This is a genomic window from Nocardia sp. NPDC059154, assembly GCF_042755705.1.
Taxonomy (GTDB): domain Bacteria; phylum Actinomycetota; class Actinomycetes; order Mycobacteriales; family Mycobacteriaceae; genus Nocardia.
The window spans coordinates 1-57,671 of record NZ_JBHZCS010000066.1; the positions used below are offsets into that span (position 1 = coordinate 1).

Sequence of the window (57,671 nt, forward strand, 5' to 3'; positions counted from 1 at the left end):
CGTGGCCGACCTCGGGGCAGCAGTCGAAATCCCCGCACCGCGCGTCTGATCCGATCTCGAAGGCCAGCTAGGGACGGCCACCGCCATCCCGGCCGGTCTTCGTTCATCCGTCCCGAAGGAAACACATGACGAGAAGCGAACCCGCCACATCCATCCCTAACCTGGTCACGGGTATCGTCCCCACCCCTTACCTAGTTCGGCGCCTGACCGGTCCGGAAATGGCACTCACCCCCGACACCGCAGTCCTGGCCGACTCCGACTCTGCGATGCCGATCGCCAGACGCTTCGTCAGCGAGTACTTTTCGGACACCTCGGTCCGCCTGAACCTGATCCGCGACGCAACGGAGGCCCGCGGACCGGTGCTCGAATTCCGGCTGGATGCACCGCCCGACGATGCGGTACCGGGGGCAACCGGCATCGATCCCACCGGCGCGGACACCGATGAGCGCCACTCGATTCGGATCGAGGCACGCGGGGCGACGCTCACCGCACCCACCCCGGCCGGGCTCTACCGCGCATCGGCCAGCTTCCGCCAACTCGCTGCCGCACACCGCATTTCCGGCACGGGCATCACCCCCATGATGGTGCTCGACGGCCCACGCTATCGATGGCGCGGACTGTCACTGGACATGGCACGGCACTTCTTCACCGTCGGCGAACTGTCCAGGGTCATCGACCTGCTCGCCTACTACAAGCTCAACGTGCTGCACCTCCATCTAACCGACAACGAGGGCTGGCGACTGCAGGTCCCGGGCCGCCCGAAACTCACCGAGAATTCGGATGACTTCCTGTCGGTCGGCGAATACGCCGCGATCACCGACTACGCGAAGCAGCGATTCATCACCATCGTCCCCGAAATCGACATACCCGGTCACATCGGTGCGGCCGCCGCGGCGTATCCGGAGATCGGGACGACCATTCGGGGCGAGGCGAAGCTACCGGGACTGCCCGCGACCGCGTTCACCCACCTCGATCCCGACAATGAGGACGCGCGGCGTTTCGTCAGCGATGTCCTCGGCGTCGTCGCCGAGCTCACCCGAGGGCCTTTCGTTCACATCGGCGGCGACGAGACCGTGTTCATGCCTGCCGAAAAGTACCGCCGCTTCATCGATTTCGCCGCTACCCAGCTGGCCGAGCGAGGCAAACAGGTGATCGCCTGGCAGCAAACCGTACGGGCCGAGCCGGAACGGATCGCCATGTTCCAGTATTGGAACGACATGCTCGCCCCGGACGACTCCACCGCGATCCCCGACCCGATCCCGAGCGACCACCCACTCGCGGGTATGGCTGCGGCGCTGCAGGATTCGGCGGTTCTCGATGCCATTCACGCGGAATCGGCACGTGCTCGACAAGATCCATACCTTCTTGCGCGGGCCTCGGCACCGGTACTGCTGTCGCCTGCTTCGCACGCGTACCTCGATCGCGCCTACGCCGAACCGCCCCGCGATCCGGGCGCGTCACGTCCGCACCTGGGCCACCCGATCCACGCGGCGTCGACCATCCGTCGCAGCTGGGAATGGGACCCCGCGCGGATTCTCGGCGATCTCGAGGTCGAGATCGCAGGCGTCGAGGCGGCCATCTGGTGCGAGACCGTCGAGGGCTTCGCCGACCTCGGGCGGCTCGTGCTGCCACGCCTGGTCGGCACGGCCGATCGGGCCTGGTCGCTCTCGACCGACCACACGTGGGACGAGTACCGCGACGGCCTGGCCTCGCACGCGCGCTGGTGGCGACAGCGCGGATGGGAGTACTTCGACTCCTCGCTGGTCGAGTGGGCGTGAACGGCGCAGAGAGGTACGCAGCCGACCACTGGGCAGAATGAATTTCAGTTTTGCCTTCCTGTGAGGTCAGAGCGCTGCTAACGTGGAGCCCGTCACTAGAATTAATTTCAGTTCCGTTTCCGGAGGTCCCGTGACTGCCTCAGTCCTCGAAGCTTCACACCCCCAGAGCTCGCAGCTCCCGCCCTCGATGATCGAGAGGATGAGCCTGATCCTCGACACGTTTCCCTACCGCACCAGTCGCCTGACACTCGACGACGTCGCCCGAGCTACCCGGCTGCCCCGCTCCACCGCCCACCGGATCATCGAACAAATGATCAGAGTCCGGTGGCTCGACCGCACCAGCTTGGGCTACAGCCTGGGACCACGGGCACTGCAGGTCGGCAGCAACGACGACTCCAACGCCCTCAGATCAGCAGCCGCGCCGTTGCTGCACGCATTGATGCTGCGCACGGGTATGACAGTGCACCTGGCAACCCTCGACAAAGGGCAGGTGTATTTCCTCGACAAGATGGGTGGCCACTTCGCCAAAAGCGTGCCGTCACGTGTCGGTGCAACAGCACCCGCGCACGCGACGGCGCTGGGGAAAGCAATGCTGGCCTGGCTCACGCCCGAAGACGTGGACCGACGCGTTGCCAGCGCGATGACCCGGTCGACCGCGAGCACCATCACCGATATCAACCTGCTTCACAAGCAACTCAGCGCCATACGCGACCGAAACGGCATCGCGTTCGCGCGCGGAGAATGCTTCGATGACATCGCCTGCACCGCTGTCGCTATCCGCACCCCCCTCGACAGCACGATCGGTGCAATCTCGTTGACCGGTAAAAGCGACGCGCAGCTCGAGCGAGTCGCGCCGCTGGTGCTCGACGCTGCCCGACAGGTGACCGCCGCGATTTTTCACCAATCTTGATTCGCGAACCTTCCGAAGTGCAGCAGTAGTTCGAGCGAGGCAGAAACTCGACACCACCGCCCGTTTCCGCGCCACGCGGGACTTCGAGCGTTCGGTGTGGCCCGGCGGTTAGGTCATCCAGCACCCGCCTGCGCGCCGGGCGGTCGAATCTACGACGTCTGCGCCACCGCCGAATACTCCGACGCATTCGGCCGTCCCGTCACACCTGGACGGCGATCGAGAGCTCGACGCCATCGAGCCCAATAGGCGCTGCGGGCCCGGTCGGCACGGAGGCCGACCAGGACCGGCCGCCCAGTCGCCAAATCTGTTCAGGACCCCGCCTCCCCTAGAAATGAGGCCTCACTGATGCCCAGCCAGTTCGGTCGGCGGTTGAACGCCCTATTCGACCAGTGGGCGCAGCAGCACCATGAGCGCTTGACCAATCATCGGTTGGTTGCTGAGCTCGACCGTCGTGGCTTCTCGGTATCCGAACCGTATCTGTCCCAACTCCGCCGCGGTCGCCGCTCTCATCCTTCATCCGCGCTGGCAGCCGCTCTGGTCGACTTTTTCGGCGTCGACCCGGACTACTTCGGCGACGGCACCACGCACTGCGATGCAACGAACAACAACACCATCATTGCCGATATCCACGGCGATACGCTGCGGCAGCTATTGAGCACGGCCGCCGAGCTGTCGGCTGACTCCCTCGACTACTTGATCATGCTCGCCGTCCGGTTGCGCCGCGCCGAGAACCTCCCCATCGAGCCCTAGGCTATTTCCCGATAGTGGCCGCATTGGGCCGCGCACGCTGCATGCCGTGGCTGGCAGTGAGGCGGAGCCGGGTCTGCGTGAGCTGCGTTACGAGTATTGTAAAGCCTTCCGCAGCAAGAGCTTTCGCTCTTCGTGGACCCGGCTCGCAGGGGGTCAGTCGAATGATGTTGGCCAGCGCCGTATCTCGGGTTGGCATCAGGTGTTGGTGCCCAGATGGCGGGGTCATCGGGTTTTGACTGGAAGGATAGCGAGGGCGCCGAGTCCAGCGACAACTGCCACAACCGGGTACAGCGTGCCGTATCCGTGGGACGCTGTGACGATCGCTGCGGCCGCCATTGGTGCGAAGGTGCTCGGCAGGGTGGATGCGATATTGATGATGCCGAGATCCTTGGCGGCGCTGTCGGCGTCGGGGAGTACTTGGGTGACCAATGCTTGATCGACGGCGAGGAAGGTGCCGAATCCGATCGTCAGCACAACAGTGGATCCGATCAACCCGCCCACGGTCGGAGACCAAATCAGGAGCAGCGCCGAGGCCGCGATGATGATGCCGCCAGCGAGAACGATGGGTTTGCGTCGTCCGATTCTGTCCGAGAGCGGTCCTGCGATGCCGAGGGCCAGGAGAAATCCGGGCAAGCTGACCAGACTGATTATCGGGGTGAGATGCGTGGCTTCCGTGAGCGTCAGGCCTACGTAGTCCTGGGCGATATAGAGCTGGTAGGTCAGCACCATGTAGTAGCCGCCGCAGATCAGGAACCGGCCGAGAAATACCCAGAAGAAATCGGGATGGCGTCTGGGGTTGACCCAGAACATCTGCAGCACAGTGGCGACCGAAAGCGGGGGTCGGCTGCTGTTTCGATTGTCGGCGTCCGGGTTCGCTATCAGGAATCCGAGCGAGAAGACGAGGGTGATGGTGGCGACAACGGTGTATCCCAAGGGGATTCGGGTGGCGAAGCTTGCCCCGATCACCGGACCGAGGATCGCCGCGATCACCGTTCCCAGGCCGGCCAGGGTTGAATAGCGGCCGCGCCGATCCACCGGCACCCGGTCCGGCTGGATCGCGGTGAGGGGGCCACCGAAGGTGTTGAAGCCCAGGTAGGCGATGCTCGCGGTCATCAGCAGCATCGCGACCGACGTGGACGACCCGGCCGCGATCAGACCCAGGAATCCGAGCAGTGCACCGGCCAGCATCCACGGCGATCGTGCTCCGAACCGTGTCCGCGTGCGGTCGGACAAGACGCCCACGACCGGTTGCGTGAGAACCGAAACGGTAGCGACGACCGCGTTGACCAGTGCGAGCTGCTGCACTTTGTGATCGGAGTCCATCGACTGAACCTGCAGCGCAGCAAAGTATCCGACGGACCCGAAGCACAATTGTGGGCAGACATGCGCGAACGGAGCGCTGAGGAACAGGCGCCGCAGGGAACGGTCGGCGATCGGGCGCCCCGCGGCCGAGGGAACCTGGGACGGCGGAGGGCTGGCGTCGGTCGAGGTGGCTGGGGCCATCGGGTGTCCTTGGGGCGCTTGACGATAGCGGGTGGGAGGTCGCGGGCGATGCGGCCGCTACGCCATGAAGGCGGCGCCGCCGTCCACGCTGATGGTGGTTCCGGTGACGTAGCTCGCGTCCGGTCCGGCCAGGTAGACCACGGCCCGGCCGATGTCGTTCTCGGCATGGCCGAGGCGAGGGATCGACAGGTTGGCGAGGATGTTGTCGAGCTGTCCCGGGTGTTTTTCGAATTCGGCTGCAGCGGCGTCGGACAGGACGAACGGGCAGATGGCGTTCACGGTGATGCCGGATCGGCCCCACTCGCGCGCGGCGGCGCGAGTGATTCCCGCGATCGCGGATTTGGCCGCGATGTAGGTGACGAAGTTGGGAATTGCGGTCACTTCCGAGCCGGATCGGAGGTTGATGATTCTGCCTCCGTCGACAAGATGCGGATAGCAGGCGCGCATGAAGTACAGGGTGGCCATCGGGCCGGTACTCATCGCCAGTTCGATGTCCTTGTCGCTGGTTTCGGTCAGCGGCAGCAGTGCGGATGCCATGGCATTGTTGACGAGAATGTCGACGGTCCCGAACTTGGTGACAACCTCGTCGACGAAGGCGTTGACCTGGGAACTGTCGCGGATGTCGCAAATCTTGGCGAGTGCAGTGTCCTCGCCGAGCTCGGCGACGAGGTCGTCGGCCGGTTTGATATCGGGTATTGCCACGCGGGCTCCGGCATGTGCGAGGGCGAGCGCGATACCGCGACCCACTCCCCCGGCTGCACCGGTGACGATTGCGACTTTGTCTTTCAGTGTTTGCATACCTGTTCTCTCATTTCTCGTTGTCGCCGTGTATTTCCGGAGTTATGTGATGGGTCATGGGCGGATATTGCCGAGGACGAGGCCGCTGGTCGGCACGCCTGTGCCCGCAGTGACCAGGACGCTGGTGAGGTCGGGCGGCTGGTTCACCGCTGTTCCCCGGACCAGGCGTACCGCCTCCGCGATGCCGTTCATTCCATGCAGGTACGCCTCGCCCAGCTGACCGCCGTGAGTGTTCAAGGGCTGTGGGCCGCCGGGATCGAGGTGGCCGTCGGCGAGGAGATGGCGTGCTTCGCCGCGGGCGCAGAAGCCGAGCTCCTCGAGTTGCGGTAGCACCAGCGGCGTGAAGTGGTCGTAGAGGATGACCGCTCCCATGTCGCGCGGCCCGAGCCCGCTTTGATTCCACAGCTGCCGCCCGACCAGTCCCATCTCGGGAATGCCGGAGATCGAGGGCCGGTAGTAGGAGGTCATCATGAGCTGGTCGTCGCCGGCGCCTTGGGCCGCACCGAGCACGTAGGCCGGTGGATGCCGCAGGTCACGCGCTCGTTCCGCGGACACGACAACCACGGCCTGGGCGCCGTCGGTTTCCTGACAGCAATCCAGCAAGTGCAGAGGTTCGGCGATCCACCGGGAGTTCTGGTGTTCCTCGAGCGTGATCGGGCGACCGTGAAACCAGGCCTGCGGGTTCGTTGCCGCGTGCGCGCGATCGATGACCGCGACGCGACCGAAATCCTCACTCGTCGCGCCGTACTCGTGCATGTAGCGGCGAGCGAACATCGCCACCCACTGCGCCGGGGTGGACAGACCATAGGGGGTCATCCACGAGTAACTCGCCCGGTCGGCGCTGATGTCCATGGGTCTGTCGGCCTGGCCCAAACCGTAACGCTCGCCGGAACGTTCGTTGAATGCGCGCCAGCACACGACGACCTCGGCCAGCCCGGCGACGATCGCCGCGACCGCATGGGCGACGGTGCCGCAAGCCGCGCCACCGCCGTGCCCGACTCGGGAAAAGAACGACAGTTCGCCGATACCGACATTGCGTGCGACGTGATTCTCGGACGAGGATTCGGCGGTGAACGTCACCATGCCGTCGACATCGCCCGGGGTCAGTCCCGCGTCGGCGATGGCGGCCGTGACCGCCTCGCAGGCCAGCTGCAGCTCACTGCGCCCGGACGCCTTGGAGAATTCGGTGGCCCCGATGCCGGCGATCGCCGCCGCACCGGTGATGGATGGGCTCATCGTTCACTGCTTCCGAGGAGTTCGCCGAGTTCCTGCAGGACGGCTTCGGGTCCGCCGAAAGTGGCGGCGAGTTGTTTGCCCCAGAGGAAGTGGCGGTGGACGGAGTAATCGGTGTCGACTCCGATGCCGCCGTGGACATGCTGGACGCGGTGCACGACATCGAGTCCGGCCTGCCCGCACCACCATGCGGCGACCAATGCCGCTCTGTCCGCTTGGTTTTCGTCGGAATCAGAGGTGAGGGCCTGCCACAGGGTCAGGCGCATGGCGTCGACGTCGGTCCAGCAGTCGGCCAGCTGATGCTGCACGGATTGAAACGAGCCGATGGAGCGGCCGAACTGGCGGCGGTCACGGACATAGTCGGCGGCCAGGCGCAGCGCGCCGTCGGCAACGCCCACCTGCAGTGCGGCCACCGCCAGCCGCGACCAGCGCACAACCTCGGTCGACGCCTGCCTACCACCGACCCGCAGCGCCGGTGTCGACTCGAGCACCAGATCCTGCGCGCGGTCGAGATCGGTCGTCGGCGCGGGTTCCCAGGCCAGATCGTGGTTCGTCACCAGATACAGGCCCGGGCCGTCGTCGGCGACGGCGGAGACGAGCACGAAATCGACGCCCTCGGGTGTCGGGACCGCAGCCTTGATACCCGACAGTCGCCATGTGCCAGAGCCACTTCCGTTCTCGGTGGGGGTGGCTCGGCACGTCGGTGCGGCCGCAGTGGCGCTCCCGTATTCCTCGAGCGCGACCGTCAGTCGGACGGCGCCGTCGGCCACGCCGGTGAGTACGTCGCCGCAGGCGTGGCGGGCCAGCGCCGAGGCGGCGACGATGTGCGGCCAGACCGGGGCGGCCGAGACGGTCCGGCCCTGTTCTTCGAGCAGCACGCACGCAGCGTCCATGCCCAGTCCGGCGCCGCCGTGCTCGTCGGGGAGGGCCAGCCCGAGCAGTCCGGTACGGCCGAGTTCGGTCCAGATGGTGTCGGAATCGCCGAGCGCCGAGAACACGCGGGCGGCCAGCGCTTGGACTTCGAGCAGTTCATCGCTGAGTCGGAAGTCCATCAGCGTTCCTCGATAGTGGCCGGTGCGAAGACCGGCAGGCTCAGCTCGGAGTCGGCGTCGAACCAGCCGAGGGTCAATGGCATACCGATTTCGAGGTCGGCGACGGCGACGCCGGTGAGATTGGTGATCAGCCGGGTTCCTTCTTCGAGCTCGACGAGCCCCACGATCAGCGGGTAGTCGAAGGCGGGATGGCGGGGATGGTGTGCCACGACCCAGGAGTAGAGGGTGGCCCGGCCGGTTGCCTGCACGGCGTCCCAGTCGAAGGACTGACACCGCGGGCATTGGGGACCGGGTGGGTGCCGAAGTGTTCGACACGCCGCACAGCGTTGCACCAGGAGCTGATGCCGGCGTGCAGCTTCGAACCAGAACCGGTTGTCGAGGTTGATCGCCGGCCGCGGGCGGAGCTCGCGGATTTCTGCTGCAGTGGCGTCGGAGGATTCGTGGTTCATCGCGCACCTCGGGGCAGCCCCAGGGCGCCGGTGGCGACCATGTCGCGCAGGACATCGTTGACTCCGCCGCCGAAGGTGTTGACGATGCCCTGTCGGGACAGCTGCTCGACCTGTCCGTGCAACGCGGCCCGGGCCGCCTCGGAGCGGAGCCGTCCGGCGGCGCCGAGCACGAAGCTCATCGACCGCTGCAGGTCGATATGGGCTTCGGTGCCGTAAACCTTTGCGGCGGCGGCCTTCTCGGGGCTCAGGGTTCCGTCACCGACCTCGGCGGCGAGCCGGTGGTTCATCAGCCGCATCGCTTCCAGCCGCGCGTGTGTGCGCGCGAATTCGCGCCGCACCCAAGGTTGTTCGGCCACGCCGGTGTCCTGGGCCCAGGCGAGCGTTTCCTCCCACAGCTGGATCATCCGGCCGCCGAGGGCGGCCAGCGCCACCCGTTCGTGGTTGAGCTGGGTGGTGATCAGCCGCCAGCCGCCGTTGACCTCACCCACCACGTCGGCCGCGGGGACACGGATGCCGGAGTAATAGGTGGCGGTCACTGTCATGCCGCCGACGGTGGTGATCGGGGTCCAGGAGTAGCCGGGGTCATCGCAGGGCACGATCAGGATCGAAATGCCCTGATGCTTGGGGGCTTCGGGGTCGGTGCGGCAGGCCAGCCACACGTAGTCGGCGGTGTTGCCGCCGGTGGTGAAGATCTTGGCTCCGTCGACGACGAACCCGTCACCGTCAGCGACCGCGCGAGTCCGCAGGGACGCGAGATCGGTTCCCGCCTCGGGTTCGGTGTAGCCGATCGCGAACACGATCTCGCCGCTGAGCATGCCCGGAAGGAACCTGGCCTTCTGTTCCTCGGTGCCGTACTGCATGAGTGCCGGGCCCACGGTATTGATGGTGACCAGGGGGAACGGCACTCCTGCCCGCTGAATTTCGTCGTAGAAGATGAACTGTTCCTCGGCGGTCAACCCGCGGCCTCCGTACTCCGGCGGCCACCCGACGCCGAGCCATCCGTCCCGGCCGAGCATGCGAGTCACCTCGCGGAATCGCGGCCCGCCGGCGCCGGCCTCGGCCACCTCTCGACGTTGCGCCGGGGGCAGGAGTCGGGCGAAGTACTCGCGCAGCTCTCTGCGTAGGGCCCTTTGCTGGGTTGTCTCTCGCAGATCCATGGGTCGTCATTCTGCTGTCGAGGCGAAAACGTGCAACCGGCCCTTCTGCTCACCGGGACAAGCCAATTGGGGCCGGCATTTGCGCGAACAGAGCCGTCGATGGGCGGTCGTGGACCATCAGCGAATACCAGCCAGGGCGGCGTCGTCGATGGTCGATCGACGGCGCCGCCCCAGGCGGTTTGTTGAGAGAATTTGCTGGCAGGGAACCTACCGTGGCGTGTGCGTGGCCAGGGATCTGGCGACGCGGGGGGCGTTGATCAGAACTCCCAGGAGTGGGTCGGTTTCGGTGTGCGGTGCCGAGGCCAGCCATGCGATCACTCGGCCGGACGCATCCGAGGGTGCCCCTGTGAAGCCGCTGGCCTTGATGTCGGCTGTGCCTCCTCGGGCGGCGCCCGATTCGGTGATGACGAATCCGGGCTCTATGTTGAATGCGCGGATCCCGTCGCCGCGGTGTTCGGCGTTGATGGCGCCGGCCAGGCGCCCGAAAGCTGCCTTCGCCGCCGAATAGCCCAGTCCCCAGCCTCCTTCGCCGGGCGGGGCCGGGGGATCGACGACGGCTGAGCCCGAACACAGGTTGACGATCGTGCCGCCGCCGGAGTCGATCATCGCCGGCAGGAGTGCCTGGGTCAGGCGGATCTGCTCGATGAGATTGGCTTCCAGCGATTCGCGCAGGTCATCGAGATCCAGTTCGAGGAACCGTGCGTGCGGCTTGTGCAGGATGGCGTTGTTGACCACCAGGTGCGGGGCTCCCCAGCGGTGCAGCAACTCCGCTGCCGCCGCGGTCACCGAGGCCGAATCTGCCAGGTCCATCCGCAGCGGTAACGCACGCGCTCCCAGTATCTCGATCTCAGCGCGGGTGGTGGCCAGACTGCCCGGCACCCCGAAGCTGATTTCCCCTTCCCGCGTAGTGCGGGCCGGCACGGTACCTTCGCCTTCCACCACGGTGCGCGCGGTGAATGCGACGTCGAATCCGGAGCCTGCCAGCACCAGCGCTGTGGCGCGGCCGATACCTCGGCTGGCGCCGGTCACGAGTGCTGTGGGACGAGACGAAGACATGTGTGAAGCTCCTCGAGACAGATGGTCCCTCGGCGCGGTGGACGGGCCTGCGGACCGCGGATATGACCAGGGAATCGGGGTGGAGACGTCGTTGGGCGGCAGCTGATCACCGGTTCTGCCGCGGCGCAGGTTCGGCGACGCCTACCCTGTCGGGCCTGGTGCTCGCATCGCCGCTACCGGCCGGGACTCGATGAATGCCACATGCAGGCTGCGTCGTGCGAGCAACCAGCCTGCATGGGTGCTGCGGTAGTGGTCGCGGTAGATGATGTGCCAGACCAGGTCGGCGTCGCGGTCGTGGCGTCGGGTGAGGTGATGTGCGGTGCACGAGACCCTCCCGATAGCCGTTGCCGCGGTGGGCCCGGGATCGAAGACGGCGCCCACGATCGCGTGGAATGTCACCGGCACGGCGGCCACGGCGGCCAGTGCTGCGGTCACCGCGTCAATCCCGGTGTGGGAGACGACCGGGTCGAGAGTGGCCGGCGGATTCGGCAGCTCCAGAATCCCGTCACCAGTGAAAAGTGCTGCGGCCCTATGAAAATCGCGCTCGTCGACCGCTTCTGCGTAGCGGTGGACGAGGTCCTGTAGGGCGATTCGGTCGTGAATGGTCAGCCCGGTCATGACAGGCCCAGCCGTTGCGCGCAGGCCGACAGCTCGTCCATCGCCTGTTGCAGATCCGCTGTCGGGGTCGGGGCCAGCAAGAGCCGATCGGCGCCCTGTTCGGCAAGGCGGCCGGAGCGGTCGAGGTCGATACGGGAGACCAGGTGACCCAGCGACAGCTCCAGCTGCGCAGGGTCGCGGCCTGCTTGGGTCGCTTCTTCGTGCATCAGCTTGACCAGCGCGGCCAACTGGTCGCCAGTGACTCCCAGTGGTTGCAGCCCGGCACCGTATCGTCCCGCGCGGCGCGCCGCGGCCTTGGTGTGGCCGCCTACGTGAATCGGCACACCGCCGGCCCGGACGGGCTTCGGGTAGCACATCGCTGACTGGAAGCTGAAGAATTCACCCTTGTGGTCGACGCCGGTCTCGCCTGTATCGGCCCACAATTTGGCGAGCACTTCCAGTTGCTCGTCGGCCCGTCGCCCGCGGGCATCGAAGGGGGCTCCGCATGCCTCGATCTCTTCCTTCATCCATCCCATGCCGATGCCGACCCGCAGCCGCCCGTTCGACAACCGATCGAGGGTGGCCAGCCGCTTGGCCAGCACCACGGGATGGTGATTGGGCAGCACGAGTACGCCGGTCGCCAAGCCGAGCCGCGTGGTCTGCCCTGCCAGAAAAGCCAGAAGTTCGAGGGGATCGGGAATATCGCAGTCGTCGGGGAGTTCCATTTTCCCCGACGACGCATAGGGATAGACGCTGGCGTAGTGGCTCATCACGACGGCGTGCTCGATGGCGACCAGAGACTCGAAGCCACACGCTTCCACATGCCTGGCGAAGCCGGATATCCAAGCAGGATCGGCGCTGGTGCCCGCGGCAGCAGGGGCGATGATCGCGTATTTCATGGACGGCGATGCTACGGAGCTGTGCGGCACCGCAGGTGGGAGGTTTTCGGTGAGCGAGACATCGCCGGTAGGGCGATAGTCGACACCGGGCCGCCCGTGGCGCGATCATCACGCCAGTTCCTCGATACCGGTGAGCAGCTTCCGGCACGCTACTCGGGTGTCCTCCTCGGCCTGCTCGGTGGTGATGTGGTGGTTCAGCGCCGCATTGAGCACCCCGTACCAGGCCGCCTCGGTGATGCGCACCAGGCGGGCTTGGGCGTCGCTGGCGTGTTCGACCCCCAGCAGCTGGGTGATCAAGTCGCTGAAGCGGTTGGTCACCACACCGCCGGCCTGGGCGACGGCAGTGAGATTCGACTGCAGCATCGCGTGCGCGAGCAACGGTCGCGACAGTAGCTCGCGGCCGCCCTCGACGAGCAGATCGCTGACCGCTTGCACCCGGTCGACGCCGGGGCGAGTCAGTGGGGTTGTCTCGGCGAGATGCTTCACGCGGTCGGACAACAGTGCGTTGAACAGGTGCGTCTTGGACGGGAAGTAGCGGTACAGCGTGGCAATCGCCACCCCGGCGTCCTTGGCGACATCGTGCATCTGAACTCGTTCCAAGCCCTTTTCGGCCCCGTGGTGCGCCGCGGCACGCAGGATCCGCTGACGACGCGACTCCTGTTCGGGTGAACTCGGCTGGGCCGGAAGCCGATCCTCGGCGATGCGTGGCACAGCGTCCCTCCGTGTGTGATGTCTGGCTGTCGTTGTCGTCTCCGCCAAAATTACCTGCCGCTGAGCCCGACGGACTGTGGCATCGTGCCCCCTACCTCTCACCTGCCCAGGTGGCGATTCCGGTCAGCGGAAGCGCAGAGAAAACCGCCGGCCGCCTTCCCCTTCGCAGGCCCCGCATCAGCGCCCGCGAAACCCGCCGAGTATTTCCTGCGGGAGGCGCGTATCGAACCGGAAGCGGTCACCCTTCCGGCGGTACGGGAAGTCAGCGCTTGGCGGCGGCGCGTTCCCGCATGCGGTTGAGGGTCAGCCGCCAGAAGGTGGTGGCCAGGTCGACCGGAAGGCGGGGTGTGGCGGCGCGTTTGGTCATCTCCAGTCGGGCCTTGCGCATGATCTCGGCGGGCGCCTTGTCCGGGTGACCGGCGTCGAACGGCGGGTGCGGGTCGTATTCGATGTAGAGCTGGGTCATCTGCGCGACCTGCTCCCCCGCGATCCGGCCGACCAGCCACAGCCCGAGGTCGATTCCGGCGGAAACCCCGGCGGCGGTGACGATCTTGCCGCTGTGCACGATCCGGTCGTGCGGGCGCGACTCGGCCCCGAACGCGGCCAGCGCGGGCTGGGCGGCCCAGTGCGTGGTGGCGGGATGACCGCGCAGGATGTCGGCGGCGGCCAGGATCAGCGCGCCGGAACAGACCGAGGTGGTCCACTGCGTGTTCGGGTGCACGGCCCGCAGCCAGTCGATGAGCTCGCGGTTGGCCATGGCCTCGGTGGTCGCGGCCTCGGATCCGCCGACCAGCACCAGATCCGGTGCGGGGGTCTCGGCGAAGGTGTGGGTCGCGCCCAGCGCCAGCACCCCGCTGTCGGAGACGATCGGGCCGACTTCATTGGAGACGAACCGCAATTCGCTGTCCGGAATCATCCGCAGCACTTCGTACGGCCCGATCGCGTCCAGTACGGTCATGCCCGGGTAGAGCACGATGGCGATCTGGAATGTCATGGGACACTCCCCCTTTCAGAATGTGGTGAACCGGGCGCGGTACTCGCCCGGCGGTATGCCCAGCTGGCGGTGGAAGATTCGGTACAGGGTCTCGGGGCTCCCGAGCCCGACGGCGGCGGCGATCCGGTCCATGGGCTGGTCGGTGGTCTCCAGCAGGCGCCGGGCCGCGGCCACGCGGACCTGCTCGACATAGCGGGCGGGGGTGGTCCCGGTCTCACCCGCGAAGACTCGGGAGAAATGCCGGATGCTCATGCCGACCCGCCCGGCCAGCGCGGGCAGCGAGAGATCCGCCTCCGGATTCTCCTCCATCCAGACCTGCAGCGCCCGCAGCGAATTCCGCTTGGGCGGGTTGGCCGCGAGCGGCGCGCTGAACTGGCTCTGCCCGCCGGGGCGGTGCAGATACACCACCATCCAGCGCGCTACCTCGCGCGCCAGGTCCGGCCCGTGGTCCGCGGCCACGATGGCCAGCGCCAGGTCGATGCCCGCGGTCACCCCCGCCGAGGTCCACATCGGCCCGTCGCGCACGTAGATGCGGTCGGGTTCGGTGGTGATGGCCGGGAACTGCTCGGCCAGCAGCTCGCCACCCGCCCAGTGCGTGGTGGCGCGACGGCCGTCCAGCAGTCCGGCCCGGGCCAGCAGGAAGGTGCCCGAGCAGACCGAGCCCACCCGATCCGAGCCGGCGGCCAGCCGCCGGATGCCGGTCACCAGCTCGGCGTCCCCGGCCGCGGCCCACACGGTCAGCCCGCCCACCACGAGCAGCGTGTCCAGCGGTCCGTCCCAGGTGTCGAGCCCGTGCGCCGCAGTCACCTCGATGCCACACGAGGAACGCACCGGACCGGCCTGCGCGGCGGCCAGTTCGACCCGGTAGCCCGGAGTCGCGCCGAGCGCGGCCGCCCCGGTGAACACGTCGGCGGGTCCGGCGAGATCGGTCAGCTGGAACCCGTCGAAGACCACGATCAGCACCACCCGCATGCCTTCAGCCTGCGGTCTCCGCGCCGATGGCGTCAATGACACGACTCTTGCAGATTCGGCCATCCGGCACCAGCCCGGAGGTTGCCGCCCCGAACTGGCATGAGCTGAATCACCCGGCCCGCTTGATATGAATGCGGGGTGGCCCGACACCTTTTCCTGTGCCCCCTGCGGTGGTCCGACATGGATGCCGACGGGCATGTGCACAATGCGGCGCACCTGCGCTACTTGGAGGAATCCCGTATCGACCTGTTCTGGACGCGGGGTTTCGGCGGCGCCAATGTGGTCGCGCAGATGGACATCGACTACCTGACGCCGCTGCGCTACCGCCAGGAACCGGTACGGGTGGAGACCTGGGTGACCAAGATCGGCACCTCGTCGTTCGCGCTGCAGCAGGAGATCCGGGACGAGGACGTGGTGTACTCCACGGCCGTGTGCACCATGGTCGCCTTCGACCAGGCCACCCAGAGGTCGCGCCTACTGCCCGAGGATCAGCGCCACCTGCTGAAGGATCTGGAAGCCTGATGCACACCTACGACATCCAGCTGCGCCGCACCGACATCGACGCGCAGCAGCACCTCAACAATGTGGTGTTCGCCCAGTACCTGGACGAGGCCCGCTCGGATCTGCTGGGCCGCTACGAGTCTCTCGTGGGTAGCCACGAATCTCTGCCGGGTAGCCACGAATCCGGCGGTGTCCCGTGGCGGGTGGTGGTCGCGGGCCAGCGCCTGTCCTATCGCATGCCGCTGCTCTTCCGTGCAGCGCCGGTCACCGTCACCTCGGTCGTGGAGCGCATCGGCACCACCTCGTTCACCCTGGCACACGAGGTCCGAGACGCCGAATACCTGTATCTCTCCGCCACTTCCACGCTGGTCGCCATCGACGACGGCGCGCCACGCCCGCTGACACGCGGGGAACGCGAATATCTGATGACCTTGGCGGCCCCGCACGCTTAGACTTGTTGGTATCGCCTGGTCAGCGTTGCAAGGGGTACATCATGGCCAAGATGACCATTGTCGAGTTGCTCGACGTTTTCAAAGGTATGACGCTGCTGGAGCTTTCGGAGTTCCTGAAGGCGTTCGAGGAAGAGTTCGGTGTCACCGCCGCGCCGCCCGTGGCCGTGCAGGCCGTGGCGGACGCGCCGCCGGCCGAGGCCGCGGACGAGCAGAGCGAATTCGATCTCGTCCTGGAATCCTTCGGGGACAAGAAGATTCAGGTCATCAAGGCCATGCGGGAGATCATTCCCGGCCTCGGCCTCAAGGAGGCCAAGGACCTGGTCGAGGCAGCCCCCAAGGCGGTCCTGGAGAAGGTCGACAAGGATGCCGCCGAGGCGGCCCGGATAAGACTCGAGGCCGCCGGGGCCCGCGCCGCCCTCCGCTGATCAGTGGGGGCACAGCGCTGTTCAGTCCTGTGCGCGGCGGCGGGCAGCCGTTTCCAGGTACGCGCCGAGTTCGGATTGCAGCACCTTGTCGAGGGCAGCCCGAGCTGCTCCAGCCGGGCCAGCTGGTCCCCGGCCACCTGATGCTCGTCGCTGTCGCCGAAGAAGGTGTCCACCAGCTCGCGCGCCCAGGAACGACTTGGCGGGCTGATGCGCCCGCCGATACGGGTGTGGCCCCGGCGGGACACCGGGGCCACACTCGCCGACGCGACTACCCTTGTGCGCCAATGGGTTCGAAGCCGGGCGGCAGGTAGCGTCGCCGCTCCTCCTGCATGCGCTCGACGTCTTCGGCGCTCAATGCGGCGAAGGCGGCCTCGCGGCGCTGGAACAACTCGGCGCGCTGTTCCTCGGTGAGCTCCCGCATGCGGGCCTCGCGCTGCTGGGCGAGCCGGGTGAATTCCTCCAGTGTCATGGGCTGATTCATGGCCACCATCTCCTCGATCAATCGCAGGAACTCCAGTGCCGACGGCTCGGCCATGCGGTCGAGGCCGTCGCGCACACCGAGCAGGCGGGCGCGCAGGCGCAGGGCCTGTGCGATCCGGCGGTCGAGCACCTCGAGCTGCTGGCGGACCAGGTCCCGAGGGTCCTGATCCGGCGCGTCGGCGAGCACGCCTGCGATCTCCTCGAGCGTGAACCCGAAGTCCCGCAACGCGATCACGCGATGCAGCCGCCGCACGTCCGCCTCGCCGTAGCAGCGATGCCCGCCACCGGTGCGGGAGGACGCCGTCACCAGCCCGAGCCGGTCGTAGTGATGCAGCGTCCGCACGGTCACCCCGGTCTCCCGGGCCAGCTCGCCGACCCGCCAGGTCCGCTCACCCATCGCGCCTCCCTTTCGATGTGCTCCCGCCACGCTAAAACCTGACGTTACGTTGGTTTCAAGCGTGAGCCCGGTCACAAATTCCCGATCGCGACCTGATACTTTTCGGCTATGACAGTCGATTGGGTGTCGACAGGCGGCACGCCGGGGAGCGCGCGAACCAAACCACCGGCCCGGCTGCGAGCTCCGGTGGCACCCGCCGGCGGCCGGCCGAATAACGAAAACGCCCGCCGCCCCGAATGATTCGGGACAGCGGGCGTCGGCCCTGCGACGTTGCGCAGCCCGGGCTCAGCGGGTGCTGTGGGCGCCCAGCGCGGCGCTGAAGATCGCGGCGCGGGCGCGCGTGGACCGCAGATTGGCCCGCTCCTGAGCGGTCAGCGCCGAGCGGGAACGCTCTGCGAGGACCGAGAGCACGGTCAGCGGGTTACGAGAGAAGTTGATGAAAGCCATGACAGCCCTCCTTCCGGAGTTGCGCCGGCGTAATACCGATTGCACAAACCTCGCGGGTTGCGAGGCACAGATCGGCAATTATGGCCCACCACCGACCTTTTGGTCAAGTTCTGTTCACCTTCTGTTCACCTTAGGAGAACTGTGCCGGATACGAGCTCTATGGGATTGCCGCCCTTGACTCTTGGGGATGGCGAACGGGACGCGCTGCGTCAACTGGCGCGGTTCCCGCTACTGGATGCCATCTACGGGCGGCGCTCCCGGCGCTTTCCGCTGGGCGGGAGTATCCCGGCGGGCCCGCTGGCGTTCACCAGCAAGCACGCGCCGCGCGCGCTGAGCGAGCTGGAGCGGGCGGTGGTGCTCAATACCGTCGCGGGCTGGACCGGCTGGCATTTCGGGATCAGCCACCATCCCGGATACGCGCCCGCGTGGCCGAACTACAGCGGGTCGGCGACGGGACGAACCTTCGCCTCGGCGGCCGGATTCCACACCAGCGAGTTCTTCTTCACCGATGACTCCGGGACCTACTTCCTGCCGACCCGCGACGCCCCGCCGACGGCGACCTACGCCCAGGGCGACGGTGCGGCAGAGGCCCAGCTGAACGCGCTGCTGGCGCGGGTGATCCGGTTGTCGGACAAACGCATTCACATTCCGCGCGAGGAGCCGTACCTGGAGGGCCACAACACCTGGATCGCCAATCACCCCGGCTCGCTGCTGGTGATTCCGGTCGCGGATGTGGCCCAGCAGCTGCTGGCCAATATCGGGTTCTTCGTCCAGAACGGGTTCGCGCTGTACGACGACATCAACAAGCGGGAGATCCCGGGCGTCGAAAAGTACCGGGACCGTTTGCGTTTCACCGATCCGATTCCGCTCAGCTTCGTCGAGCAGTACTCGCTGACCGAGGCCACCGCGGAACTCATGGCGGCGGTGGTGAACGGCCACCTGCTGCTCGGTGCCATGGGTTTGGGCGGGTGGACCTTCGACGGCATCGACCGGCTCACCGTGCTGGGGGCGTCCGGCGACCCGGAAGTCCCCGGCCTCGGGTTCCGCTATGACGCCGATCCGGAGTGGCCGTTCCCCAATCCCACCGGGCTGCCCGGGGTGTTCGAGGCGTTCTGCCGTCCGCACCACGAGTCCATGGCCGCCGCGGTCGAGGCGCTGGCCGAGCGCAAGTTCGGGCCGGGCGGGCCGTACCACCCGGCGACGCCGGGGCCCTTCGCCGACACCCCGGGCGTCCGCGGCGCGGCCGCGCCATGGGACCGGCGCTTCCGCGAATTCGTCGCTCTCCAAGCGACTTACATCGACGAGACGTTCGGGAAGTTCCCGGGCACGGTGCCCACGGTCTGGATCATGAACTACCTCCAGGCCCAGCACATCGACCTGGATTTCTACGACACGCTGCTCACCGACACGGCCTACCTGTCCACCCACCGCGAGCATGACGGCGTCTGGCACGGCTCACGCTGAGGCGCGCTGACCTTCCGCAGCGGCGCGCAGTCCTACCGCGTTCGCGAGCCGGCGGTGGGACTCCAGGCGCGCGGTGCGGTCGTAAGTGCTGGTGTGGACCAGGAATTCGTCGGCCCCGGTGCGGCGCACCAGGCGGTCGAGGTCGGCCAGGACCTCGGATTCGGTGCCGTGGATGTGGCCGCGCAGGGCTTCCTCGAACAGCTCGCGCTGGCGATCGGTCATGGGTTGGCGCTCGATGAGCTCGGGCGGGCTCAGGGGCGGGAATTCGCCGCGGGTGCGGGACCAGGCCGCCGACCAGGCCTCGGGCAGGAGCAGGCGGTGGGCCTGCTCGGTGGTGTCGGCGATGACGACCGAGCCGGAGAGGACGACATACGGTTCGTCGCCGCCGGGGCCCGGCCGGAAGCCGGTGCGGTACCGCTCGATCGCCTCGACCATGGCGTCCGCACCGGACACGGGCGCAATGACCAGCGGCAGGCCGAAGCGGGCGGCACGCTCGGCCCCGGAACCGGTGGCGAGCAGGAAGGCGGGCACCCGCAGGCCCTCCGCGGGCCAGGCGTGCACGCCCTGGCGACCACCCGCGAAATAGGCCAGCAGCTCGGACAATTGGGCATCGAAGTCCTCGGCGTCGCGCCGGTCGTGGCCGAGGGCGCGGCGCACACCGCCGGTGAAGCCGACCGAGCGGCCCAGGCCCATATCGATGCGGCCGGGATACAGCGATTCCAGGACACCGAACTGTTCGGCGACGATCAGCGGCTGATGATTGGGCAGCATGACGCCGCCGGTGCCGACGCGGATGCGGGAGGTGGCCGCGGCAATGGCGGCGGCCAGGACCGTCGGTGCGGACCCGGCCACGCCGGGCACGCTGTGGTGTTCGGAGACCCAGAAGCGGTGGTAGCCCCACTCCTCGGCGAGCCGGGCGAACTCGACGGTCTCGCGCAGCGCCTCCGGGTGCGGCTGGTCCTGGCGCACCCGGGAGCGGTCCAGGATGGAGAAGCGGATCGCCCGCAGTGCCGCAGTCATGGTCAGTGCCAACGCAGGCGGCGGGCATTGATTCCGAGCGCGCGATCCGGGTCACAGCGGCGGCGGTGGGAGGAAGCCGGTGGCGACGTAGTAGTCGAGGTAGCGCTTCAGGGTCACCCGGTCGGCGCCGGGACAAGCGGAGTCCGGATCGCTCGGGGCCCCGGTCACCTCGGCCGAATAGTTGACGGTGAGTGCGGCCGCCCGCGCCAGCAGGTCCTCGGCTCCGGGTTGTTCGGCCGCGGTCAGCAGCGCGGTCGCGAATTCCGCCGGGTCGACGAGGTCGATCCGATAGCCCCGGCCCATGAGTTCGTCACGAATGGATTTGAGGGACAAGGTCCTTCCGGGCAGCAAGCCGACGGTGCCGGGCCCCGAGGGCTCGGCTGCCGCGGCCACAATGGCCGCGGCCGCCTGGTCGACGGGCAGCATGGCGACCTCGGCGTCCGGCAGCTCGGGTGCGAGGCCGAGGACCAGCATGGCGCGCAGCATGGTCCACCAGGCGTCGTCGGTGCCGGCGGCGCCGGTGCGGGAATCGCCGGTGATCAGGCCGGGACGGTAGACACGAGCGGGTAGGCCACGGTCGGCGGCGGACCGGACGAGGTGTTCGGCAACCCATTTCGTAGCGACGTAGCCCGGCAGATCGTGCAGCTGCCGGGCGTCCGCGACCGAGGCGGTCGAGATGTAGTGGACCGGCTTGCAGCGACCCGTGGTGGCCAGCCGGAGGACCTCGACCGTGCCGCCGACGTTGGCATCGCGCATGCGGGCATACGGCTCGAGGTGGTTGACGAGGGCGGCGTTGTGGTAGATCACGTCGATCCGCAGGGTCAGTTCGGTGAATTCCGCCGGGGTCAGGCCGAGCCAGGGTTGGGCGAGATCGCCGGGGACAGCGGCGATTCGATGGATATCGGCGGAGATGTCGAGGCCGAAGCGGGTGGCGTTCGCGGAGATCCGGTCGCGTGCGGCGAAGGCATCGCGGGCGCGTGTCAGGCAGTAGATGGTGGCGGAGGTTCGGTCGAGCAGCTCCCGCAGCAGGAAGACTCCCAGGAATCCTGTTGCGCCGGTGAGCAGAATGGCGGCGGGCTCGCCAGGACGCGGCGCGGGGAGACCCGCGGCGGTGATCTCGGGAGCCAGGGAGATGTCGGCCGACGGGTCGGGTTCCTCGCCGGTCGGGGCCGACTCCGACCGCAGCGCGGCGGCGAGTTCCCGCACCTGTGGATGGGCGAAGAGGTGAGTGAGCGGCACGGGAAGGCCGAGCCGGTCGGCCAGGGCGGCGCGAACCCGGATGGCGGACAGGGAGTTTCCACCCAGGGCGAAGAAGTCGTCCTCGCGGCCGACTCGATCTATGCCCAGTTCCGCACTGAGCACATCCGCAATGGCCAGTTCTTCGGGTGTCTCGGGCGCACGGTATTCCCGCACCGGGAGTTCGGGATCGGGCAGCGCGGCCCGGTCCAGTTTGCCCGTCGGTCCGAGGGGGAAGGCTTGAACCACGGTCAGCTGGGCGGGAATCATGTAGCCGGGCAGCCGCTTTCGGGCCGTCGCGAGCACGTCGGAGAGGTCCGGGTCGGCCTCGCCGGTGCGCAGGTACCCCACCAGCCGGTCCCGGCGGATCGCCACAACGGCCTCGGCGACGGCAGGGTGCGCGCGCAGTGCGGCCTCCACCTCACCGGGTTCGATGCGCAGGCCGCGTAGCGCGAGCTGGAAGTCCGTGCGGCCCAGGTATTCCAGGCCACCGCGATGGGTACGCCGGACCAGGTCTCCGGTCCGGTACATGCGCTCCCTTGCGGTGGTGAAGGGATCGGCTACGAAGTGATCCGCCGTAGTGCCGGCCTGTCCGAGGTAACCGCGGGCGAGTTGAGCACCCGCGACGTACAGCTCACCGGGCGTGCCTACCGGCACCGGGTGCAGGCGGGAATCGAGGACGTAGGTGCGTGAATTCCAGTGCGGCGCACCGATGGACACCGGTGCGTCGCCCAAGTGCGTGACCTCGGCGCCGGTCACGGAGATGGTGGCCTCGGTGGGCCCGTACAGGTTGTGCAGCCGGGCCGGTCCGGCGGCGGTGAAGCGCGCGATCAGCTCGGCGGGCAGGGCTTCACCACCGGCCCACACCACACGCAGTGCCGCGAAGGCCCCCGCGGGAGCATGGTCCAGCAGCGCGCGCAGCAGAGACGGCACGGCGAGGAAGGCCGACACCCGGTGACGGGCCATGAGATCGGCCAGGTGCTCGGGATCGGTGCGGCCTGGACCCGACGGGATCACCAGGTGCGCGCCCACGGCGAGCGGGACCGTGGCACCGATCAGCGAGGCGTCGAAGGTGGCGGGCACCAATTGGAGATAGGTATCGCGTTCGGTCAGCTGGTATTCGGCGGTGAAGAACGCTATGTAGCCGGCCACTGCGGCATGCGAGACGCCGACGGCCTTGGGGCGGCCGGTGGACCCGGATGTGAAGATCACATAGGCGAGGTCCTGATCGCGCAGCGGCCGCAACCGGTCGGCGTCGGTCACCGGATCGGCGGAGAACTCGGACAGTTCAGGGGAATTCAGAAGATCGGCGGTCACCGTGCACACCGGCGCGGCCGCGGCCAGCATGGCCTCGGTCCGGTCGGCGGGCTGGCCCGGGTCGATCGGCATGAACGCGCCACCGGCCTGCACGATGGCACAGAGGCATACCACCAGGTCGGGGCCGGGATCCAGCGCCGCGCCGACCCTGTCACCGGGACCGACGCCCAGCCCGATCAGCCTGCGTGCCAAGCGATTCGATCGCTCGGCGAGCTCACGGTAGGTCAGTGCCACTCCGTCTCCGGTCACCGCAATCGCGTCGGGTGTTCGGTGGGCCTGGTCCGTGAACGCGTCGAACATGAACCTGTGTGGCACTGCGTGATTCGGCCCAGCAGTCGCGAAGGTGGCGAGTTCGGCATCCTCGGTGAGCGGCAGGTCCCCGACCGCCCGCTCCGGGTCGGCGGCGACCGCGGCGAGCAGCCCGGTCAGCCGCCGGCCGAGCCGGGCGATGGTCGGATCGTCGAACAGATCGACGGCATACCGCCACGAACAGTTCAGTCCCGCAGCGCCTTCGGCGTCGCGCTGCGGGACGACGGTCAGTTGCAGATCGACCGGCGAGAAGGTCTCACCGAGATCGGCCGCGGTGACCCTCAGACCGGGCAACCGCAGCACCTGAGCGCCGAATTCCTGGAAGGACAGAGCCACCTGGAACAGCGGGTGATGTGCCCGGCTGCGCGGCGGGTCCAGGTCGGCCACCAGCCGTTCGAAGGGCAGTTCGGCATGGGCGAGGGCGGCCAGGTCGGTGTCGCGCACCCGGTCGAGCAGGCGGGCGAAGCTCTCCGCCGGGTCGATGCGGGTGCGCAGGACCAGGGTGTTGACGAACATGCCGACCACATCGTCGAGTTCGGGTTCGCCGCGGCCCGCGACCGGCGCACCCACCGCCACATCCGTTGTCCCGGCCAGCCGGGCCAGCACGACCGCCAGCGCCGCATGCAGCAGCATGAACACCGAGACGCCGCGCGCACGGGCCAGTTCGTCCAGCTCCCGGTGCAGGGTGGCGTCCACCCGGAAGTGCTGGGCCGCACCGCGATGCGACGCCACCGGCGGGCGCGGGTGATCGGTGGGCAGATCCAGCAGTGGCGGCAGGCCCGCCAGCGCCTCGCGCCAGTACCGCAGTCGAGTCGCCAGCAGTGAGCCGGGATCCGATGCCACGCCCAGCAATTCACGCTGCCAGATCGCGTAGTCCGCGTACTGCACGCGCAGTGGCGGCCAGTCGGGGGGCGTGCCGCGGGTGCGGGCGGTGTAGGCGGTCATGAGGTCGCGGGTCAGCGGGACCATGGAGAAGCCGTCCGCGGACAGGTGGTGGATCACGACGGCCAGCACATGCTCGTGGTCGGCGATCCGGAACAGCCGCACGCGCACCGGGACCTCGGCGGTGACGTCGAATCCCGTGCCCGCCAACGCGATCAGCCGCGGATGTACCTCGGACTCAACGATGTCGACCGGCGCCAGATCCCACTGGACAGCGGTGGCGGGCCGGATGTCCTGATGGCCGGTGCCGTGGTGCTCGGGATAGCTCGTTCGCAGCGCCTCGTGCCGGTCGAGCAGATCACGCACGGCGAGTTCCAGAGCCGCCGTGTCGAGTTCGCCGGACAGGCGCAGTGCGAACGGGATGTTGTAGGTCGCCGATCCCGGGTCCAGACGTGCCAGGAACCACAGGCGCTGCTGTGCCGGCGACAGCGGCGCCCGGCTCGCGCGGTTCGACCGCACCGTCAGCGGTGGCCGGTCGCCGGCGTCGAGCCCGTCGACGGCCGCCGCCAGCTCGGCCACCGTCGAGTGCTCGAATATCAACTGCACGGGCACCCGGGTGCCCCGATCCGCACCCAGGCGTCCGGCCAATCGGATAGCGAGCAGGGAGTTTCCGCCGAGCTCGAAGAAGTCGTCGGCCGCGCCGATCCGGCCCACCCCGAGCAGTTCCGTGCAGGCGGCGGCCACGGCACGCTCGGTGGCGGTCGACGATGGCCGGTACGGGCGCGCGGCGACGGTGGGCTCGGGCAGGGCGGCCCGATCCAGCTTGCCGGACGGAGTCAGTGGAACGGCGTCGATCACGGTGAGGGCGGCGGGGACGGCGTGACGTGGAAGCTGTTGCCGCGCATACTCGGCCAGGCTCGCGGTATCCACGACCGCGTCCGATGCGGGCACCACGTACGACACCACACCATCGGCCCCGCTGCGCAGGCGGCGGACGAGAGTGATTGCGAAGGCCACGGATTCGTGTGCGGACAGGACGGCGTCGATCTCATCGAGCTCCACCCGGATGCCCCGGAGCTGCACCTGCGAATCGTTGCGGCCCAGGTATTGCAGCACCGGGACACCGGCACGGCCGCTGATCCACCGCACCACATCACCGGTCCGATAGAGGCGCTCCCCCTCGCCATTCGGGTGCGCCACGAAGCGGGTGGCGGTCAGCCCGGGACGCTCGTGATACCCGCGTGCCAGGCCCGGCCCGGCCAGGTACAGCTCACCGGCCACCGCGGTCGGCACCGGCCGGAGCCGGGCATCCAGGACGAGAGCGGTCACCCCGGCGATCGGTCCGCCGATATCGACGGTGTCCGCGGTGGTCAGCGCGGTGCTGATGGTCGCGGCGACCGTGGTTTCGGTCGGGCCGTAGAGATTGAAGAAGGACCGTCCAGGCGACCAGCGTGCGACCAGATCCGGCGGGCACTCCTCGCCGCCCGCGATCACCACCGCCAGGTCGGGCAGCCCGCTCGCCTCCAGTCCGGCCAGGGCGGCCGGGGTCAGGAAGGCGTGCGTCACCCGCTCGGCGCGCAGCAGGTCCGCGAGTTCGCCACCGCCGTAGCAGTCCGCGGGCGCGAGCACCATGGTCGCGCCGGCTCCGACGGCCAGCAGCAGTTCGAGCACGGCGGCGTCGAAGCTCGGGGAGGCGAAGTGCAAGGTGCGGGACTCGGCGGTGACGGCGAAGCGGCGGGACTGCTCGGCGCAGAGCCCGGCGAGGCCGGAATGCGTGACGGCCACGCCTTTCGGGGCCCCGGTCGAGCCGGAGGTGTAGATGACATACGCGACGTCCCCGCCGTGCAGGCGGCGGGTGCGTTCGGTGAAGTGCAGGGATTCCGCCGAGGCGTCGGCCACGAGCGTGGCGCAGTCGGGCGCGTCGAGTTCGAGCCAGTCGAGGGCAGCGCCGAGCCGGTCGCGGAGTGCGACCAGGGTGAGCCCGCAACACGCGCCCGCATCGGCGAGCATGTGCGCCACCCGATCCGGCGGATAGCCGGGGTCGACCGGCACGAAGGCCGCCCCCGATTTGGCCACCGCCCAGACCGCGACCACCGCCTCGGGCGAACGCGGCAGCGCCAGCACCACGCGGTCGCCCGGACCGAGCCCCCGAGCCACCAGCACCCGCGCCAGGCGGGTGGATCGCTCGTCGAGCTCGGCATAGGTCAGCGACTGCGCGCCCGCGCGCAGTGCGATCCCGGACGGATTACCCTCCGCCGCCGCGGCCAGCAGCTGGGGCAGCAGTCGGATCCGTGGGTGGCGGCGGCCATGCGTGTTTCTCGCCCGGCCCACCGCAGAAACATCGGCGCGCACCGGTTCCTACTCTCAGCCTCGATTCGCCTTCCCACACGAGCGAACTGAATACCGCGTTCCGGGCCGGTCGGCAACACTTACGGGTGTCGCGGGGCCGACATTCCGGGCACGCCGCGGTCAGGCGGACAGTAGGCCGAGGTCACGGCGACCGGAACCGACCACCGGGGTGGGGTCGGTGGCGAGGACCCGGTGCAGCAGTTCGTGATAGACGTCGCGGAAGTCGACGGTCACCTTCAGGTCGCCATTGTCGAGGTCGGTGAGGCTGGGCTCGTCGCCGTGGAAGCCACCCGCCACCGACGCCCCGGCCAGGAAAACGGGTCCGGCGGTGCCGTGATCGGTGCCCTGCGAAGCATTGGCGGCCACCCGGCGGCCGAACTCGCTGTAGGCCATCAGCACCACATCGCGGCCGCGCGGATGCGTGGCGAGGTCCTTCAGGAAGGCGGTGACCGCCTCGTCCAGGCGGCCCAGCAATTGTTCCTGGGTGTGCCGTTCGTCGGCGTGGGTGTCGAAGCCGCCCAGGCTGACCGAGTAGACGCGGGTGGGGGCACCGGCCTTGACGCACTGGGAGACCAGGTCCAGCTGGGCGGTCAGGGGGTTCGCGGCCGTCTTCCCGGGCGACTTCAGGGACGAAAAGGTCTGCCGGACAATCTGTTCGGCCTGGTAGCCGGTGCAGACCCGGGCCCGCGCCGGGCTGTCGGAGGCGTCGGCGGCGGCCAGGCCGGACAGTGCCGCCGCCAAGTCGTCGGACAGCGGCGCGGACGCTGGATCCAGAGCTGCCGCAGTGTGTTTCGCACCCAGGGCGAGCTGGGGCAGGACGGGCCCGATATTGACCGCGCGGACCGGATCGTCACCGGTCGCATCCAGCCAGCGGCCGATCCATCCGGTCTGCACCGGCTCGCCGGGTGAGGCCGTCTGCCAGATGTCCATGGAACGGAAGTGGCTGTGGTCGGGTTCGGGATACCCGACCCCGCGCACAATGGCGAGGGTGCGGTCGCGCCACAGGCCGGACAGGCCCTTCAAGGCCGGGTTGAGGCCCAATTGGTCATCGAGGTGCAGGACTTCCTCGGGGCGGTAGGACAGCTCGGGGCGGGCGTCGTGATAGGCGTTGTCCGCGTAGGGAATCACGGTGCTGATGCCGTCATTGCCGCCGTAGAGGGTGAGCACCACCAGGATTCCGGAGCCGGCGGCCAGCGGGGTGGTGACGGCGCGCTGCTGCAGCTCGTCCCAGGTGATCACGGAGGCGCCGGCCACGCCGAGCGCGCCCAGCACGCCGGTGCCGACCAGGAACTGTCTGCGACTGAATTGCGGCATGGTGGTGTGGCTTTCAGCTGGTGAGGTATTCGGGTGTGTTGATGGCGAGCGCGGCCAGCCGGGGCGGCTGATCGACGGCGGTCGCGAGCACAGCGGCGCTGCGGTCGGACCAGGAGCCGACGCCGAGCAGGTAGGCGGTGGCGTCCAGGCGGTCGCCCCGGCCAGCCTGCGTGATCGGCGACAGGTCGGCCTGCTTCATCAGATCCAGTGCCGCCGTGAGCCGTATCTGCGCGGCGGCACTCGACATCCAGCCCTGCCCGCGCGGCCAGCCGCCGACGGTGGGCGGATAGAAGGGCAGCTGGCCGAGTCTGCGCAGCGTCCCGGCGAGGGCGCGGGCATCGGCGTCCGCGGTCAGCGGGATCCGGAAGGCCCGCACGGCGGCGATCAGCCATTCCACCGGCCCGTGGACGACGGTGTCGCGGGCAGTGGTGAATTCGGGATCGGTGCAGACGGCGGTCACCAGGGCGGACAGGTCCCGGGCGGGGCCGTAGGCGGCGGTGAGGCGGTTCAGGACGGCATCGGAGGGCGGATCGTCGGAGGCCAGCTGCTGCCACAGTCGCCCGGCGACGAAGCGCGGGGACTCCGGGCAGGCGAGCACCGCATCGCAGAACGACCGGGCGTCCAGCGCACCCGTCACGCCCAGCACGGTTTTCGCGCTCGGGTCGTGGCGCTTGGCGTCGAAAGCGGCTGCACCGCCGGTGATGGTCCAGCCCGTCAGCGCCCGAGCCCCCTCTCGGACATCGGTCTCGGTGTACCCGTTGCCGTGGCCGAGCGCGAAGAGCTCCATGAACTCGCGGGACAGGTTCTCGTTGGGCGCCTTCGCGGTATTGGCGACACCGTCCAACCAGCGAAGCATGGCCGGATCGGTGAGCATGGCGTAGGCGAGCGCGGCGAAGTCACCCGCGCCGCCGGCCCGCAGCGCCCGATTCTGCGCGGCCATCTCGGCGGCATTGCGCACCTTGGTGGCCGAGGTGGCGAAGTGGTTGTGCCACAGCAGGGTCAGCTTCTCCCGGACCGGGGCCCGGACGGCCGCCATGCGCCGCAGCCACCACCAGGTCAGCGTGTCCAGCTGACCGGTGATCTGCGCCTGGTACTGCTTGCGGGCCTCGGTCGTCGCGCCCTTGCCGAGCGGGGCGGGCGGAACCAGCTCCGGCACGGGGGTGGCCCGCGCGCCCGGATCGGCCTCGGGGTCGGCGGTCAGCGCGGCGCGCAGGTAGCCCGCCACATCCGGGACCGCGTCGATCTCGGACCCGGTCGCCCCGAACCCGGTCCGGCGCAGCACCCGCGCGGTACGCATCCACTCCGCAGACTTGCCCATGTCCCCGAGTATCGAACGCCCGGGCGCCCGCTCAGCGGGCCCGACGCGGAGTTTCAGGCAATCTTCAGTCCCCGACCGGCCCGCGAACCGCGTGCAGCAGCGGCGCGCGCCCCCTGCCCGGCAGCAGATCGGCCAGCGGTTCGCCGAGGTACTCCTCGAACAATCCCGACAGCGACCGCAGCTCGACCGTATCGAAACCCACTGAGCGCAGCAGGTTCTCGATCTCCTCGGGTTCGAAGAAACTCAGCCACGGCTCGTTCAGCGCCGCGATCCGCTCGGCCCGCGCCCGCACCTCCGCGCGCTCCTCGTCCGTGTTCCCCCCGCTCAGGTAGTCGAGCACGACATGCACCGGCTGCCCCTGACCCGCGATGAACCGCAGGGTCTCCTCGATGGCGGCCCGGGTCAGATACATGACCACACCGAGCCAGACGAACACCGCCGACCGCTCCCGATCGAACCCGGCAGCAGCCAATCCCCCTGCCAGCGTGCCGGTTTCGAAATCCACCGGAACGAACGTGAGCGACTCCGGAGTCTCGATCCCGGCCTGCGCGAGCATCTCACGCTTCCACTCCTGCGTGTCCGGATGGTCGACCTCGAACACCCGCAGACCGGGATACGGATTCCGATACCCGAACGTATCCAGCCCCGCCCCCAGAATCACCACCTGCGTGGTCCCGTCGGCCACCGCCGCGGCCACCACCTCCTCGGCGAACCGGGCCCTCGCCGCCAGGAAATACCGGCGCACCCGCTGCCGCGGATCGTTCCCGCCCGGCCGATCCAGGGTCGCGGTATCCAGATCCCCGATCCGATCCGCCGTCATCCCCAGAATTCGCGCCGCCAGCGGATCGGTGAACACCCGAGGCTCACCCGAAAGCTGGTGATGGGCCCGCGCATACGCGGTAGCCAACGCCGTCCTACTCGCCCTACCCGTCTCCATGGGCTCAGCCTAGAACCGTCCCGGGCCGTCGGAACTATGACAAACAACTCGCCTAGTCTTCGGCTGTGGACGTATTGAGCCCGAAGGCGCTGTTGTTCGATGTGCAGGGAACCGCCACCGATTTCCATTCGACCATCCGGCGGGCGGCCGAGGCCGCGCTCGGGGGTGAGCGGCCGGGAGAGGACTGGGGCGCGTTCGTGAACGAGTGGCGGGCCGCGTATTTCGCGGAGACGTCGCAGCGGCCGGAGCAGGGGCCCTGGGTGAGCGTGGCCTCGGTGTACCGGAAGACGCTGGACCCGCTGCTCGCGGCGAGGGGGATCTCGATCGGGGTGCCGGAGCGGGACGAACTGGCCCGGGCCTGGGCTCGGCTCGACCCGTGGCCGGATGCGGTGCCGGGACTGCGGCGGTTGCGGCGGCGGTTCACGCTGGCGACGCTGTCGAATGCGGATGTCAGTGCCGTGGTGGAGATCTCGCGGCACGGGGAGCTGCCGTGGCATGCCGTGTTCGCGGCGGAGATGGCCGGGGTGTTCAAGCCGGATCCGCGGACCTACCGGCTCGCGGCGCGATATCTGGGGCTGGAACCCGCCGAGATCATGATGGTGGCCAGCCACAAATACGACATCCGGGCGGCCGGTGAGCTCGGATTCCGGACGGCGTTCATCACGCGTCCCCTGGAGTACGGCGATCCCGAGCTCGGCGATGCGGAGTTCTCGGATGAATTCGATATCAATGCTGTGGATTTCCTCGACCTGGCCGATCAGCTCGGCTGCTGAGGGCACCCCGGTCTCCTACAGTGGCAAGTGGGCGTCTCGATACGGGAGGATCGGCCTTGTCCACAACGCTTGTGAAGGGTCAGAACGGACCGCTCACCGCGCCGGAGGTGGTGGTTTCCGTCCGGGTCGCGGCGGCCGCCGCGCTGTCCGCGCTGCTGGTGACCGAGCACGGAAAGGTGCGCTCGGACGCGGATTTCGTGTTCTACAACCAGCCGGCCGGGCCCGGGGTGCGGCTGCGGACCGGGGAGGCGGGGCAGCCCGCCGAACTGTCGGTGGCGCTGACCCAGGTGCCCGCCGACATCACCCAGATCCGGGCGGTGATCACGCTCGACGAGACGGGGTCCACCTTCGGCCGCATCGCGCCGCCGATCGCGCTGGTCTCCGATGAGCACGGGAACCCGCTGTACGAGTACAAGATCGAGGATCTGCAGAGCGAATCGATCGTGATCGCGGTGGAGCTGTACCGGCGCTACGGCAACTGGAAGGTGCGCGCGGTCGGCCAGGGCTATGCGGGCGGCTTCGCGGCCCTGGTCACCGACCACGGGGTCACCGTCGAGGAAGCGCCGCCCGCCGAGACCCGCACCGCTCCCCCGCCCCCGCCGCCGTCCCCTACGGCCTACCCGCCGCCGGTCGCGCCGACCTATGTCACGCCGAACTCGCCGTATCCCACTCAGCCGCCGCCGAACTCGCCATATAGCACTCAACCACCACCGACTTCACCGTATCCCGCTCAGCCCCAGCCGAATTCGGCGTATCAGGTCCCGCCGCCCCCGAACCCCGCGCCGCCGACCGGTGACGGCGGACTCTCACGCGGGCGACCGGTGAATCTGTCCAAGGGCCAGCGCGTCACCCTGCGCAAGGACGGCGGTGTCGCGCTGACCCGGATTCGGATGGGGCTCGGCTGGGATCCCGCCCGGCAGGGCGGTCTGTTCGGGCGGCGACCGGTGAACATCGACCTGGACGCCTGGGTGGCCATGTTCGCCGACCGGCATCTGGTGGACGTGGCCTACTACGGGCAGCTGACGTCCAAGGACGGCTCCATCCGGCATTCGGGCGACAACCTGACCGGCGAGGGCGCCGCCGGGGACGACGAGGTGATCCTGGTCGACCTGAGCCGGGTGCCACGCCAGGTGAACACGCTGCTGTTCATCGTCACCTCGTATCAGGGCCACACCTTCGAGCAGGTCAGCAATGCCTACTGCCGGCTGGTGGACGACACCACGCAGGCCGAGCTGGCCCGGTACGCGCTGGCGGGTGGCATGCCGTTCACGGCGATCGCCATGGCCAAGGTGTTCCGCGCGAACGGCGAGTGGGCCCTGCAGGCCATCGGAGAGGGCTTCCAGGCCAAACATCCGGGCGAGGCCGTCCCGCAACTGGGCCGGTTCATCACCGTCTCCTGAGCACAACACCCGACGGAAACGGGGCGCACCCGGATTGGACGCGCCCCACCGCGAACCGAACCTGGAATCAGGCGCCGTAGCGCAGCACCACGAAGTTGTCGCCCTGCGCGGAATCCTTGGTGGTCCCTGCCACCACGATCCCGCCATTCGCCTGCAGCGCCACGGCATTCCCGTGATCGGCCGCAGTCCCGAGGTCGGTGCTCACCTTCCCGCCCGCGCCGAAGCCGCTGTCGAGCTTGCCGTCGGAGGTGTAGCGGGCCAGCGCGATATTGTCCCCGGTGCCGGTCCCACTGCTGGTGCCGACCGCGATGATCGTGCCGTCGTGGGCCAGCGCGACCGCGGCCGCCACATCGGACTTGCCGCCGAAGTCCGTGGTGGCCTTGCCATTGTCACCGAAACCGCTGTCCGGCTTGCCATCCGGCGTGTACCGCACCACCAGGAAGTTGTCGCCCTGCACCGGATCCTTGGTGCTGCCCACCACCACGATCTTGCCGTCGGCCTGCACCGCCACCGCATTGCCGTGATCCGCCGCGGTGCCAAGATCGGAGCTCACCTGACCGTTGACGCCGAACCCGGGATCCGGCTTGCCGTCGGAGGTGTATCGCGCGACGGCGATATTGTCGCCGGTGGTGGTGCCGCTGCTGGTGCCGGCGACCACGATCTTGCCATCCGATTCCACGACAACGGATTTCGCGATATCGGACCTACCACCGAAATCGGTCGATACCTTGCCGTCGGTGCCGAATCCGCTGTCCAGCTTGCCATCCGGCGTATACCGCAGCACCACGAAGTTGTCGCCCTGGACCTGGTCCCGCGTGCTGCCGGCCACCACGATCTTACCGTCGGACTGCACCGCCACCGCATTGCCGTGGTCGGCCGCGGTGCCCAGGTCGGCGCTCACCTGGCCGTTGACGCCGAAACCGTTGTCCAGCTTGCCATCCGCGGAATAGCGGGCGATGGCGATATTGTCCCCGGTGGCAGTACCGTGGCTGGTGCCCACCGCGACGATCTTGCCGTCGGCCTGGAGCGCGACCGCGCTCGCCACGTCCGATTTGCCGCCGAAGTCGGTGACCACCTTGCCGCCGTTGCCGAAGGCGCTGTCCAGCTTGCCGTCCGCGGAGTACCGGACCACCGCGAAGTTGTCGCCCTGGGCCGGATCCTGGGTGCTGCCGGCGACGACGATCTTGCCATCAGGCTGCACCACAACAGCATTCGCGTGATCGGCCTGCGACCCTAGATCGGTGGTGACCTTGCCGCCGTCACCGAACCCGGTGTCCAGCGTGCCCGCGGCCACCGAACTGCCCTGCGCGCCCGTGCAGGCGGTGATGACGAGCCCGACGATGGCCACGAAGACCAGTAGCAGCAGGGATTTCGGTGTGACTCCGAACCGTCGTGACGTACGCAACATGTGAGCTACCTCGTTTCAGCAATGGAAGGGGGTAGAGCAGCACAGATTGGAACCACGAAAACTATGACAGTATGGCCGGAATCAGGATCCGGCCGGACCCGGATGAACCTGTTCATCCGCGGCGCACCGGCGACTCGCCGCGAAGCCCGGCCGGGCGAACCGGCCGGGTCCGGAACTCAGAGGAACTTGGTGACCTGTGCAGCCGCCTCGACGGGATGTCCGGCCTGGATCGGGTGACCGAGCGCCTGCACCTTCCAGATGCCGTCCTCGCGGTGCACTTTCGCCACCACCATGCCGGTGTGCGGGCCGCCCGAGCTCAGATTGGACCGGGTGAGCTCGGCGCTGTTGGTGCCGTCGATCAAGCGCCAGAAGGCATTGCGCACCCGCTCGAAGGTGTGCCCCGCGTAGGAGGTGATGACGAAGACGATGGCGGTGACGTGCGAGCCGACCCGGGTCAGGTCGACGGTGATGACCTCGTCGTCGCCCTTGCCCTCACCGGTGAGGTTGTCGCCGGAGTGCCGGATGGCGCCGTCCTTGGTCACCAGCTGGCCGTAGTACGCGGCGTCCACGAGATCGTGCCCGGCGTACACCAGGGCCGAGGCGTCCAGATCGATCTCGACCGGGCGCGAACCCCACTTGTGCTGCACATGGACGGGATCCCAGCCCAGCCCCATCTTGACGAAGCTCAGGTCGGCGCCCTGCCGCCGCAGCGCGACGGTGTCGCCGACCCCCAGCACCGGCGCGATGACGGGCGCGGCCGAGCGTGCCGGCTGCGGCGAGGCGCTGATCGACACGCCGTGATCGGCGAGCAGTGCCGCGAAGCCGCCGGGATGGCCGAAGCCGACCGCCCGGGCGTACCAGCCGTCGGCGCCGCGGTCCAGATCCACCGCCGCCACCGTCGACTCGTTGCCGAGGCCGTCGATCACGTACTCGTACAACGGGATTCCGCGTTCATCGGCAATGCCGATGTGCGGTGCGGGATAGTCGCCCAGGCGGCCGTCGCGGTCGTCCAGGGTGACCACGATGCGAATGTGCGCTACCCCCTGCGATACCGACGCCAGGCTGACGGCGACGGCGTTCTGCCCGGGCACCAGCTGGATGCCGGGGCCCGCGGGTTGGTTGTAGAAGATCAGGTCGTTGTCGTCGCGGACGGCGCCCCGATCGGTGAGAAGCAGCGCGGCCAGATCGATACCCGCGCTGAAGTGCACCGTCACGGTGATATCCGCGACGCCCAGTTCACCGGTCTGCCCTTGGGTTAGAAGTGCGGCCACGCTCCCACTTTATGGGAACCATGGGTCAGCCGGACGAAACGAAGCGATATCGCTTTTACGCGCGCGAACCTTAGGACATGTCACAGTGTCAGGCCATACCCCGGTGAATCGTTTTATGCCACAACACGAATCGGTCGCACGATCAGTAACTTACGAGTACCCTACTCGACAGTAGCCTGCGGGGCTACCGTTCAGTAGGGGACACGCACGCACCACTGGACACCAGCAGACTGTCCGTCATCGGGGTCGGGCGCCGACGGGCATGAAATGTAAGGGACTGTTTTGGTTCAGTCGGATGCACCGGTCGTTCGCCGCGCCACCGAAGCCGACATCGAGGACATGGTCCGGGTGCTCGCCCTGGCCTTCGAGTCAGACGATCCGATCGAGGACTACGTCTTCCCCGATCCCGTGGTCCGCCGGCGGCGCGCGCCCGGCATGCTTCGCGTTCTGATCAAACACCGCTACCTGCCCGCGGGCGCCGCGCTGGTGGCGGAGGTGGACGACCGGATCGTCGGCGTGTCGCTGTGGATTCCGGACGGTTACCGCAATCCGGCATGGCGGGAAGCCATTTCGGGCCCCCAGCTGCTGTGGGCCATGGGCGTCGGCGCGACCAAGCGCGGCATCGAGGTGGATGCCGCCATCGCCCGCACGGCGCCCGCCGAACCGCACAACTATCTGGTCTATCTGGGCGCGGAACCCCAGGCGCAGCGGGCGGGTGTGGGCCGCGCGCTACTGGCCCGGCTCACCGCCGAATCCGACGCGCACGGGCGCGCGCTGTGCGGAATCTGCAAGGACGAGAACGTCGCCTACTACGAGACGATCAATTTCGAGCAGGTCGGCCGGACCCGAATCGGGAGTAGTGGTCCGGAGATGAACTTCCTGCTGCGTCCGCCGACGCGCGTCAGCGCCGGCTGACGTCGGCAGCGGACGCCCGGATCGTGGATCACGACCCGGGCGGCTCCGCATTGCCTCGGGGGGGATCGCCAGGTTCGTTTCTGTTTTACCGAGGAGACGTAGTGTCTGACATTGCCATTGTCGGAATCGGGTGCCGCTACGCCGGTGGTATCGATTCACCGGAATCGTTCTGGGACTTCATCATCAACAAGGGCGACGGGGTCGTGGAGATCCCGTCCGATCGGTGGGACTACCGCCGCTTCTACGACCCGGACAAGCGCACGCCGGGGCGCATGTACACCAAGCGCGCCGCCTTCATGACCGGCGATCCGTGGGCCTTCGACCCCGAGTTCTTCGGCATCTCACCGCGCGAGGCCGCCGCCATGGACCCCCAGCAGCGGCTGGTGCTCGAGGTCGCCTGGGAGGCACTGGACGACGCGGGCATCGCCGGTCGCGTCTCGGGTGCGCCGATCGGCGTCTACGTCGGGGCCTTCACCCTCGACCAGATGGGCACGTCGCTGACCAATGCGACGCTGCCCTGGGTGGACATGCACACCCCGGCGGGCGCGTCGTACACCATGATCTCCAACCGGATCGCGTACGCGCTCAACATGATCGGCCCCGCCCTGACGGTGGACACCGCGTGCTCGTCGTCGCTGGTGGCCTTCCACCTGGCCTGCCAGGCGCTGGAGAACGGCGACTGCACCGTGGCACTGGCCGGCGGCGTCACCCTGATGCTGCAGCCCGAGACGTTCGTGTCGATGTGCAAGGGCGGCTTCCTGGCCGCCGACGGCCGCAGCAAGCCCTTCGACGCGAGCGCGGACGGCTATGGGCGCGGCGAGGGCTCGGGCATGGTGGTCCTGAAGCGGCTCGAAGACGCCGAGCGCGACGGGGACCGGATCTACGCGGTGGTCAAGGCGACCGGGTCCAATCAGGACGGGCGCACCACCGCCATCACCGTGCCCAATGCCGATCTGCAGGAGGCCCTGGCGAAGTCGGTGACCGAGCGGGCGGGCATCGCGCCGCACCAGGTCACCTACGTGGAGGCGCACGGGACCGGCACGCCGGTCGGCGATCCGCTCGAGCTGCGGGCCATCGGCCGCGCATACGGACGGGTCGCGGAGCGCACCGGACCGCTGGGCGTGGGCTCGGTGAAGGCGCAGCTCGGGCACACCGAGGCGGCCTCGGGCATCGCCAGTGTCATCAAGTCGGCGCTGGCCATCACCCATCGCACGATCGCCCCGCAGGGCTGGCTCGACGAGCCCAACCCCGACATCCCCTTCGAGGAGCTCGGCCTGGCGCTGCAACTGGAGGCGCAGCCGGTCGCGCCGGAGACGCGAATGACCGTCGCGGTCAACGGCTTCGGATACGGCGGCACCAACGCGCACGCCATCCTCCAGGAGTACATCCCGGCGGAGGCGCCCGCCCATGAGCCCGGACACCATGGCGTACTGCCGATTTCGGCCCGCAACGACACGGCCGCTCGCGCCCTCGCACGCGGCTTCGCCGAGCTCATCGCGGCGGGCGCCGACCCCGCCCGGCTGGCCGAGGCGGCGTGGACGCGCCGCCACCATCACCCGGTGCGCGCCGGCCTGACCTTCGGTGACGACGCCGAGCTGGTGCGGGCCCTGGTGGACTTCGCCAATGGCGAGGGCCGCACCGCCAAGGTGATCACCCGCAAGGTGCCCGAGCCGGTCTTCGTCTTCACCGGCATGGGCCCGCAGTGGTGGGCCATGGGCCGCCGACTGCTCACCGCCGGTGGCGCTTTCGCCGCCGCGGCCGAGCGGATCGACGCCGTGTTCCGGGAGATCTCGGGCTGGTCCATCGTCGAGGAACTGTTGCGGCCCGAGGAGGAATCGCGGGTCACCTCGACCGCGGTCGCCCAGCCCGCCAACTTCCTGATCCAGGTGGCGCTGGTCGCGCTGCTCGACGAGCTCGGCATCCGGCCCGCCGCCGTGGTCGGCCACAGTGTCGGCGAGGTGTCGGCCGCCTACGTCACCGGGATGCTCTCGCTGCGGGACGCGCTGCTGGTCAGCTATCACCGGGCGCGGTTGCAGGCCACCACGGCCGGTTCGGGCGGCATGCTCGCCATCGGCCTGCCGCAGGCCGCGGCCCTGGAACTGATCGAGGGCGATGAGCTGGTCAGCATCGCGGCGGTCAACAGCCCGAGCGCGGTGACCCTGGCCGGCAATGAGCAGCGGCTCGACGAGATCGCCGAATCCCTCACCGAGCAGGGCATTTTCGCGCGCCGACTACAGGTCGAGGTGCCCTACCACAGCTATCTGATGGATCCCATCCTCGACGAGCTGCGCACGGCGCTGGCCGATCTGACGCTCGCCGATCCGCGAATTCCCCTGTGGTCCACCGTGACCGGGACCCGTGTCGGCGCGGGCGACTGGGATGCCGAGTACTGGTGCGCCAATGTGCGGCAGCCGGTGCGCTTCGCCGACGCCGTCACCGAGCTGGTGGGCGCGGGCAGCCGGGTGTTCCTGGAGGTCGGCCCGCATCCGGTGCTGGGAGCCAACATTCGCGAGATCCTCATCGGGGCGGGCGAGACCGGCACCACCGTCGCCACCCTCAATCGCAAGCAGGCCGACGACGAGAGCGTCCGGCAGACCGTCGCGGGCCTCTACACCGCGGGCGTGCTCGATATCGACGCCCTCTTCGGCGCGGTCGTCACCCCGCACGTGGAGCTGCCGCGCTATCCGTGGCAGCGCACCCGGCTGCGCGTCGAACTGCTGGGCGTGCAACAGCTCAAGTACGGCACCCCCGGCGGCTACCGCATGCTCGGCGATCCGACGCTCGAGGACCCGACCACGGCCTGGCGCATCCAGCTCAGCGTGGGCGATCTGCCGTGGCTGGCCGACCATGTGGTGGGCGGCTCCCGGATCCTGCCCGGCGCGGCCTATCTGGACGCGGCGCTGAGCGCGGCGGCGCTGCGCACCGAGTCCAGCCGGGTGGCCGTCGAGGATGTCCGCTTCCTCGCGCCGCTGGTGGTGGACGAGGGCATGGCGCCGGTGATGGAGCTGCACGTGGAGGAATCCACGCGGCGGTTCACGATTCGCTCCCGCGAGCCCGCGAGCATCAACTGGACCATCAATGCCACCGGCCGGCTGGTCGAGGGCGTGTACGAGCCGAGCAAGGCCGACCTGCCGGCGCTCGAGGAGATGCTCGCCATCGACCCGGACGCCTACTACACCGCCTTCGCCGCACGCGGCCTGGACTACGGCCCGGCCTTCCGCCGTGCCACCGAGCTGCGGGTGTCCGGCAATACCGTGGTCGCCACCCTGGACGGCGCCATCGCCCGCGACAGCGGCCACCTCGCCCACCCGGCCGTCGTCGACGCTGCCGTGCAGTGTTTCGGCGCGGTCCTCGCCGCCGCGCCGAATGCCGAACGGGGCGAGCTGGTTCCGGTCGCGGTGGAGGGGGTGCGGGTGTTCGCGCCCATCCCCGACCAGGTGACCGTGGTGGCGCGGCTGCACAGCGGTGACAATCTGACCTGCGACTACGACCTGCTCGACGCCGAGCGGAACGTGGTCATGCGGATCATCGGGCTGCGGCTGGGGGCCATCAACCCGGATCGCGGTGCGCTGCAACGGCTCACGGACTACTTCTACGAAGACCGCTGGGACATGCGGGAACCCGTGGACACCAGCGCGCTGCCGTCCCCCGAGACGGCGTACACCCTGGCCATCGACCTCGCCACCGAGGCCGGTCCGCGCGCCGGTTTCATCGCGGGCACGACGGCACACGGTGAGGTGCTCGCGGTCGGCGATCCGACCCGCGAGGACCTGGAAGCCGTGGTGCGCGAACGGCTTCAGCAGATCGTGGCGCTGAGCGGCGTCCAGCGCACGCACGTCGTCCTGGTGGCGGGTTCGGATTACACCGACCTGGACGCGCTCTGGACGCTGCGCCGGATCGCGGTGACGATCGAGGGCTTCCTCGAGGACTGGCTGCAGCAGCGCGGCGACGAAATCCCCATGACGGGTGACGGTTCCATTCACGTCTCCCTGGTCACCGAACGCGCCTTCGCGCACCCGGACGAGGATGCCGCGCCCGACCCGGCCCACGCCGCCCTCGCCGGCGCCCGCCGGGTGCTGCTCAACGAGCAGTCCCGGCTGCGCTGGCGGCTGATCGACGTGGATCCCGAGGTGGCCGAGGCGGACCTGGCCGCCGAGCTCGCCATTGCGGGCGCGTTCACCTACGACCACTCCGACGAGGTGGCGCTGCGCAACGGCCTGCGCTGGGTGACCGTGGTCGCGGCCACCCTGCCCGACCGGCTCGAAGCCCTGGACCGAGCCGAATCGCTCACCGATCCGGAGGCGAATTTCCGTCTGGAGCTGCCGAAGTCACGGGTGCTGTCCCGGCTGGCGTGGCGGCGCTGCGACCGGCGCGCCCCGGGGCCGACCGAGGTCGAGGTACGGATCCTGGCCATCGGCCTGGGCTACAAGGACCCGCTCAAGGTCATCGGCGTGCTCGGCGAGCGCGAGATGGCGGGCACCTTCTACGGCACCGAACCCGGCATGGAGGCCGACGCCGTCGTCGTCCGCGTCGGTGCGGACGTCGACAATGTGGCCGTCGGCGATCGGGTGTTCCTGACCTCCAAGGCCATGATGTCCCGCTTCCACACCACCGACGCGGACCTGATCACCCGGGTCGCCGACAGCACCGAGGTCGGCCAGTGCACGAGCACCGTGGCCTTCGCCACCGCCGAGCACTCGCTGCTGGAGCTGGCGCGGGTGCGGGCCGGCGACGTGGTGCTGGTGCACGGCGCGGCGGGCGGCGTCGGCTCGGCGGCGGTGCAGATCGCGAAACTGCACGGGGCCACCGTGATCGGCACCGCGGGCAGTGACGAGCGCCGGGCCTACGTCCTGGCCCAGGGCGCGGACCACGCGCTGGACTCCCGCTCGCTCAACTTCGCCGACGACGTCCTCGGCCTCACCGACGGCCGGGGCGTGGACGTGGTGATCAGCACCGCGCCGGGGGAGATCCTGCGCCGGAACTTCAAGGCGGTGGCCGAGTTCGGGCGCATCGTGGAGATCGGCAAGGCCGACATCTACACCGGCGGCGTGCTCGACCTGGGGTACTTCGACAAGAACCTCTCCTACCACTCCTTCGACCTGGACCGCATGCTCGCGTTCAAGCGCAAACCCACCGGAGAACTCGTGCAGGGCGTGCACGAGAAGCTGGCCGCCGGGATCTACCGGTATCTGCCCTACGAGCTGTACGACACCGCCGACGTGGCCAAGGCCTTCGAGGACGTGGCCCGGTCGGCGCACTTCGGCCGCATCGCGGTGAGCCTGGAATCCGAAGCGCCGCAGGTGCGCCCGATGATTCCGGCGGTCACCGTGGATCCGGCGGCGCAGTACCTGATCACCGGCGGCTTCGGGGCCTTCGGCCTGGCCATGGGCCGCTGGCTGGTCGGGCTGGGCGCCCGGCGGCTCACCCTGCTCGGGCGCGGCGGCCCGCGGACCGAGGCCGCCCGCACCCAGCTCGCACTCTGGCAGGAACAGGGCGTCGAGGTGGTCGAGGAGCGGGTGGACGTCACCGACGCCTACGCCATGACCGCGGTGATCGCGCGGGCGAACACCGCCGAGCACCCGCTGCGCGGCGTGTTCCACACCGCGGGCAGCCTCGACGACAAGCGCGTACCCGATATGAGCCGGGACAGCCTCGCCACCGTGTACCGGCCCAAGGCCGAGGGCGTGATCGCGCTGCGGCGCGGCATCGAGGCCGCCGGGGCCGAGCTCGACATGTTCGTGCTGTTCTCCTCCGGCAGCGCCATTTTCGGCAGCATCGGCCAATACGCCTACACCGCGGCCAATCTCGCGCTCGATGCCACCGCGGACGTGGTGGCGCGGCAGGGCGGCACCGCGCTGTCGGTCGGCTGGGGCCACATGTCCGGCGGCGGGATGGCCGAGGACGAGTACGTGTCCCGCTACCTGCGCACCGCCGGATTCGATCCGATCAGTATGGAGGAGGGCGCCGAATACCTGGAGAAGGCACTGGAACTCGGCATCCACCACCATGCGTCCATCATTCCCATCGACTGGTCCCGGGTGGCCGCCACGGTGTCCTGGTACGCCATGACCGGGCGCACCGCCGAGCGCGTCGCCGCCGCGGTCGAGGACAATTCGGCCGCGTCGCATCTGGTGGCGGCGCTGCGCGAGCTCGACGAGCAGAAGCGCGCCGATGTGGTGGCGCACATGCTGGCCGAACAGCTGGCGGTGGTCATGGGCGTCGACGCCGACTCCATCGATCTGACCGTGCCGGTGCCGGAACTGGGCCTGGACTCGCTGATGGCGGTGGAATTCGGTGCGCTGGTGAGCAAGACGCTCGGCGTGGACCTGATGTCCATGAAGGTCGGCCGGTCCTTCACCCTCCATCAGGCCGGCGCCCGCGCGGCCGAACTCCTGGTCGGCGGCGACACGGCGGCGACCGGCCAGGCGGTGCCGGCATGACCGAGTCCGCACGCGATCTGGCCCGGAAACTCCTGGCGGGCAACGGGATCAAGGAGACGACGGCCACGAGCACCGCGGCACCGCACCCGGTGTCCACCGGGATCGCACCGCCGGGCCGGACCGCGGCCGCGCGCACCCCGCGCGGTCCCGGCCGTCAGTTCGCCGATCACCCCGACGTCGCCGCGGCCGTGGTGAAGCGGGCCGCCATCGGCGCCCTCTACGGGCAGTCGGGGATGCCGAACCCGGTGTTCCTACCGCGAACCAGCCCGAACGACACCGTGATCCGGGCCCTGGACACCGACCTGGTGAACTTCAGCGCCTACAACTACCTGGGGCTGTCCAGCCACCCCCGGGTGGTGCGGGCCGCCAAGGACGCGCTCGACCAGTACGGCGCGTCCGCGTCGGCCAGCCGGATCGTCTCCGGCGAGATCCCGCTCTACGGCGAACTCGAACAGCGGCTGGCCGGGATCTACGACGTGGGCGACGCCATGGTGACCACCAGCGGCTATCTCACCAATGCCGGGGTCATCGGTTTCCTGCTGCGCGAGGGCGATGTGGCCTTCTGCGACAGCCTGATTCACGGCAGCGTGGTGTCGGGCACACAGTGGGCGGGTTGCCGCCGGATCAACTTCCGGCACAATGACCCGGACTCGCTGCGGTCGGTGCTGAAGATGTCGCGCTCCGGATTCGACCGGGCGCTGGTGGTCATCGAGGGCCACTACTCCATGGACGGCACCGTCGGCCGCGTCGCCGAACTGGCCGCCGTCGCACGGGAATTCGACTGTGCGGTCATGGTGGACGAGGCCCATTCGCTCGGCGTCCTCGGACCCACCGGGCACGGCATCCGCGAGCACTACGGCATGGCCGGCGCGGACGTGGACATCTGGATGGGCACGCTGTCCAAGGCGCTGGGCAGCGTCGGCGGGTTCATCGCCGCCGACGCCGATCTCATCGGGGCGATGAAGTCGAGCGCGCCCGGCGTGGCCATGCTGACCGGCGGACCCGTGCCCTCGGGCATCGCCGCGGCCCTGGCCGGGCTGGAGGTGCTGGAGGCCGAGCCGGAGCGGGTCACCCGGCTGTGGGAGAACGCGCGCCTGTTCGATGCCGCGCTGCGGGAGCGGGAGCTGAATCTCGGTGACTCCCAGGGCACCCCGATCCTGCCGGTGATCGTGCCGGGCGAGATCCGGGCCGGATTCGTCTCGGCCCACCTGCTCCAGCACGGCGTATACGCCGGGGCCATTTCGGCCCCGGCGGTCCCGGTGGGCAAGGAGCGGCTCCGCTTCTTCATCACCTCGGAACACACGCGGCAGCAACTGCTCTCGACGGCGGACCTGCTCGCCGAGGCGATTGCCATGTCCGGTCAGCTGCCCGCCGACATGACGGGCTGACGCACCCCCGCGCGCTGTGGGCGGAGTGCGAACGCCGCCCACAGCAGCAGGCCCAGCATGGTTGCGACGACGCCGATCTCGCACACCAGCGCCCAGCCGCCGGCCTCGTAGGCCACCCCGGCGGTCACCGAACCGGCCACACCGCCCAGGAAGTAGGTGACCATGTACGCGGTCGTCAGGCGGCTGCGCGCGGCCGGATCGAGGGTGTAGATGGCGCTCTGATTGGTCAGATGCGCGCCCTGGATGCCGAAGTCGAAGATCACCAGCGCGGCGATCAGCGCGACCACGCTGTGCCCGCCCCAGGCCATCAGCGCCCAGCTCGCCAGCAGCACCAGCCAGGTCAGCGTGGTGACGCGGCGCAGGTGTCCACGATCGGCCATCCGCCCGACCACCGGCGCGCCCAGCGCCCCGACCACACCCGCCATACCGAACAGGCCGATGGTGAATTCGCCGTAGTGGTAATCACTTCCGTGCGACCCGGACAGCAGGAACGCGATGGCCGTCCACACCGCCGAGAAGCAGGCCATGAGGATGAAGCCCAGCATCATGCGCTGTCGCAGCACCGCGTGGCGGCGGATCAGACCCAGGATCGACGCCAGCACCTGCGGGTAGCTCTCGCCCGTGGCCGCCCGCGGCGTGGCGGGCGCGAGCACGTAGACGCTCACCGCCATCACCACCTGCAGTCCGGCCGCCACCAGCAGCACCGCCCGCCAGCCACCCAGCTGCGCCACCGCCCCGGACAGCACCCGCGACAACAGGATTCCCAGCAGCAGTCCGCTCATCACCGTGCCGACCACCTGCCCGCGCCGGGCCGGATCGGCCAGCGCCGAGGCCCACGGCACCACCACCTGCGCGGCCGAGGCCGCGACACCGGTGGCCACCACCCCCGCGAACAGCACCGCGAAATTGGGCGCGACGGCCGAAACCAGCAGGGCCGCAACCGAGGCCAGCAGCAGCACCGGGACCATGCGGTGGCGGCGCAGGAAGTCCCCCAGCGGCACCAGCAGGGCCAGGCCGCACAGATAGCCGATCTGCGCGGCGCTGACCAGCAGGGCCGCGGTCGCCGTGGAGATGCTCAGATCCCCCGCGACCTGGTGCAGCAGGGGTTGCAGATAGTAGTTGCCGGCCGCGGAGGAGCCCGCGGTCACCGCGAACACCAGCACCGTCGTCCGGGTCAGCGCCACGCCGGGCGCTGTCGCGGTGTCGGGCGCGGGCCGGGCGGGGGCCACGGTCATCGAATCAGTCACCAGTCCATGTTGGATGCGGCGATCGATCAACAAAAGCGATGGTTTTCGATACTGCCATCGCTGAGGTAGATGGCATCGGTAGGCTCGGAGCATGGAGTTGCGTCAGATCGAATGCTTCCTGGCCTGCTGCGACCATCGGTCCTTCACCGCCGCGGCCCGCGCTCTCAACCTGGTCCAATCGGCGGTCTCCACCAGCGTCGGCAAGCTCGAACACGAACTCGGGGTGCGCCTGTTCGACCGCACCCCACGCACGCTGGAGCTCACCGAGGCGGGCCGGGCCATGGTCGCTCCCGCCCGGACGCTGCTGCGCGCCCGGCGCGACATCGTGGACGCCATCGACGCCGCCCGCGGCGAGATCCGCGGCGAGGTGGTCGTCGGCAATCTCATGAACATCCACAATTTCGACCTGGCGGGCATCATCGCCCAACTGCACCAGCGGTTTCCGGCGGTGACCCTGCAGATGCGGCAGAGCATCTCCGGCGTCGCGGGCAATGTGGCCGGGCTGCGCGACAATTCGCTCGAGCTGGCGCTGCTGGCCGGCATGAGCAGCGAATTTCCGGGCATCACCACGCATCTCATCGCCGAGGAGACCCTCGTGCTCTGCACCGGGCCGGACCATCCGCTGGCGGGGCGTCCGTTCCGGGCCGCCGACCTGGACGGCGTGCGCTACATCGACTTCCCGCCGGGCTGGGGCATCCGAACCATCGCCGACGAGCTTTTTCCGGGCCGCGTTCCCGTGATCGAGGTGGCCGACCAGGCCTTCGCACTGGAATTGGCCGCCAAGGACTTCGGGATGGTCCTCATCCCGAAGTCCGTCGCGTTGCTCTCCCCCGGCGTGCCCCACTCCGAATTCGCACCCCGGCCGCTGCCCTGGAAACTGTGCGTCGGCCATGCCGTCCAGCGCACGCCGTCCAATGCGGCTCGCACCGTGATCGAGGCCCTCACGGCGAACAATGGGCTCAGGAACCGGTGATCGCGGGCGGGCCGGTGACGGTCAGCGGCGGGACCGGGCCGGTATGGGGCTCGATCTCCACCAGGGACAGCTGACCGGTGCAGCCCTGGCTCAGGCGGGAGGTGCCCCGATCGTCGGTCAGCGCGTTCGGGTTTCCGTGGCGGCAGCAGGCCGGTTCGGCCGGGTCGGGGTCGTACCAGGCGCCGGTCGACAGCTGTGCGACTCCGGGACGTACCGCGTCGCTGATATCCAGTCCGGCCAGACAGCTGCCGCGGTCATTGAAGATCCGGACGATGTCACCCGCGGCGAGGCCGCGGACGGCCGCGTCGGCGGGATGCAGCCGGACCGGTTCGCGGCCGGAGATTTTCGTGGACTGGCTGTGCGCACCGACATCCAGCTGACTGTGCAGCTTGGTGCGGGGCTGGTTGGCCACCAGCTGCAGCGGGAACCGCGCCGCCAGCGGGCTGCCCAGCCACTCGTCGGGCTCGAGCCAGACCGGATGTCCCGGGCAATCGTCGTAGCCGAAGCCCGCGATGGTCTCGGAGAAGATCTCGATCCGGCCGCTCGGGGTCCGGAGCGGGTGCGCCGACGGGTCGGCCCGGAAGTCCGCGAACGCGATGTGCTCCTCGGCCTCGATCGGCAGGTCTATCGACTCCCCGGCCCAGAACGAGTCGTAGTCCGGCACCTCGTGACCGCGGTCGTGCAGCCGCTCGCGCCATTCGTCGTAGAGGTGGCGCAGCCACTCCGGCGTTGTCCGCCCCTCGGTGAATTCCTTTCCGAAGCCCAATCTTTCGGCCAGCTCGCCGAACATCCAGTAGTCGTCACGGGCCTCGCCGTGCGGGCGGGTCAGGGCCGGCATCGGGAACAGGAAGCGGTCGCCCTCGCCGGAGCCGTAGTCGTCGCGTTCGATCGTCATGGTCGACGGGAGCACGATGTCGGCGTGCCGGGCGGTGGCCGTCCAGAACGGATCGTGCACCACCACGGTGTCCGGACGGCCGAACGCGGTGCGCAGCCGGGCCAGGTTCTGGTGGTGATGGAAAGGATTGCCGCCGGCCCAGTAGACCAGCCGGATAGTCGGATACGTCCGGTGCTCGCCGTTGTATTCGTAAGGCGCGCCGGGGTTCAGCAGCATGTCCGCGATGCGTGCGACCGGAATGAAGTCATCGACGCCGTTGACGCCCTGGGGCAGGCGCGGCGGCGACGTGAGCCGCACGGCCAGACCGACATTCGCGGCCGACCCGTAGCCGTGGCCGAATCCGCCGCCGGGCAAACCGATCTGGCCGAGCATGGCGGCGAGGACCACGCCGAGCCACAGCGGTTGCTCGCCGTATCGAGCGCGTTGCAGCGACCAGCTCACCGTGACCAGTGTGCGCGTGCCCGCCATCTCCCGGGCCAGCGTCCGAATCTGTTCCGCGCCAATACCGGTAATCGGCTCGGCCCACTCCGGATCCTTGACGACGCCGTCGGCCGCGCCGCGCAGATAGCCGGCGAAGCGCTCGTAGCCGACGGTGTAACGGTCCAGGAAAGCGTTGTCCGCCAAGCCTTCCGCGTCCAGCACCTGGGCGAGGGCGAGCATCAGGGCGGTATCGCTGCTGGGCCGGGCCGCGATCCATTCGGCGTGCGCTTCGGCCGGAATATCGTCGCGCAGCGGCGAGACGGTGACGAACCGGCAGCCGTTCTCCCGCGCCGTCTCGATCCAACCGCGACCGTTGTGCCGCGAGACTCCGCCCGGCGCCACGGCTGTGTTCTTCGGCGAGAGTCCCCCGAACGAGACCACCAGCCTCGAATGCTCCGCCAGCACCGATTTCGTCGTTGCGCGCGACATGATCGTTCCCATATCCGCGAGGATGTGCGGCAGCAACACCGTCGACGCGCCCAGGCTGTAGCTGTTGCGGTGCGAGACATACCCGCCGAGGCAGTTCAGGAAGCGGTGAACCTGACTCTGCGCGTGGTGGAATCGGCCCGCACTGGCCCAGCCGTAGGAACCGCCGTACACCGCCGTCGGTCCGAATTCGCGGTACACCCTGGACAATTCACCGGCCAGCAGATCCAGCGCGGTGTCCCAGGACACCGGCACGAACTCGTCGGCGCCGCGCGCCGCGGGTCCTGGACCGTTCTCGAGCCAGCCCTTTCGCACGTACGGCTGCGAGATGCGTGCCGGATGATGTTGGGCCGAGGCCACATTCTCGATCAGCGGGGTGGGTTCCGGATCACCTCGCCAGGGTCGCACCGCGGTGAGCCGGTCCCCGTCGCTGCGCGCCTCGAAAACGCCCCAGTGGGTGAGATGCGTGGCCATCCGACCAACATACGCCCGGCAGACCCGGCCGGCTCGAGAACAACTACACAGCCATGCCGAAAACACTGCGCGGTAACGGATTACGCGGCCGATGAGCCGTACCGCAACTCCGGCGGGCGGTCCACGCGGATCCGGCAGCCCAGCTGGGTTGCGCAACCTATAACTCGGAGTACGCTCATTTTTGAGTCCACTCAGTTTTATGATCCGGGCTGGAGGTGTCCGATGGTCAGGCAGGCCAAGCCGGTGCACGTCGGCCGACGCCAGCGCAAGATGCACGACAAGCAGTCACGCATCTTCGAGGCCGCCGCCGCCCTGTTCGCCGAGCACGGATTCGATAGAGTTACTACTCAGCAAATCTCTGATCGGGCGGATATCGCCGCCGGGACACTGTTCCGCTACGCCGCCACCAAGGGTGAGTTGTTGCTGATGGTCTACAACGAGGAATTACGTACCGCGCTGGCGGACGGCGCCGCGGCGGCCCGCACACAAACCGATGCGGTCGAGGCGGTGACGGCCCTGCTGCGCCCGCTCCTGCGCGCGGCCGAGCAGCGGCCCGAGAACACCATCGTCTATCAGCGCGAGCTGCTGTTCGGCTCACCCACCGACACCTACCGCTCCGAGGGCCTGGCCCTGGTGGCCGGGCTGGAGTCCATGATCACCGAGCGGCTCATCGCCGACGCGCGCCGCGACGGAATCGGCACACCGGCCGGCGACGAAAACGCCTCGGCGCGTTGGGAAGAGCAGGCCAGGCTGGCGGGTCGCAGCATCTTCGCGGTCCTGCACCTGGCGCTGGTGCAACCGTCCACCGGGGCGCATCCCGGCCACGACGCCATGGCGGATCTGCGGGTGCAGATCGCACAGATAATCGCTGGATCCTTCACATCCCTAGGGAGGCAATGACAATGAGCATCGACATCCGCAAGGTCACCGTGCTCGGCACCGGAGTTCTCGGTTCCCAGATCGCGTTCCAGACCGCGTTCCGCGGATTCGACGTCACCGCGTACGACATCACCGACGAGGTGCTGACCGCGGCGCGCGGCCGCTTCGACAAGCTGGCCGCCACCTACCGCGAGCAGGTGCCGGGCGCGGGCGACGGCAAGGCCGAGACGACCGCGGCGGGCATCGCGCTGAGTTCCGATCTGGCCGCGGCGGTCGCCGACGCCGACCTGGTGATCGAGGCGGTTCCCGAGGTGCTCGCCATCAAGCAGGACACCTACGAGAAGCTGGGCAAGCTCGCGCCCGAGCGCACCATCTTCGCCACCAACTCCTCCACGCTGCTGCCCAGCGCCATGAAGGACTTCACCGGCCGCCCGGACCGGTTCCTGGCGCTGCACTTCGCGAATCAGGTGTGGCACTTCAACACCGCCGAGATCATGGGCACCCCCGACACCGATCCGGCCGTCTTCCAGGCCGTCGTGGACTTCGCCACCGCCATCGGCATGGTGCCCATCGAGCTGCACAAGGAGAAGGCCGGCTACGTCCTGAACTCGCTGCTGGTGCCGCTGCTGAACGCGGCCATGAACCTGGCCGAGGGCGGCTACGCCGAGCCCGAGGCGGTGGACAACACCTGGCGCATCGGCACCGGCGCGCCCGCGGGACCCTTCCAGATCCTCGACATCATCGGCCTGACCACGCCCTACAACATCATGGCCCACGGCGACGAGGACGCCCAGCGAATCGCCAAGTGGCTCAAGGGGAACTACATCGACCAGGGCAAGCTCGGCATCGCCACCGGGGAAGGCTTCTACAAGTACACGGCGTGATTCGAGTAGGGGGTTCAGGGGCGTCGGCCCCTGAGCACCTCCGCGAGTTGAGTTTCCTTCCAGACCAACCGGGCCGTTGTCGTCAGTCCGGGCAGTCGTGCCACTCGCGCGCGGCCGCAAGCAGGCGAGCGCGCACCCGGTCCACGTGCGGGCGGACGGGACCGCCCACCCGGCGGGCCAGGAAGACGGTGTTGATCGGCGCATCCTGCGGGTCCCAGAGCTTTTCGATGGCGCCCGAGGCCAATTCCCGGGTGCACAGGTAGCTCGGGAGCACCGAGACGCCCGCGCCCGCCACCACCGCGGCGAGGACGGCGCGCAGATCCGGGATCACTAGACCAGGGTCGGCTTCCAGCCGGGTGTCGAAGACGTGCCGCCAGTAGCGGCGGACGATCGGCAGATCCGGAGCGTAGGTCACCAGGGGCACTCCGCCGAAGTCATTGGCGCGCAGGCGTTCCAGATCCGCGCGGGCGGCCACCTCGGGCGCCGCCACCAGCACGAACTCCTCATCGGCGAGCGTCTCCGCGAGCACGGTCCGGCCCCGCGGGCGAATGGTCGAGACGACCAGGTCGAGTTTTCCGAGTCGCAGATCCGCGAGCAGGTCGTCGGCCAGGCCGGTGCTCACCGCGAGCCGGACACCGTCCGCGACCAGCGGTGCGAGTCCGGGCAGGACCAGGGTGGCCAGCAATTCGGCGGGGCCGCCGAGCAGGACGGGCGGTTCCACGGCTGCGACGCCTGCATCGGAGCCGTCGCCGATCACCGACTCCAGGGCGTCCAGCGGCGCGGCCACCCGCGCGGCCAGATCGTGCGCGGCCGCGGTCGGGGCGACACCGCGCGGCAGCCGCTCGAACAGCGGCCGTCCCACCTGGCGTTCCAGCGCCTGCAGCTGGGTGGTCACCGTCGGCTGCGAGAGGCCGACCTGACCCGCGGCGGCGGTGATCGACCCGGCCCGGTAGACGGCCAGGAAGGTCCGCAGCTGCGTCAGGTCCATGGAGCCATCGGCCTGCCTATGTCGCACCCGGCGAGTCTATTGGCCCGGTGATGCGCGGCCGCTGCGCGCGCGGGTTCAACAGCTCTTTGATAGTCAATTTATTGAATACCTGTGACCTGGACATCCTGAAGCGCCGCGCGCTACTGTTCGAAGGTAGTAGGCAATGATTTGACTATAGGAAACGAGGGAATCATGCACCCCTTCCGCAAGGCCGTCGAGGCCCGTGACGAGGCGGCCATGGCGGCCCTGCTCGCCGACAATGTGGTGTTCACCAGCCCGGTCGCCTTCAAGCCCTACCCGGGCAAGGCCATCACCGCGGCCATCCTGCGCGGTGTCATGCGGGTGTTCGAGGACTTCCGCTACATCAAGGAGATCGGCGCGGCGGACAGCAGCGATCACGCGCTGGTCTTCGAGACCACGGTCGCGGGCAAGCGCATCACCGGATGCGACTTCCTGCACTTCGACGCCGACGGCCGGATCGACGAGTTCATGGTGATGGTGCGTCCGCTCTCCGGCGCGCAGGCGCTCGCCGAGGCGATGGCCGCGCAGTTCGAGCAGATCCAGGCCGAGGCCGTCGCGCAAATCGAACAGGAGGCAGCAGCGGCCGAACGCCAAGCGGCGGGCTCGTGAACGAGTTCGGCCCGACCCCCGTGCCGGCCGATTTCCTGGGATGATCCACGAAAAGTCACCGAAAGGCCGATCCGCCATGACCGATGGCAGGTACACGCGATACGTCGCCCTGGGCGACAGTCAGACCGAGGGCGTGGGCGACGGCGACGACCTGACCGGCCTGCGGGGGTGGGCGGACCGGCTGGCCGAGCGTCTCGCCCTCACCAATCCCGAACTGCGCTACGCCAATCTGGCGGTGCGCGGCAAGCTGGCCCACCAGATTCGCGACGACCAGCTGGACGCGGCGCTGGCGCTGCGCCCGGATCTGGCCACCGTGCTGGCCGGCATGAACGATCTGCTGCGCCCGAACTTCGACCCGGACGAGATCGCCGGGCACGTCGAGGCCATGTTCGCCGCACTCACCGCCACCGGCGCGGTGGTGGCGACGCTGACCTTTCCCGATGTAGCCGAGACGATTCCGCTGGCCCGGCCGATTCGCGGCCGGATCGCGGCGATCAACGACCGGCTGCGGGCGGCGGCCCACCGGCACGGGGTACTGGTGGCCGAGACCGGCCATCATGCCGTGGTGACCGATCCCCGCCTGTGGGACGCGGACCGGCTGCACGCCAGCCCGCTCGGGCACCAGCGCATCGCCGACGCCGTGGCCGAGGCCCTGCGGCTGCCCGGCGCGAACGACGCCTGGACCCGTCCGCTGCTCCCGGATCTGCCCGAGCACGGGGCGCTGCGCTCGATCGCGGCCGAATTCCAGTGGGCGGCAACCGCGCTGGGGCCGTGGGTGATGCGCCGCCTGCGCGGCATCTCCTCCGGTGACCGGCGGGCGCCCAAGCGCCCGGTGCCGCTCCCGGTGCGCCTCTAGACGTTGACCCCGTAATCCCGTGCGATACCGGCCAATCCGGAGGCGTAGCCCTGTCCGATGGCCCGGAACTTCCACTCGGCGCCGTGCCGGTACAGCTCGCCGAACACCATGGCGGTCTCGGTCGAGGCGTCCTCGGTGAGGTCGAAGCGGGTCAGCTCCGACCCGGTGACGGCGTCCACGACCCGGATGTAGGCATTGCGCACCTGCCCGAAGGCCTGGCGCCGGGTCTCGGCCTCGTAGATCGATACGGGGAAGAAGATATTGGTGATGCTCGGCGGCATGGCCGCCAGATCCACGGTGATCACCTCGTCGTCGCCCTCGCCCTCACCGGTGAGGTTGTCGCCGGTGTGCTCGATGGTGCCCTCCGGGGACCGCAGGTTGTTGTAGAACACGAAATGACTGTCGGAGACGACACGCTGATTCGGCCCGCAGGCGAGCGCACTGGCATCGAGATCGAAATCGGCTCCGGTGGTGCTGCGTACGTCCCACCCCAGGGCGACGGCCACCTTCGTCAGATTCGGCGCCTGCTTCGACAGCGAGACATTGCCGCCTTTGGCCAGACTGACACTCATCGCATTACCTTCCCTCCGCGAGCGGTACCTCCACGCCCAATCGTCCTCGCGCAGCGAGACCGCGGCCACCTCGCTGTGCGAGAACGAGGTTGCCGACTCCGCGTCCAGCTGTTCGGCGATCACGGCAATCCGGCGTTGCAGGGCGAGTAGTTCGATCAGGTCCCGATTCCCCGGCGCCACTGCGCCTTCCGTGGACTCCATCGCGCCCACCGCCTCGGCGTGCGCGTCCAGCACCGCCGCCCGCAGCCGCGCGGCCAATCCCGCCCACCGCGCCGACGGCTCGGGACCCACCCGCCCCAGCCCCGCCCGCGACTCCCCCTTACCGAGCGTCACGCCTCGAATGTACCTGCACGGCACCGCGTGGTCAGCGCCACGGACGCGCGCGGCCCGTGCTCAATTGTTCGCGGCCACAATGGCTTCACAGCTACGGGCGGCCGCGCGGCAGGTGGCGGCGGTGCGGGGATCCAACAGCGGATTCTCCAGCTGGTTGCGCCAGTGGCGGATGGCCTGCAGGGCGACGCCGCGGCACTGGGCCGGGCTCGCGTCGGGAGCGAGCCCGAGACGACGGTGCGCCGCAATGCCTTCCCCGCCCAGGACCCGGGCGGCACGGGCGCGGTCGGGCTCGCTGAGCCGATTCGAACGAATGGTCGACAGCAACCGCAGTTCGGTGAACGTGTGGGTGTCGGCGAGGCAGCGCGATACCCGGTCTGCCAGCTCCGCCGTCCCGGCCGTCCGATAGCGCGCCAGTATGTGCGCGAGCCGCGCCAGCGCGGAATGCGCGCGCAGCTGTTCGTTGCGTTGGCCGAATCGGATCTCGAGGGTGCGGCGCAGCTCGCCGAGACCGCTGCGGCGGATCAGTTCCGCCGACAGGGCGGGGGCATCCGGGCAGCCCGAACGGATCAACGCGACCGACAGCCGAATACCGAACAGGCCGAACGCCTCGGCCAGGCGACGACGCTCGGCAGCGGGCACGGGCAGCGGAGTCTCGGGCGCGGCGAAACGGGCGACCGAGACCAGGGCCGCCTCCAGTCCGTGCTGCGGTATCGACGCCAGGGCACGCAGAGCCTGGAACTCCTGCTGGCGCAGGGTCTGTCCGCGCAGGGCGAGCAGACCGGAGACCGGCAGGAAGCTCTGGTGCAGGCCACGCAGCTCCGGCGCCTCGGCCAGGGTCGCGCTGAGCCGGTGGGCGTCGGCCAGCGAATCGCCGTGGCCGCCGGCAATCTCATCGGCGCGCGACAGGACGCCGAGCACGCCGAGCGGCCCGGCGCCCAGGGTCATCCGATGGTGAATGGATTGCAGCAGTTGCACATCCGCGTCCCGCAGATCGCGCATGAGGTACAGCACGGCATCGGCCTCGCACGGCCCCTCCTCGGGCGCCAGCAGGGCGAGCGTGCGTTCGGACACATCACGTGAGTTCGAGGAGGTGCCGGGGGTGTCGATGAGCGTGTAGTCATCGAGCAGGGCGGACGGCCAGCTCACGGTCAGGCGTTCGACGGCGTCGGCGGCCACGCCCAGGTCCATGGTGAGGCGACCGTCGGTGCGCAGCACCGGTATCCGCCGGTGCTGCCCGCGGGTGACCAGATCGATGCGAGGCGCGGCCGACTGCTGGAACCAGGTGACCACCCGGGTGCACTCGGTCGCGTCGGTCGGGGCGATCTCGTCGCCGATCAGGGCATTGAGCAGGGTTGACTTGCCGGACTTCAGGGTGCCCGTCAACGCCACCCGCAAGGGTTCGTCCAGCCGCTGTTCACAGGCGGCCAGTTCGCCCGCCCATTTCGACCTCGGATCGACCTGCCCGCGAGCCGCGCGGATCAGCTGCCGCGCCTCGGTGATTTCCCGCCCGGCCATCAGGCGCCGCCCGGCGTGAGGGCCAGATTCCCGGCCCGGACCCGCAGTTCGCGCAGCCGCTCGGAGGTGGCCCCCAGCTGCCGGATCCGTTCGGCACGCTGACCGTCGTGCAGGGTGGCGGCCTCCTGGGCCGCCATCATGGCTTCGTTGGCCGACAGCAGCAATTCATCGGCCAGGGCGGTGAAGTGGTCGCGCAGGATGCGCTGTACTTCGCGCAGCCGCTGCTTGGATTCGTCGTTGACATGGAAGACGACCTCGTCCATCAGCTTGGCGACCGCCACCTTGGCCTCCGCCTTCCGGCGCGCCTGCAGTGACTTGTGGTCCTCGCGGAAAGTGTTGGCACCCAACAGCACGCCCGCGCCGATGGACCACGGGTTGACCAGTGCCAGGCCGAGCAGGCTGGTGGCCAGGCCGACCATCAGCACCCCGCCGTAGGAGCCGCGCACGCTGGTGATGGTGCGCTGGACGAAGCCGGCTCTGCCGCTCTCCAATGCCTCCAGCGAACCCCAGTGGTCGGCGCGGATGCCCGCTTCGGCGCCGGGCAGGGACGGCAGCTGGGTGCGGCCCTCCTCGGCGAATCTCTCGGCCACCTTTGCAGCGAGATCGGCCGAAAGTTTGTGCGCCAGCAGGAAATTCTCGTTGACCTGTTCGGCGATCCGGTCGTCGAGCCGCGTCGCGAAGGCATCCCAGTGCCGGGCCGGATCGGACTTCGCAATCTCCTCGTCGGTCTCACGAATCAAGGCACGCAAGCGGTTTCGCAGGTCGTGGTCGACCGCGACGGTGAGTTCGGTGATGCCGTCGCCGAGCGTGTACTGCCAGTTGGCGGTGCGCTTGCGCAGCGTCTCGGCGGCAGCGCGGGCGACCCGGATGCGGTCCACCAGTTCCGCGCCGCGGGCGGGATCCTGCAGGGCCTCGATCTCGGTGTTCAGGGTCAGCGCAACGTGATCGGAGACGACCCGGACATCATTGGCGAACGAGTCGCGGACCACCGCGTCGGCCTGGGCGACGACATGGGTCCGGAGGAAGTCGGCCAGTTGCGGTATCCCGGATTCGACCTCGAGCGTCGGATCGGCCAGCCGGCTCGACATCATGTGCAGCTTCGCGGAGACGGGCAGAATCGGCAGGCCGAGGCCGGCATCGGTGAGGTGTTTGCGGTTCGCCTGCTGGATGTCCGCCCACCGCACATAGCTGTCGATCTTGTTGATTACGCAGGCGACCATTGGGCACAGCTGGTGAATCTGTTGCAGGAGGCGGATTTCCGGCGCGGTGTACTCCTGGCTGGCGTCGGAGACGAACAGGACCGCGTCCACCGTGGGCAGCAACTCGAGCAGGGCGGCGGCCTGCCGGGAATCGGTTCCGGTCACGCCGGGGGTGTCGATCAGGACGACGCCGTCGGCGAGCAGTGACGCGGGCACGGTGACCTCGTCCGGATCGCCCGCGCCACCGGACCGGCGGGTCCGGGTTTCACCGAACTCGATGACGATCGGCCGGTGTGTGACGCGCCCCGGCCGCGCGGTGCCGGTCGGGCAGACGTCGGCCGCGACGAGCGCATTGACCACCGAGCTGATGCCCTTCTTCGACTCCCCCGTCACGAGGATGCGCATGCGGGCATCGGTGATCCGCTGCCGCGCCGACATCAGGCGATTCGACAGGTCGGACCGGCCGAGACCGTCGGTCATCGACCGCAGCTCGTCCAGCAGCGCTGTCATGGGGTCGGTCGCCGCGGTGGTCTTCGCCGCGAAGACCGTGCTGATCGCGGTCACTGCCTGCTCCTTCGATGCGATGGGGGAGATTGCCGGGTGGTCCGCCGCGCCGGGTGCGGGCGCGGCGGACCGGTCACGGTGTTTCAGTGATGCATGTCGCCGGTGGTCGTCGGGTGCGAGGTGTCGACGGCACTGTGCGACAACGAGGTTCCGGGGTCCGAGGTCAACCCCGTCGACAGCCCGCCCCCGGATGCCGACAACCCGCTGTGATCGACCGCCCCCGAATCCGTCGCGGTGAGGTCGACCGGATGCGGCGTCGTCGTGACCGCTGTGTGGTCGGGCACCGTGGTGACGGCGGCGGGCGCGGGGGTGGCGGGCGCGGCGGTCGGTACGACGGAAGTCGTTGCCACATGCGAGGAGTCCGCCGTCACCGGCGTGGGCGCGGGGGCGGGAGTGGACCCGCCGCCGGCCAGCAGCGCATCGGCGTTGGTGCCGGCGTGCGCATCCGCGCCTCCGGTGGCGCTCCCGCCCAGATCGGCACCGGGCGCGGTCGCCCCGGTGGTGGGGTGCGTGCCCGCATCGGCGCCTGCTCCGACCCCCGCGGTGGCACCGGCTCCGACCCCCGCGGTGGCACCGGTCCCGAGATCCGCGCCGGGCGCGGTCGCACTCGTATGGATGCCCGCGCCGCCCGGCGCGCTCGTGGACGAGCCGCCACCGGTGCTCGGGGGCGTCGCCGTTCCAGCGCCATTGGCAGACACGCCGACCTGTCCGGTCCCGCCGCCCGACGTGGTCAGCGCAGGCGCGCCGCCGGGCGTAGCCGGGATCGTCGAATGGGCAGGGATACCAGCCGCATCCGCGCCCGGGGTTGCCGTCTGCCCGATCGAAGAGCTCCCGAGGGCGCCCAGATCGGCGGCCGGCGCGGTGGCCACCGGATGCACCGAGCCACTGGTCAGCGCAAAGGAATTCGCAACTGCACCCGGCGTCGGCACCGCGGCCGCCTTCGACAGCGTGTCCGAAATGGGCTGTGCCGCGGCATTGGACGGCACAGCCGTGGACACCGGCGTCACCGCCACCGGCGCCACCGCATTCGCCACCGCCGCACCCGACACGGCCGCGCCCGGCACAGCGGCATTCGACCCGGCCGCAGTGGCGCCCATACCAGCCGAAATCCCCTGCCCTGCATGAAGACCGCTCACACCGGAGGAGTTGAACCCACCGACGCCGCCACCCATCCCGGACGCCCCGAGCGAGCCCCCCGACGACAACGACGACGACAGCGAGGACGACAACCCCGCTCCGTGCGGTCCACCCACCTCACCGGAAACACCGCCGCCACTCGCCCCCGAAGCCCCGACCGACAGTCCGCTCCGCTCCTGCAAACCACCGCCCGCGTTCCCCTCACTCCCACCAACCCCATTCCCCCCGAACCGCTCCCCCGCCGCTCCCGCACCCCGCTGCCCCTGATCCGGATGATGCGCCCCGTCCCCGACATGCGCCCCAACCCCCACGGACGC

45 protein-coding genes and 2 pseudogenes (1 of these 47 running past the window's edge) are annotated in these 57,671 nt (G+C 69.1%); 18 read left to right on the plus strand and 29 right to left on the minus strand.

Features of this window, described 5'->3' with window-relative positions:
• Nucleotides 1-125: 125 nt before the first annotated feature.
• The 3 genes from ACFXN1_RS39520 (at nucleotide 126) to ACFXN1_RS39530 (ending at nucleotide 3,438) form a co-directional block, all read left to right on the plus strand.
• Entirely contained in the window at nucleotides 126-1,778 is a 1,653-nt protein-coding gene (locus tag ACFXN1_RS39520; RefSeq protein WP_379440524.1) for a family 20 glycosylhydrolase, read from the plus strand.
• Nucleotides 1,779-1,977: 199 nt separating this feature from the next.
• Entirely contained in the window at nucleotides 1,978-2,688 is a 711-nt protein-coding gene (locus ACFXN1_RS39525; RefSeq protein ID WP_379440525.1) for an IclR family transcriptional regulator, read from the plus strand.
• Between the two features lie 414 nt (nucleotides 2,689-3,102).
• The gene (locus tag ACFXN1_RS39530) at nucleotides 3,103-3,438 is read left to right on the plus strand and encodes a helix-turn-helix domain-containing protein (protein WP_379440527.1); all 336 of its coding nucleotides are present in this window, start codon (nucleotides 3,103-3,105) and stop codon (nucleotides 3,436-3,438) included.
• 222 nt (nucleotides 3,439-3,660) lie between these two features.
• On the opposite strand, the gene ACFXN1_RS39535 is transcribed toward ACFXN1_RS39530, so the two are convergent.
• The 13 genes and pseudogenes from ACFXN1_RS39535 to ACFXN1_RS39595 all read right to left on the minus strand — a co-directional run bounded on the left by ACFXN1_RS39535 (nucleotide 3,661) and on the right by ACFXN1_RS39595 (nucleotide 14,859).
• Nucleotides 3,661-4,941, minus strand: coding sequence for an MFS transporter (locus tag ACFXN1_RS39535; RefSeq protein ID WP_379440528.1), 1,281 nt, complete (start codon nucleotides 4,939-4,941; stop codon nucleotides 3,661-3,663).
• 57 nt (nucleotides 4,942-4,998) lie between these two features.
• Entirely contained in the window at nucleotides 4,999-5,739 is a 741-nt protein-coding gene (locus tag ACFXN1_RS39540) for an SDR family NAD(P)-dependent oxidoreductase (protein ID WP_379400505.1), read from the minus strand.
• Between the two features lie 54 nt (nucleotides 5,740-5,793).
• Nucleotides 5,794-6,975: a lipid-transfer protein gene (locus ACFXN1_RS39545; RefSeq protein ID WP_379440530.1), complete on the minus strand. Its 1,182-nt coding sequence runs from the start codon at nucleotides 6,973-6,975 to the stop codon at nucleotides 5,794-5,796.
• Nucleotides 6,972-8,024 (minus strand): acyl-CoA dehydrogenase family protein, encoded by a 1,053-nt coding sequence (locus ACFXN1_RS39550; protein WP_379440531.1) that lies wholly within the window; start codon nucleotides 8,022-8,024, stop codon nucleotides 6,972-6,974. The genes ACFXN1_RS39545 and ACFXN1_RS39550 overlap by 4 nt, the downstream gene beginning before the upstream one ends.
• Nucleotides 8,024-8,272, minus strand: coding sequence for a Zn-ribbon domain-containing OB-fold protein (locus ACFXN1_RS39555; protein WP_379440579.1), 249 nt, complete (start codon nucleotides 8,270-8,272; stop codon nucleotides 8,024-8,026). The genes ACFXN1_RS39550 and ACFXN1_RS39555 overlap by 1 nt, the downstream gene beginning before the upstream one ends.
• Before the next feature lie 18 nt (nucleotides 8,273-8,290).
• Nucleotides 8,291-8,473: pseudogene (locus tag ACFXN1_RS39560) on the minus strand (zinc ribbon domain-containing protein); the annotation flags it as partial.
• Nucleotides 8,470-9,630: an acyl-CoA dehydrogenase family protein gene (locus ACFXN1_RS39565; RefSeq protein ID WP_379440533.1), complete on the minus strand. Its 1,161-nt coding sequence runs from the start codon at nucleotides 9,628-9,630 to the stop codon at nucleotides 8,470-8,472. The gene ACFXN1_RS39565 and the pseudogene ACFXN1_RS39560, both read right to left, overlap by 4 nt.
• A 207-nt stretch (nucleotides 9,631-9,837) precedes the next feature.
• Nucleotides 9,838-10,659, minus strand: a complete 822-nt coding sequence (locus ACFXN1_RS39570) for an SDR family oxidoreductase (protein ID WP_379421291.1) — start codon at nucleotides 10,657-10,659, stop codon at nucleotides 9,838-9,840.
• 168 nt (nucleotides 10,660-10,827) lie between these two features.
• Nucleotides 10,828-11,304, minus strand: a complete 477-nt coding sequence (locus ACFXN1_RS39575) for a nuclear transport factor 2 family protein (protein WP_379440534.1) — start codon at nucleotides 11,302-11,304, stop codon at nucleotides 10,828-10,830.
• Entirely contained in the window at nucleotides 11,301-12,182 is an 882-nt protein-coding gene (locus tag ACFXN1_RS39580) for an LLM class F420-dependent oxidoreductase (protein WP_379440536.1), read from the minus strand. Before ACFXN1_RS39580 ends, ACFXN1_RS39575 begins: the two co-directional genes overlap by 4 nt.
• Nucleotides 12,183-12,290: 108 nt before the next feature.
• Nucleotides 12,291-12,893, minus strand: a complete 603-nt coding sequence (locus ACFXN1_RS39585; protein ID WP_379400513.1) for a TetR family transcriptional regulator — start codon at nucleotides 12,891-12,893, stop codon at nucleotides 12,291-12,293.
• 262 nt (nucleotides 12,894-13,155) lie between these two features.
• Nucleotides 13,156-13,887, minus strand: coding sequence for a DJ-1/PfpI family protein (locus tag ACFXN1_RS39590; protein ID WP_379440537.1), 732 nt, complete (start codon nucleotides 13,885-13,887; stop codon nucleotides 13,156-13,158).
• A 15-nt stretch (nucleotides 13,888-13,902) separates the two neighbouring features.
• The gene (locus tag ACFXN1_RS39595; RefSeq protein WP_379400515.1) at nucleotides 13,903-14,859 is read right to left on the minus strand and encodes a GlxA family transcriptional regulator; all 957 of its coding nucleotides are present in this window, start codon (nucleotides 14,857-14,859) and stop codon (nucleotides 13,903-13,905) included.
• A 180-nt stretch (nucleotides 14,860-15,039) separates the two neighbouring features.
• Here ACFXN1_RS39595 and ACFXN1_RS39600 point away from each other — a divergent pair, with 180 nt between their 5' ends.
• Genes ACFXN1_RS39600 through rplL form a run of 3 tightly spaced genes read left to right on the plus strand, consistent with a single transcriptional unit; the run spans nucleotide 15,040 to nucleotide 16,237 of the window.
• A complete protein-coding gene (locus ACFXN1_RS39600) occupies nucleotides 15,040-15,381 on the plus strand; it encodes an acyl-CoA thioesterase (protein ID WP_379421290.1) in 342 nt (113 codons plus the stop codon).
• Entirely contained in the window at nucleotides 15,381-15,812 is a 432-nt protein-coding gene (locus ACFXN1_RS39605; protein WP_379440539.1) for an acyl-CoA thioesterase, read from the plus strand. The genes ACFXN1_RS39600 and ACFXN1_RS39605 overlap by 1 nt, the downstream gene beginning before the upstream one ends.
• A gap of 41 nt (nucleotides 15,813-15,853) precedes the next feature.
• Nucleotides 15,854-16,237, plus strand: a complete 384-nt coding sequence (gene rplL / locus ACFXN1_RS39610) for a 50S ribosomal protein L7/L12 (protein WP_357001394.1) — start codon at nucleotides 15,854-15,856, stop codon at nucleotides 16,235-16,237.
• 268 nt (nucleotides 16,238-16,505) lie between these two features.
• Here rplL and ACFXN1_RS39615 read toward each other — a convergent pair whose 3' ends face one another.
• Nucleotides 16,506-17,114, minus strand: coding sequence for a MerR family transcriptional regulator (locus tag ACFXN1_RS39615; protein WP_379440540.1), 609 nt, complete (start codon nucleotides 17,112-17,114; stop codon nucleotides 16,506-16,508).
• 285 nt (nucleotides 17,115-17,399) lie between these two features.
• Complete coding sequence (locus ACFXN1_RS39620) at nucleotides 17,400-17,561, minus strand: hypothetical protein (protein WP_354841596.1); 162 nt, start codon at nucleotides 17,559-17,561, stop codon at nucleotides 17,400-17,402.
• Between the two features lie 159 nt (nucleotides 17,562-17,720).
• Between ACFXN1_RS39620 and ACFXN1_RS39625 the strand changes: the two genes are divergently transcribed.
• Entirely contained in the window at nucleotides 17,721-19,025 is a 1,305-nt protein-coding gene (locus ACFXN1_RS39625) for a hypothetical protein (protein WP_379440542.1), read from the plus strand.
• Here ACFXN1_RS39625 and ACFXN1_RS39630 read toward each other — a convergent pair.
• The 5 genes from ACFXN1_RS39630 to ACFXN1_RS39650 form a co-directional block, all read right to left on the minus strand.
• Complete coding sequence (locus ACFXN1_RS39630) at nucleotides 19,017-20,045, minus strand: LLM class flavin-dependent oxidoreductase (RefSeq protein ID WP_379440543.1); 1,029 nt, start codon at nucleotides 20,043-20,045, stop codon at nucleotides 19,017-19,019. The genes ACFXN1_RS39625 and ACFXN1_RS39630 overlap by 9 nt on opposite strands.
• 51 nt (nucleotides 20,046-20,096) lie before the next feature.
• On the minus strand, nucleotides 20,097-26,141 hold the full coding sequence (locus ACFXN1_RS39635; RefSeq protein WP_379440545.1) for an amino acid adenylation domain-containing protein: 6,045 nt from the start codon (nucleotides 26,139-26,141) through the stop codon (nucleotides 20,097-20,099).
• A gap of 117 nt (nucleotides 26,142-26,258) precedes the next feature.
• Entirely contained in the window at nucleotides 26,259-27,452 is a 1,194-nt protein-coding gene (locus tag ACFXN1_RS39640) for a DUF1501 domain-containing protein (RefSeq protein ID WP_379440546.1), read from the minus strand.
• A gap of 13 nt (nucleotides 27,453-27,465) precedes the next feature.
• Nucleotides 27,466-28,770, minus strand: a complete 1,305-nt coding sequence (locus tag ACFXN1_RS39645) for a DUF1800 domain-containing protein (RefSeq protein ID WP_379440547.1) — start codon at nucleotides 28,768-28,770, stop codon at nucleotides 27,466-27,468.
• A gap of 64 nt (nucleotides 28,771-28,834) precedes the next feature.
• Nucleotides 28,835-29,707 carry a class I SAM-dependent methyltransferase gene (locus tag ACFXN1_RS39650; protein ID WP_379440548.1) on the minus strand — a complete coding sequence of 291 codons (873 nt, stop codon included), beginning with the start codon at nucleotides 29,705-29,707 and terminating at the stop codon, nucleotides 28,835-28,837.
• 65 nt (nucleotides 29,708-29,772) lie between these two features.
• On the opposite strand from ACFXN1_RS39650, the gene ACFXN1_RS39655 reads away from it, so the two are divergent.
• The gene (locus ACFXN1_RS39655; RefSeq protein WP_379440550.1) at nucleotides 29,773-30,480 is read left to right on the plus strand and encodes a haloacid dehalogenase type II; all 708 of its coding nucleotides are present in this window, start codon (nucleotides 29,773-29,775) and stop codon (nucleotides 30,478-30,480) included.
• Nucleotides 30,481-30,536: 56 nt separating this feature from the next.
• The gene (locus ACFXN1_RS39660; RefSeq protein WP_379440551.1) at nucleotides 30,537-31,880 is read left to right on the plus strand and encodes a TerD family protein; all 1,344 of its coding nucleotides are present in this window, start codon (nucleotides 30,537-30,539) and stop codon (nucleotides 31,878-31,880) included.
• A 67-nt stretch (nucleotides 31,881-31,947) separates the two neighbouring features.
• On the opposite strand, the gene ACFXN1_RS39665 is transcribed toward ACFXN1_RS39660, so the two are convergent.
• Together ACFXN1_RS39665 and ACFXN1_RS39670 are read right to left on the minus strand one after the other, a co-directional pair.
• The gene (locus tag ACFXN1_RS39665) at nucleotides 31,948-33,288 is read right to left on the minus strand and encodes a hypothetical protein (RefSeq protein WP_379440553.1); all 1,341 of its coding nucleotides are present in this window, start codon (nucleotides 33,286-33,288) and stop codon (nucleotides 31,948-31,950) included.
• A 176-nt stretch (nucleotides 33,289-33,464) separates the two neighbouring features.
• Nucleotides 33,465-34,559, minus strand: coding sequence for a TerD family protein (locus ACFXN1_RS39670; protein ID WP_379440554.1), 1,095 nt, complete (start codon nucleotides 34,557-34,559; stop codon nucleotides 33,465-33,467).
• 282 nt (nucleotides 34,560-34,841) lie between these two features.
• Between ACFXN1_RS39670 and ACFXN1_RS39675 the strand changes: the two genes are divergently transcribed.
• The 3 genes from ACFXN1_RS39675 to ACFXN1_RS39685 all read left to right on the plus strand — a co-directional run bounded on the left by ACFXN1_RS39675 (nucleotide 34,842) and on the right by ACFXN1_RS39685 (nucleotide 43,302).
• Complete coding sequence (locus ACFXN1_RS39675) at nucleotides 34,842-35,474, plus strand: GNAT family N-acetyltransferase (protein ID WP_379400530.1); 633 nt, start codon at nucleotides 34,842-34,844, stop codon at nucleotides 35,472-35,474.
• 101 nt (nucleotides 35,475-35,575) lie between these two features.
• The gene (locus ACFXN1_RS39680) at nucleotides 35,576-41,914 is read left to right on the plus strand and encodes an SDR family NAD(P)-dependent oxidoreductase (protein WP_379440556.1); all 6,339 of its coding nucleotides are present in this window, start codon (nucleotides 35,576-35,578) and stop codon (nucleotides 41,912-41,914) included.
• Nucleotides 41,911-43,302: an aminotransferase class I/II-fold pyridoxal phosphate-dependent enzyme gene (locus ACFXN1_RS39685; protein ID WP_379440558.1), complete on the plus strand. Its 1,392-nt coding sequence runs from the start codon at nucleotides 41,911-41,913 to the stop codon at nucleotides 43,300-43,302. The genes ACFXN1_RS39680 and ACFXN1_RS39685 overlap by 4 nt, the downstream gene beginning before the upstream one ends.
• On the opposite strand, the gene ACFXN1_RS39690 is transcribed toward ACFXN1_RS39685, so the two are convergent.
• On the minus strand, nucleotides 43,275-44,537 hold the full coding sequence (locus ACFXN1_RS39690) for an MFS transporter (protein WP_379440581.1): 1,263 nt from the start codon (nucleotides 44,535-44,537) through the stop codon (nucleotides 43,275-43,277). The genes ACFXN1_RS39685 and ACFXN1_RS39690 overlap by 28 nt on opposite strands.
• Nucleotides 44,538-44,640: 103 nt before the next feature.
• Here ACFXN1_RS39690 and ACFXN1_RS39695 point away from each other — a divergent pair, with 103 nt between their 5' ends.
• Nucleotides 44,641-45,522 (plus strand): LysR family transcriptional regulator, encoded by an 882-nt coding sequence (locus tag ACFXN1_RS39695; RefSeq protein WP_379440559.1) that lies wholly within the window; start codon nucleotides 44,641-44,643, stop codon nucleotides 45,520-45,522.
• Here the strand turns inward: ACFXN1_RS39695 and ACFXN1_RS39700 are convergent.
• Entirely contained in the window at nucleotides 45,509-47,797 is a 2,289-nt protein-coding gene (locus ACFXN1_RS39700; protein WP_379440561.1) for a molybdopterin-dependent oxidoreductase, read from the minus strand. The genes ACFXN1_RS39695 and ACFXN1_RS39700 overlap by 14 nt on opposite strands.
• A 222-nt stretch (nucleotides 47,798-48,019) precedes the next feature.
• Here ACFXN1_RS39700 and ACFXN1_RS39705 point away from each other — a divergent pair, with 222 nt between their 5' ends.
• Entirely contained in the window at nucleotides 48,020-48,697 is a 678-nt protein-coding gene (locus ACFXN1_RS39705) for a TetR/AcrR family transcriptional regulator (protein ID WP_379440562.1), read from the plus strand.
• A 2-nt stretch (nucleotides 48,698-48,699) separates the two neighbouring features.
• Nucleotides 48,700-49,560: a 3-hydroxyacyl-CoA dehydrogenase gene (locus ACFXN1_RS39710; RefSeq protein WP_379440564.1), complete on the plus strand. Its 861-nt coding sequence runs from the start codon at nucleotides 48,700-48,702 to the stop codon at nucleotides 49,558-49,560.
• Between the two features lie 82 nt (nucleotides 49,561-49,642).
• Here ACFXN1_RS39710 and ACFXN1_RS39715 read toward each other — a convergent pair whose 3' ends face one another.
• On the minus strand, nucleotides 49,643-50,575 hold the full coding sequence (locus ACFXN1_RS39715) for a LysR family transcriptional regulator (protein ID WP_379440565.1): 933 nt from the start codon (nucleotides 50,573-50,575) through the stop codon (nucleotides 49,643-49,645).
• Between the two features lie 165 nt (nucleotides 50,576-50,740).
• On the opposite strand from ACFXN1_RS39715, the gene ACFXN1_RS39720 reads away from it, so the two are divergent.
• Both ACFXN1_RS39720 and ACFXN1_RS39725 read left to right on the plus strand, forming a co-directional pair.
• On the plus strand, nucleotides 50,741-51,178 hold the full coding sequence (locus ACFXN1_RS39720) for a nuclear transport factor 2 family protein (RefSeq protein WP_379400539.1): 438 nt from the start codon (nucleotides 50,741-50,743) through the stop codon (nucleotides 51,176-51,178).
• A gap of 76 nt (nucleotides 51,179-51,254) precedes the next feature.
• Complete coding sequence (locus ACFXN1_RS39725) at nucleotides 51,255-52,034, plus strand: SGNH/GDSL hydrolase family protein (protein ID WP_379440567.1); 780 nt, start codon at nucleotides 51,255-51,257, stop codon at nucleotides 52,032-52,034.
• On the opposite strand, the gene ACFXN1_RS39730 is transcribed toward ACFXN1_RS39725, so the two are convergent.
• From ACFXN1_RS39730 to ACFXN1_RS39745, 4 genes are all read right to left on the minus strand, one after another.
• The gene (locus tag ACFXN1_RS39730; RefSeq protein WP_379440582.1) at nucleotides 52,031-52,606 is read right to left on the minus strand and encodes a TerD family protein; all 576 of its coding nucleotides are present in this window, start codon (nucleotides 52,604-52,606) and stop codon (nucleotides 52,031-52,033) included. The genes ACFXN1_RS39725 and ACFXN1_RS39730 overlap by 4 nt on opposite strands.
• 393 nt (nucleotides 52,607-52,999) lie before the next feature.
• Entirely contained in the window at nucleotides 53,000-54,454 is a 1,455-nt protein-coding gene (locus ACFXN1_RS39735; RefSeq protein ID WP_379440568.1) for a dynamin family protein, read from the minus strand.
• Nucleotides 54,454-56,217: a dynamin family protein gene (locus tag ACFXN1_RS39740; RefSeq protein ID WP_379440570.1), complete on the minus strand. Its 1,764-nt coding sequence runs from the start codon at nucleotides 56,215-56,217 to the stop codon at nucleotides 54,454-54,456. Before ACFXN1_RS39740 ends, ACFXN1_RS39735 begins: the two co-directional genes overlap by 1 nt.
• Before the next feature lie 83 nt (nucleotides 56,218-56,300).
• The gene (locus ACFXN1_RS39745) at nucleotides 56,301-57,314 is read right to left on the minus strand and encodes a hypothetical protein (protein WP_379440571.1); all 1,014 of its coding nucleotides are present in this window, start codon (nucleotides 57,312-57,314) and stop codon (nucleotides 56,301-56,303) included.
• Nucleotides 57,315-57,455: 141 nt separating this feature from the next.
• Between ACFXN1_RS39745 and ACFXN1_RS39750 the strand changes: the two are divergent.
• Nucleotides 57,456-57,671 (plus strand): annotated as a pseudogene (locus ACFXN1_RS39750) (hypothetical protein) (its annotated part continues 706 nt past the right edge of the window); the annotation flags it as partial.

Excerpts from the sequence above, each read along its gene's own strand:
- ACFXN1_RS39520 (WP_379440524.1), top strand. The coding sequence starts at position 126 with ATGACGAGAAGCGAACCCGCCACATCCATCCCTAACCTGGTCACGGGT.
- ACFXN1_RS39525 (WP_379440525.1), top strand. The coding sequence starts at position 1,978 with ATGAGCCTGATCCTCGACACGTTTCCCTACCGCACCAGTCGCCTGACA.
- ACFXN1_RS39535 (WP_379440528.1), bottom strand. The coding sequence starts at position 4,941 with ATGGCCCCAGCCACCTCGACCGACGCCAGCCCTCCGCCGTCCCAGGTT.
- ACFXN1_RS39540 (WP_379400505.1), bottom strand. The coding sequence starts at position 5,739 with ATGCAAACACTGAAAGACAAAGTCGCAATCGTCACCGGTGCAGCCGGG.
- ACFXN1_RS39545 (WP_379440530.1), bottom strand. The coding sequence starts at position 6,975 with ATGAGCCCATCCATCACCGGTGCGGCGGCGATCGCCGGCATCGGGGCC.
- ACFXN1_RS39550 (WP_379440531.1), bottom strand. The coding sequence starts at position 8,024 with ATGGACTTCCGACTCAGCGATGAACTGCTCGAAGTCCAAGCGCTGGCC.
- ACFXN1_RS39565 (WP_379440533.1), bottom strand. The coding sequence starts at position 9,630 with ATGGATCTGCGAGAGACAACCCAGCAAAGGGCCCTACGCAGAGAGCTG.
- ACFXN1_RS39575 (WP_379440534.1), bottom strand. The coding sequence starts at position 11,304 with ATGACCGGGCTGACCATTCACGACCGAATCGCCCTACAGGACCTCGTC.
- ACFXN1_RS39580 (WP_379440536.1), bottom strand. The coding sequence starts at position 12,182 with ATGAAATACGCGATCATCGCCCCTGCTGCCGCGGGCACCAGCGCCGAT.
- ACFXN1_RS39590 (WP_379440537.1), bottom strand. The coding sequence starts at position 13,887 with ATGACATTCCAGATCGCCATCGTGCTCTACCCGGGCATGACCGTACTG.
- ACFXN1_RS39595 (WP_379400515.1), bottom strand. The coding sequence starts at position 14,859 with ATGCGGGTGGTGCTGATCGTGGTCTTCGACGGGTTCCAGCTGACCGAT.
- ACFXN1_RS39600 (WP_379421290.1), top strand. The coding sequence starts at position 15,040 with ATGGATGCCGACGGGCATGTGCACAATGCGGCGCACCTGCGCTACTTG.
- ACFXN1_RS39605 (WP_379440539.1), top strand. The coding sequence starts at position 15,381 with ATGCACACCTACGACATCCAGCTGCGCCGCACCGACATCGACGCGCAG.
- rplL (WP_357001394.1), top strand. The coding sequence starts at position 15,854 with ATGGCCAAGATGACCATTGTCGAGTTGCTCGACGTTTTCAAAGGTATG.
- ACFXN1_RS39615 (WP_379440540.1), bottom strand. The coding sequence starts at position 17,114 with ATGGGTGAGCGGACCTGGCGGGTCGGCGAGCTGGCCCGGGAGACCGGG.
- ACFXN1_RS39620 (WP_354841596.1), bottom strand. The coding sequence starts at position 17,561 with ATGGCTTTCATCAACTTCTCTCGTAACCCGCTGACCGTGCTCTCGGTC.
- ACFXN1_RS39625 (WP_379440542.1), top strand. The coding sequence starts at position 17,721 with ATGGGATTGCCGCCCTTGACTCTTGGGGATGGCGAACGGGACGCGCTG.
- ACFXN1_RS39630 (WP_379440543.1), bottom strand. The coding sequence starts at position 20,045 with ATGACTGCGGCACTGCGGGCGATCCGCTTCTCCATCCTGGACCGCTCC.
- ACFXN1_RS39640 (WP_379440546.1), bottom strand. The coding sequence starts at position 27,452 with ATGCCGCAATTCAGTCGCAGACAGTTCCTGGTCGGCACCGGCGTGCTG.
- ACFXN1_RS39645 (WP_379440547.1), bottom strand. The coding sequence starts at position 28,770 with ATGGGCAAGTCTGCGGAGTGGATGCGTACCGCGCGGGTGCTGCGCCGG.
- ACFXN1_RS39650 (WP_379440548.1), bottom strand. The coding sequence starts at position 29,707 with ATGGAGACGGGTAGGGCGAGTAGGACGGCGTTGGCTACCGCGTATGCG.
- ACFXN1_RS39665 (WP_379440553.1), bottom strand. The coding sequence starts at position 33,288 with ATGTTGCGTACGTCACGACGGTTCGGAGTCACACCGAAATCCCTGCTG.
- ACFXN1_RS39685 (WP_379440558.1), top strand. The coding sequence starts at position 41,911 with ATGACCGAGTCCGCACGCGATCTGGCCCGGAAACTCCTGGCGGGCAAC.
- ACFXN1_RS39690 (WP_379440581.1), bottom strand. The coding sequence starts at position 44,537 with ATGACCGTGGCCCCCGCCCGGCCCGCGCCCGACACCGCGACAGCGCCC.
- ACFXN1_RS39695 (WP_379440559.1), top strand. The coding sequence starts at position 44,641 with ATGGAGTTGCGTCAGATCGAATGCTTCCTGGCCTGCTGCGACCATCGG.
- ACFXN1_RS39700 (WP_379440561.1), bottom strand. The coding sequence starts at position 47,797 with ATGGCCACGCATCTCACCCACTGGGGCGTTTTCGAGGCGCGCAGCGAC.
- ACFXN1_RS39705 (WP_379440562.1), top strand. The coding sequence starts at position 48,020 with ATGGTCAGGCAGGCCAAGCCGGTGCACGTCGGCCGACGCCAGCGCAAG.
- ACFXN1_RS39710 (WP_379440564.1), top strand. The coding sequence starts at position 48,700 with ATGAGCATCGACATCCGCAAGGTCACCGTGCTCGGCACCGGAGTTCTC.
- ACFXN1_RS39720 (WP_379400539.1), top strand. The coding sequence starts at position 50,741 with ATGCACCCCTTCCGCAAGGCCGTCGAGGCCCGTGACGAGGCGGCCATG.
- ACFXN1_RS39725 (WP_379440567.1), top strand. The coding sequence starts at position 51,255 with ATGACCGATGGCAGGTACACGCGATACGTCGCCCTGGGCGACAGTCAG.
- ACFXN1_RS39730 (WP_379440582.1), bottom strand. The coding sequence starts at position 52,606 with ATGAGTGTCAGTCTGGCCAAAGGCGGCAATGTCTCGCTGTCGAAGCAG.
- ACFXN1_RS39735 (WP_379440568.1), bottom strand. The coding sequence starts at position 54,454 with ATGGCCGGGCGGGAAATCACCGAGGCGCGGCAGCTGATCCGCGCGGCT.
- ACFXN1_RS39745 (WP_379440571.1), bottom strand. The coding sequence starts at position 57,314 with ATGGGCGCCACTGCGGCCGGGTCGAATGCCGCTGTGCCGGGCGCGGCC.